The organism is Arthrobacter sp. Soil764 (assembly GCF_001428075.1).
Taxonomy (GTDB): domain Bacteria; phylum Actinomycetota; class Actinomycetes; order Actinomycetales; family Micrococcaceae; genus Arthrobacter.
The window spans coordinates 57,672-98,298 of record NZ_LMSI01000007.1; the positions used below are offsets into that span (position 1 = coordinate 57,672).

Annotated in this window: 36 protein-coding genes, 1 tRNA gene and 1 pseudogene (1 of these 38 running past the window's edge); 10 read left to right on the plus strand and 28 right to left on the minus strand. The window is 66.2% G+C overall.

Features of this window, described 5'->3' with window-relative positions:
- Positions 1-3,171: the 5' portion of a pyruvate carboxylase gene (locus tag ASG86_RS06425; RefSeq protein WP_056331724.1), read on the minus strand. 228 nt of this gene lie to the left of the window's left edge; 3,171 of the gene's 3,399 nt are visible here — the first part of the coding sequence; its start codon is at positions 3,169-3,171; the stop codon falls past the left edge of the window.
- A gap of 302 nt (positions 3,172-3,473) precedes the next feature.
- On the opposite strand from ASG86_RS06425, the gene ASG86_RS06430 reads away from it, so the two are divergent.
- Positions 3,474-4,292 (plus strand): ParA family protein, encoded by an 819-nt coding sequence (locus tag ASG86_RS06430; protein WP_056331726.1) that lies wholly within the window; start codon positions 3,474-3,476, stop codon positions 4,290-4,292.
- A 72-nt stretch (positions 4,293-4,364) separates the two neighbouring features.
- On the opposite strand, the gene ASG86_RS06435 is transcribed toward ASG86_RS06430, so the two are convergent.
- The 5 genes from ASG86_RS06435 to gcvH all read right to left on the minus strand — a co-directional run bounded on the left by ASG86_RS06435 (position 4,365) and on the right by gcvH (position 7,451).
- Positions 4,365-4,958, minus strand: coding sequence for a MerR family transcriptional regulator (locus tag ASG86_RS06435; RefSeq protein ID WP_018763528.1), 594 nt, complete (start codon positions 4,956-4,958; stop codon positions 4,365-4,367).
- Positions 4,959-5,190: 232 nt separating this feature from the next.
- The gene (locus tag ASG86_RS06440; RefSeq protein ID WP_056331728.1) at positions 5,191-5,694 is read right to left on the minus strand and encodes a bifunctional nuclease family protein; all 504 of its coding nucleotides are present in this window, start codon (positions 5,692-5,694) and stop codon (positions 5,191-5,193) included.
- Positions 5,694-6,410 carry a transcriptional regulator FtsR gene (ftsR, locus tag ASG86_RS06445; RefSeq protein ID WP_018763526.1) on the minus strand — a complete coding sequence of 239 codons (717 nt, stop codon included), beginning with the start codon at positions 6,408-6,410 and terminating at the stop codon, positions 5,694-5,696. The genes ASG86_RS06440 and ftsR overlap by 1 nt, the downstream gene beginning before the upstream one ends.
- A gap of 23 nt (positions 6,411-6,433) precedes the next feature.
- Complete coding sequence (locus ASG86_RS06450) at positions 6,434-6,910, minus strand: FHA domain-containing protein (protein WP_056331792.1); 477 nt, start codon at positions 6,908-6,910, stop codon at positions 6,434-6,436.
- 154 nt (positions 6,911-7,064) lie between these two features.
- On the minus strand, positions 7,065-7,451 hold the full coding sequence (gcvH, locus tag ASG86_RS06455; RefSeq protein ID WP_018763524.1) for a glycine cleavage system protein GcvH: 387 nt from the start codon (positions 7,449-7,451) through the stop codon (positions 7,065-7,067).
- Positions 7,452-7,619: 168 nt separating this feature from the next.
- On the opposite strand from gcvH, the gene ASG86_RS06460 reads away from it, so the two are divergent.
- Positions 7,620-8,489, plus strand: a complete 870-nt coding sequence (locus ASG86_RS06460) for an Fpg/Nei family DNA glycosylase (protein ID WP_056331730.1) — start codon at positions 7,620-7,622, stop codon at positions 8,487-8,489.
- A gap of 141 nt (positions 8,490-8,630) precedes the next feature.
- Positions 8,631-9,923, plus strand: a complete 1,293-nt coding sequence (locus ASG86_RS06465; RefSeq protein ID WP_082566695.1) for a polysaccharide deacetylase family protein — start codon at positions 8,631-8,633, stop codon at positions 9,921-9,923.
- A 101-nt stretch (positions 9,924-10,024) separates the two neighbouring features.
- Here the strand turns inward: ASG86_RS06465 and ASG86_RS06470 are convergent.
- The 10 genes and pseudogenes from ASG86_RS06470 to ASG86_RS06515 all read right to left on the minus strand — a co-directional run bounded on the left by ASG86_RS06470 (position 10,025) and on the right by ASG86_RS06515 (position 19,644).
- A tRNA-Pro gene (locus ASG86_RS06470) sits at positions 10,025-10,101 on the minus strand.
- Positions 10,102-10,237: 136 nt separating this feature from the next.
- Positions 10,238-11,785 carry a ribosome biogenesis GTPase Der gene (gene der / locus ASG86_RS06475; protein WP_056331734.1) on the minus strand — a complete coding sequence of 516 codons (1,548 nt, stop codon included), beginning with the start codon at positions 11,783-11,785 and terminating at the stop codon, positions 10,238-10,240.
- 10 nt (positions 11,786-11,795) lie between these two features.
- A pseudogene (locus tag ASG86_RS06480) lies at positions 11,796-12,474 on the minus strand (lysophospholipid acyltransferase family protein).
- Between the two features lie 31 nt (positions 12,475-12,505).
- Positions 12,506-13,219, minus strand: a complete 714-nt coding sequence (gene cmk / locus ASG86_RS06485; RefSeq protein WP_056331739.1) for a (d)CMP kinase — start codon at positions 13,217-13,219, stop codon at positions 12,506-12,508.
- The gene (locus ASG86_RS06490; RefSeq protein ID WP_056331741.1) at positions 13,219-14,328 is read right to left on the minus strand and encodes a prephenate dehydrogenase; all 1,110 of its coding nucleotides are present in this window, start codon (positions 14,326-14,328) and stop codon (positions 13,219-13,221) included. The genes cmk and ASG86_RS06490 overlap by 1 nt, the downstream gene beginning before the upstream one ends.
- A 3-nt stretch (positions 14,329-14,331) precedes the next feature.
- On the minus strand, positions 14,332-15,540 hold the full coding sequence (locus ASG86_RS06495; protein ID WP_056331743.1) for a pseudouridine synthase: 1,209 nt from the start codon (positions 15,538-15,540) through the stop codon (positions 14,332-14,334).
- A 133-nt stretch (positions 15,541-15,673) separates the two neighbouring features.
- A complete protein-coding gene (gene scpB, locus ASG86_RS06500; protein ID WP_056331745.1) occupies positions 15,674-16,348 on the minus strand; it encodes an SMC-Scp complex subunit ScpB in 675 nt (224 codons plus the stop codon).
- Positions 16,345-17,160: a segregation and condensation protein A gene (locus tag ASG86_RS06505; protein WP_056331747.1), complete on the minus strand. Its 816-nt coding sequence runs from the start codon at positions 17,158-17,160 to the stop codon at positions 16,345-16,347. The genes scpB and ASG86_RS06505 overlap by 4 nt, the downstream gene beginning before the upstream one ends.
- Before the next feature lie 7 nt (positions 17,161-17,167).
- Positions 17,168-18,067, minus strand: coding sequence for a ParA family protein (locus ASG86_RS06510; RefSeq protein WP_056331794.1), 900 nt, complete (start codon positions 18,065-18,067; stop codon positions 17,168-17,170).
- A 230-nt stretch (positions 18,068-18,297) separates the two neighbouring features.
- Entirely contained in the window at positions 18,298-19,644 is a 1,347-nt protein-coding gene (locus ASG86_RS06515) for a cation:dicarboxylate symporter family transporter (protein ID WP_056331749.1), read from the minus strand.
- A 158-nt stretch (positions 19,645-19,802) separates the two neighbouring features.
- Here ASG86_RS06515 and ASG86_RS06520 point away from each other — a divergent pair, with 158 nt between their 5' ends.
- Complete coding sequence (locus ASG86_RS06520) at positions 19,803-21,437, plus strand: sensor histidine kinase (protein ID WP_056331751.1); 1,635 nt, start codon at positions 19,803-19,805, stop codon at positions 21,435-21,437.
- Complete coding sequence (locus tag ASG86_RS06525) at positions 21,434-22,147, plus strand: response regulator (RefSeq protein ID WP_056331753.1); 714 nt, start codon at positions 21,434-21,436, stop codon at positions 22,145-22,147. Before ASG86_RS06520 ends, ASG86_RS06525 begins: the two co-directional genes overlap by 4 nt.
- A gap of 35 nt (positions 22,148-22,182) precedes the next feature.
- On the opposite strand, the gene ASG86_RS06530 is transcribed toward ASG86_RS06525, so the two are convergent.
- The gene (locus ASG86_RS06530) at positions 22,183-24,087 is read right to left on the minus strand and encodes an AMP-binding protein (protein WP_056331755.1); all 1,905 of its coding nucleotides are present in this window, start codon (positions 24,085-24,087) and stop codon (positions 22,183-22,185) included.
- 171 nt (positions 24,088-24,258) lie between these two features.
- Here ASG86_RS06530 and ASG86_RS06535 point away from each other — a divergent pair, with 171 nt between their 5' ends.
- The 4 genes from ASG86_RS06535 (at position 24,259) to ASG86_RS06550 (ending at position 28,534) form a co-directional block, all read left to right on the plus strand.
- Complete coding sequence (locus ASG86_RS06535) at positions 24,259-24,915, plus strand: GntR family transcriptional regulator (protein WP_056331757.1); 657 nt, start codon at positions 24,259-24,261, stop codon at positions 24,913-24,915.
- Positions 24,908-26,428, plus strand: coding sequence for an MmgE/PrpD family protein (locus tag ASG86_RS06540; RefSeq protein ID WP_056331759.1), 1,521 nt, complete (start codon positions 24,908-24,910; stop codon positions 26,426-26,428). Before ASG86_RS06535 ends, ASG86_RS06540 begins: the two co-directional genes overlap by 8 nt.
- Complete coding sequence (gene prpB / locus ASG86_RS06545) at positions 26,429-27,331, plus strand: methylisocitrate lyase (protein ID WP_056331762.1); 903 nt, start codon at positions 26,429-26,431, stop codon at positions 27,329-27,331. It abuts the gene before it with no gap.
- Between the two features lie 63 nt (positions 27,332-27,394).
- Positions 27,395-28,534, plus strand: coding sequence for a bifunctional 2-methylcitrate synthase/citrate synthase (locus tag ASG86_RS06550; RefSeq protein WP_056331764.1), 1,140 nt, complete (start codon positions 27,395-27,397; stop codon positions 28,532-28,534).
- A gap of 84 nt (positions 28,535-28,618) precedes the next feature.
- On the opposite strand, the gene ASG86_RS06555 is transcribed toward ASG86_RS06550, so the two are convergent.
- A complete protein-coding gene (locus tag ASG86_RS06555; RefSeq protein WP_056331766.1) occupies positions 28,619-29,101 on the minus strand; it encodes an 8-oxo-dGTP diphosphatase in 483 nt (160 codons plus the stop codon).
- A gap of 75 nt (positions 29,102-29,176) precedes the next feature.
- On the opposite strand from ASG86_RS06555, the gene ASG86_RS06560 reads away from it, so the two are divergent.
- Positions 29,177-29,866, plus strand: coding sequence for a hypothetical protein (locus tag ASG86_RS06560; RefSeq protein ID WP_235565113.1), 690 nt, complete (start codon positions 29,177-29,179; stop codon positions 29,864-29,866).
- Positions 29,867-29,870: 4 nt separating this feature from the next.
- Here ASG86_RS06560 and xerD read toward each other — a convergent pair whose 3' ends face one another.
- The 10 genes from xerD to ASG86_RS20965 are packed head-to-tail and all read right to left on the minus strand — an operon-like array spanning position 29,871 to position 40,082.
- A complete protein-coding gene (gene xerD, locus ASG86_RS06565) occupies positions 29,871-30,908 on the minus strand; it encodes a site-specific tyrosine recombinase XerD (protein WP_268760576.1) in 1,038 nt (345 codons plus the stop codon).
- Positions 30,908-31,567, minus strand: a complete 660-nt coding sequence (locus tag ASG86_RS06570; protein WP_056331769.1) for an NUDIX domain-containing protein — start codon at positions 31,565-31,567, stop codon at positions 30,908-30,910. The genes xerD and ASG86_RS06570 overlap by 1 nt, the downstream gene beginning before the upstream one ends.
- 25 nt (positions 31,568-31,592) lie before the next feature.
- Positions 31,593-33,383 carry a CTP synthase gene (locus ASG86_RS06575; protein ID WP_056331772.1) on the minus strand — a complete coding sequence of 597 codons (1,791 nt, stop codon included), beginning with the start codon at positions 33,381-33,383 and terminating at the stop codon, positions 31,593-31,595.
- Positions 33,384-33,410: 27 nt separating this feature from the next.
- The gene (gene recN, locus ASG86_RS06580; RefSeq protein ID WP_056331774.1) at positions 33,411-35,150 is read right to left on the minus strand and encodes a DNA repair protein RecN; all 1,740 of its coding nucleotides are present in this window, start codon (positions 35,148-35,150) and stop codon (positions 33,411-33,413) included.
- A gap of 4 nt (positions 35,151-35,154) precedes the next feature.
- Positions 35,155-36,180, minus strand: coding sequence for an NAD kinase (locus tag ASG86_RS06585; protein ID WP_056331776.1), 1,026 nt, complete (start codon positions 36,178-36,180; stop codon positions 35,155-35,157).
- Positions 36,181-36,193: 13 nt separating this feature from the next.
- The gene (locus ASG86_RS06590) at positions 36,194-37,009 is read right to left on the minus strand and encodes a TlyA family RNA methyltransferase (protein ID WP_056331779.1); all 816 of its coding nucleotides are present in this window, start codon (positions 37,007-37,009) and stop codon (positions 36,194-36,196) included.
- Entirely contained in the window at positions 37,009-37,260 is a 252-nt protein-coding gene (locus tag ASG86_RS06595; RefSeq protein WP_056331781.1) for a hypothetical protein, read from the minus strand. The genes ASG86_RS06590 and ASG86_RS06595 overlap by 1 nt, the downstream gene beginning before the upstream one ends.
- Positions 37,261-37,269: 9 nt before the next feature.
- The gene (locus tag ASG86_RS06600; RefSeq protein ID WP_056331782.1) at positions 37,270-38,259 is read right to left on the minus strand and encodes an HAD-IIA family hydrolase; all 990 of its coding nucleotides are present in this window, start codon (positions 38,257-38,259) and stop codon (positions 37,270-37,272) included.
- A 6-nt stretch (positions 38,260-38,265) separates the two neighbouring features.
- The gene (locus ASG86_RS20960) at positions 38,266-39,129 is read right to left on the minus strand and encodes a hypothetical protein (RefSeq protein WP_235565116.1); all 864 of its coding nucleotides are present in this window, start codon (positions 39,127-39,129) and stop codon (positions 38,266-38,268) included.
- Positions 39,129-40,082, minus strand: a complete 954-nt coding sequence (locus tag ASG86_RS20965; RefSeq protein ID WP_235565114.1) for a hypothetical protein — start codon at positions 40,080-40,082, stop codon at positions 39,129-39,131. The genes ASG86_RS20960 and ASG86_RS20965 overlap by 1 nt, the downstream gene beginning before the upstream one ends.
- Positions 40,083-40,627 lie beyond the last annotated feature (545 nt).

Below are 40,627 nucleotides of genomic sequence, written 5' to 3' on the forward strand. Positions count from 1 at the left end.
CTTCTCGGCGGCCTTGACGTTGCTCACGACTGAACGGTCGCGCACCATGACTGGCCGGGACTGGCCGTTGAGGGTGCACATGACCGTGCGCATGCCCTTCTCATCCGGTTCCGAGACGGCCTCCAGGGAAGCGATCAGCCGGACACCGCGCTCCAGCTGGATCTCGTGCTCGGTGCCGCGCTGGAGCCCGTACAGGTAATCACGGGTGTCCAGGACCGAGATGTTCCCGTACGTCTCCACGCTCTTCAGGTAGTCCTTGGTGGGCCCGTCGAAGAGCAGCCGGTTCAGCGTGTGCTGGCGGGTCTTCGAATCGGACTTCAGCGCGGCGCTGTCCTCGGCGCTGAGTTCCACGTCGCGGACCTTCACGCTCCGGCCCTGAAGGGCCTTGGTGCGGAAAGGCTCCGGCCAGCCGCCGGGAGGATCACCGAGCTCGCCGGACAGGAACCCGATCACGGAGTCCGGGATGTCGTAGTTCTGCGGGTTCGCCTCAAAATCTGCGGGGTCGGCGTTGAGGCCCACCAGGTGCAGGGCGAGGTCGCCCACCACCTTGGAGGACGGCGTCACCTTGACCAGATGGCCCAGGATGCGGTCGGCCGCAGTGTACATGTCCTCGATGGCTTCGAAGCGCTCCCCCAGGCCCAGGGCCATGGCCTGCTGGCGCAGGTTGGACAGCTGGCCGCCCGGGATCTCGTGCTTGTACACGCGGCCGGTGGGGCCGGGCAGGCCGGACTCGAACGGTGCGTAAACGCGGCGCACGGCCTCCCAGTAAGGCTCGAGGGAGCTGACGGCGTCCAGGCTGAGGCCGGTGTCCCGGGGGGTGTGGGCCAAGGCAGCAACAAGGGCCGACGCCGAGGGCTGGCTGGTGGTTCCGGCCAGGGACGCCGAGGCAACATCCACGGCGTCCACGCCCGCGTCGACGGCTGCCAGGAGCGTGGCCAGCTGGCCGCCCGCGGTGTCGTGGGTGTGCAGGTGGACCGGGAGGTCGAACCGTTCCCGGAGGGCTGCAACCAGCTTGGCTGCAGCCGCCGGGCGGAGCAGGCCGGCCATGTCCTTGATGGCCAGGATGTGGGCGCCGGCGTCGACGATCTTCTGCGCGAGCCCCAGGTAGTAGTCCAGGGTGTAGAGCTTCTCCTCCGGGTCCAGCATGTCCCCGGTGTAGCAGAGCGCCACCTCAGCGACGGCGGTGCCGGTGGCCCGGACGGCGCGGATGGCCGGTGCCATCTGGCTGACGTCGTTCAGGGCGTCGAAGATACGGAAGATGTCGATGCCAGTGGCTGCGGCCTCGTTGACGAACGCCTCGGTGACCTCTTCGGGGTACGGCGTGTAGCCAACGGTGTTCCGGCCGCGCAGCAGCATCTGGATGCAGACGTTGGGCATGGCGGCGCGAAGGGCAGCAAGCCGGTCCCAGGGGTCCTCCCCCAGGAAGCGCAGAGCCACGTCATACGTTGCCCCGCCCCAGGCCTCCACGGACAGCAGCTGCGGAAGCAGGGCCGTGACGGCCGGCCCTGCGGCAACCAGGTCCCGCGTGCGGACACGGGTGGCCAGCAGGGACTGGTGGGCATCACGGAAGGTGGTATCAGTGACGGCGACGGCGGTTTGTTCACGCAGCGCCCTGGCGAAGCCTTCCGGGCCGAGCTCAAGGAGTTTCTGGCGTGAACCCGGCGCCGGCTGCTTGCCTTTGACGTCGGGCAGCTTGTGGGCGGGGTTGGAGTGCACTGTCAGTTCGCCGTTGGGCTTGTTGACGGTGACGTCGGCCAGCCAGGTGAGGAGCTTGGTGCCGCGGTCGGCCGAGACGCGGGCCTTGAGCAGTTCGGGGCGCTGGTCAATGAAGTTGGTGGCCACATCCCCGGCGATGAAGTCCGGGTCATCCAGGACGGCCTGGAGGAAGGGGATGTTCGTGGAGACGCCGCGGATGCGGAATTCGGCCAGGGCGCGGCGGGCACGGGCCACGGCGGCCGGGTAGTCCCTGCCGCGGCAGGTGAGCTTAACCAGCATGGAGTCGAAGTGCGGGCTGATTTCGGCGCCGGAGTAGACCGTGCCGCCGTCCAGCCGCACACCCGCGCCGCCGGCCGAGCGGTAGCCGGTGATCTTTCCGACGTCGGGCCGGAAGCCGTTGGCGGGATCTTCCGTGGTGATGCGGCTCTGCAGTGCTGCGCCGCGCAGCTTGACGGAGTCCTGGGAGAGGCTAAGGTCGGCGAGGGTCTCGCCGGAGGCGATCCGCATCTGGGCCTGGACCAGGTCCACGTCCGTGACTTCTTCGGTGACCGTGTGCTCCACCTGGATGCGCGGGTTCATTTCGATGAAGACGTGCTGGCCTGCCCGCTCGCCCTCGGTGTCGACCAGGAACTCGACGGTGCCGGCGTTGACGTAGTTGAGCGCCTTGGCGAACTTCACCGCATCGCGGTAAAGGGCCTGGCGGATGCCCTCGTCCAGGTTGGGGGCCGGAGCGATCTCGATGACCTTCTGGTGCCGCCGCTGGATGGAACAGTCACGCTCGAAAAGGTGCATGACGTTGCCCTCGGCGTCCGCGAGGATCTGCACTTCGATGTGCCGCGGGCGCAGGACCGCCTGCTCCAGGAACATGGTGGGGTCACCGAACGCCGCATCCGCTTCACGCATGGCTGACTTAAGGGCTTCGGGCAGGGCTTCGCGGGTATCCACCCGGCGCATGCCGCGGCCGCCGCCGCCGGCCACAGCCTTGGCGAAGATGGGGAATCCGATCTCATCGGCAGCGGCCAGGAGCTCGTCCAGGTCCTTGGACGGCTCGCTGGACTTCAGGACCGGCACACCGGCTTCGCGGGCCGCCTTGAGGGCGGCGACTTTGTTGCCTGCAAGCTCCAGCACCTCGGCGGGCGGACCCACGAAGGTGATTCCGGCTTCCTTTGCCGCCCGTGCCAGGTCCGGGTTTTCCGAGAGGAAACCGTAGCCCGGGTAAATGGCGTCCGCTCCGGACTCCTTGGCAACCCGTACCACCTCCGCCACGTCCAGGTATGCCCGGACGGGATGGCCTTCCTCGCCAATCAGGTACGCCTCGTCCGCTTTCTGGCGGTGGATCGAGTTTCGGTCCTCTTGGGGAAAAACGGCAACGGTCTTGGCGCCAAGCTCGTAGCCGGCGCGGAAGGCCCTGATCGCGATTTCACCGCGGTTGGCCACCAGAATTTTGGAAAACATGCTTCTCCTGCATCATTGCGGGGTGGACTGATGAGTGGTCACAGTGTCTAGGACCTACAAGGACAAACACAAATCTTTGTGGCAACAGTCACAGATTTTCCCGTCATGTCCCGATCGCTTTCAGCCTTGCGGGCGGAAACCGCCCCGACAGCACAGTCGGTGCCATGCCGACGCCCGGTAAGGCGGGATTCGCCGACGCATCAACATATGATGAGTAGGGCGGCAGGACCGTCCGGCTTCGGCTCTGCCGAGGCAAACATTACTCCCAACACGGCATCCGGCGTTAGGTTTTGGTCTCTCAAGTGCAAGTAGTCAGCATCAGCAGCCTCAAGGGTGGAGTCGGCAAGACTTCCGTCACCACAGGATTGGCGTCTGCGGCGCTGGCCGCCGGAGTACGCACGCTGGTGGTGGACCTGGATCCGCACGCCGACGCCACCACAGCCCTCGGCGTACAGCCGGGCGACCACCTGGATATCGGCAGGATGCTGAAGAGCCCGCGCAGGGCGAAACTGGCCGAAAACGTGGTCCGCAGCAGCTGGGCTGACCGCACCCCGTCGAACGGTGCCGGGCCTGCTGTGCTGGATGTCGCCGTCGGCTCTGCCTACACGGGGATCTATGACCGGCCGGACCTTGGCCGCCGCGACCTTCGCCGCCTTTCCGCCGTGCTCGCCGGCGCCGAGGATTACCAGCTGGTCCTCATTGACTGCCCGCCGTCGCTGAACGGCCTGACGCGCATGGCGTGGGCGTCCAGCGACAAGGTTGCCCTGGTCGCCGAACCCGGCCTGTTCTCGGTTGCCGGCACGGAACGCACCATGCGCGCCATCCAATTGTTCAAGCAGGAGTTCGCGCCCAATCTGTCACCGGCAGGCATCGTGGCCAACCGCGTCCGCAGCGGCTCTTCAGAGCACACCTACCGCCTGGCGGAAATGGAATCGATGTTTGGCGAACTCCTGCTGAGCCCGCGCATCCCCGAACAGGCCAACTGGCAACAGATCCAGGGCGCCGCCCACCCCGTCCACCACTGGCCCGGGGATTCGGCGAAGTCCGCGGCAGGACTGTTCGACGAACTGCTGTCCAATCTGATGGCAGCCGGCAAGGGCCTGCGCAGCCGCACCCGCTGAAACGCCTGTACAACAAACAGGGCCACCCTCCAGCTGGAGGGCGGCCCTGTTTGTTTAAGGTATATGTACTGCTTAGCTGATCTTCCGCGCGGCCCGCCGCTTGCTCAATTCGTCGTCCGGAAAGGACTGTTCGGCGGCATGCTCACTGGGGAGGGAGGCCAGGCTGCCTTCCACCTCGCGCCATACCCGTCCCACCGCAATGCCGAAGACGCCTTGGCCGCCCTGGACAAGGTCAATGACTTCGTCCGCGGACGTGCATTCATAGACACTGGCGCCGTCGCTCATGAGCGTGATCTGGGCCAGGTCCTCGACGCCCCGCTCCCGCAGGTGTTCAACCGCGGTGCGGATCTGCTGAAGGGAAACGCCAGTGTCGAGGAGCCGCTTGACCACCTTGAGCACCAGGATGTCCCGGAACCCGTACAGCCGCTGGGAGCCGGATCCTGCCGCGCCGCGGACGGCCGGCTCAACCAGCCCGGTACGGGCCCAGTAATCAAGTTGGCGGTAGGTGATGCCTGCCGCCTTGCAGGCAGTAGGACCACGGTAGCCCGCGTCCTCGTCCAGTACTGGCAGGTCCTCGGTGAACAGGAGGCCCTGGGCACCGCTCACTGGCACAGCAACACCAGCCGTGGGCTGCTTCAGCCCGCCTGCTTCGCCTTTGGGACTCACCTGGATCCTCCTTGTCGTACGCTCCCGGGAACTGATACGGCAGCCTTGGCATGAAGACCATGCGTGTAATTTTTCCGCGGGGCGCACTTTCCAGTGTGACTTGCGCGGCTGCTGTAAGCAAGGGAACTTGATACTTCGACGTTAGGCCCGGCGGGTCCCGAGGTCAAAGACCTCAGGGGCTTGGAAGAGGCGTGTCGAAACTTTCAGGCTTAACTTTAACCTTAACGTGACCTTAGCCGTCGAAATCCTCGGGTTCCACGTCGTCAAGGAACTCGCGGAAACGGCGCAGTTCGCGCTCCTCATCCACTGTGGGGCCCGGCTCCGCGTCCTCGCCCTCATCGTGTTCGGTAATGCGGACGCCGGCCTCGTCCATGACGGAGTCGGCGCACCAGATCCGGCACTTTGCGCGCAGCGCCACCGCAAGCGCGTCGGAAGCCCGGGAGCTCACGGTGGTTCCGTTCTCGAACTGCAGCTGCCCGTAAAAGATGTTGTCCTCCACCGCAACGATGTTGACGCTGACCACAGAGTGCCCCAGCGACTCCACGACGTCCACCAGGAGGTCATGCGTCATGGGCCGGGGCGGCACCACGCCCTGCTGGGCAAGGGCAATGGCGCTGGCTTCCGGGGTGCCGATCCAAATGGGAACGTGGCGTTCGCCGTGCATCTCCTTGAGCAGGACCAGCGGCTGGTTGGAAGGCAGTTCGATGCGAACGCCTACAATCTCGACTTCGATCATCAGATGTCCATGCGTGAGATGTGGTCCTGCACCAGGGCCCGGTGCAGGGTGAGGCAGAGGTCGCTGATTTCGCGGGCGGCCTCGGCCGCGCGCGCCTGTGATGCAGAGTCCTTGCGCGAAGCAAGCGGTGCCACAGCACGTTCCACCAGGCCGAATTCACGTTCGGCTGCTGCCTGGAAGGGCCGCAGGTGCCGGGGTTCCAGGCCGTGGCTTTCCAGCTGGACACAGGCGCGGGCAACCTGGAGGGCGTGTTCGTCGAACTGGCCGTTGCTGTGGCTGATGAGGCCGAAGCTCAGCAGTGACTGCAGCAGGGGCACACTGGCGCCGGATTCGGTGCGCAGCTGTTCCTCGCTCAGTTTCCGGCCGCGGTTCTGCAACTCGGCGGCCAGCTCGTCAGAAACGATACGCGGGGAAACCACGACGCCGGGCGGCAGGTTCTCCGGCCGCTCCCCCCTGTCGATGGCATCAAGGTAGTCCTTGATGACTTTCAGGGGCAGGTACTGGTCCCGCTGCAGGGCCAGCACGAAGCGCAGCCGCTCCACGTCGCCGTCGGAATACTGGCGGTAGCCGGCAGGGGTGCGCCGGGGGTTGATCAGGCCCTTTTCCTCAAGGAACCGGATCTTCGACGCGGTCATGCCAGGGAAGTCGGCGCTCAACTGGGCGAGGACTTCGCCGATGTTCAGGACCTGGGGGCCCCGGCGTTCCGGTTGTGCCATTGCCACAGGCAGCGGTCCCCGGTTCAGCTGCGGCCTGCAGCCGTGGCAGGGCTCAGGTAGAAGGTGAGGCGGAACTTGCCGATCTGGACTTCGCTGCCGGACTTCAACTCCACGCGGTCCACGCGGTCATGGTTGACGTAGGTGCCGTTGAGGCTGTTCTTGTCCACGACTTCGAAGCTGCGGGCCGTGCGCCGGAATTCGACGTGGCGTCGCGAAACAGTGACGTCGTCCAGGAAGATGTCCGCGTCCGGGTGGCGGCCCGCGGTGGTCACGTCCGAATCCAGCAGGAACCGGGCGCCGGCATTGGGACCGCTGTGAGCCACGAGCAGGGCCGACCCGGCAGGCAGGGCTTCCACCGAGTTGCGCTCGTCCGAGGACAGCCTGGGCGCGATGGTGGGTTCATCAGTGACGGGGGTGAGATGGATCGAGGTGGTCTCCGACGCCTTAGCCGCACCCGTGCCGTAATCCCCATCGGCAGGGTTGTGTCTGTGGCCAGCCATGGATTCCTCCTCTTTGACGTTGCGGGCTTCAACCCGCAACCAACGTTTGCTCTCCGGCCCTGCCAACAGGTCCGGCACCGGCACCCGATCCGGGGCTGACGTGCGGAGACGCCTTGCCTGCGGCGCGGGGCCGGACCGGAAATACCGGTTAGCTTTAGCCTACCTGTTGTTCGTACTCCGATGCACTGAGCAGGGACTCAACGGCGTCAGGTTCGGCGAGTTTGACCTCGATGAGCCAGCCGTCGCCGTACGGATCAGTGTTGATCAGGGCCGAATCGCTGTCCAGGGAGTCGTTCCGGGCCACCACTTCGCCGGAAACCGGTGCGTAGATGTCGCTCACGCTCTTGGTGGACTCGACTTCACCCACCACTTCGTTTGCCGTAATCTTCGTGCCGACTTCGGGCATCTGGGCGTAAACGACATCTCCGAGGGCGTCCTGGGCAAAATCGGTGATTCCCACGCGGACCACGCCGTCGGCATTGGGGGCCGTGACCCACTCGTGTTCGGCGGTGTAGGACAGGTCTTCGGGAATGTTGCTCATGGGGGGCCTTTCATCGGGGTACGCGCCAAATGTCAAAAGGGGCCCGTAAAACGGGCCGCCGCTGAAAGTATAGGCACAACTGCCGGGGCCGGCACGGGGCTTTCTGACAAGATGGGAGCCATGAGTGCAAGCACTGGTGCAGCATTCCGGGGACAGGGCAGGTAGCCCATGCCGGAACTGCCTGAAGTGGCCGGCCTGGCCGCGTTCCTTGACGAACAGCTGCGGGGCTGCGTTGTGTCGAAGCTGCAGATTGTCTCCTTCGCAGTGCTCAAGACCGCCGACCCACCCTTCCACGCCATCGAAGGCCGCACCGTGTCCGGCGTCCGCCGGTTCGGAAAGTTCATCAGCATTGACACGGACGGCATTTCCCTGGTGTTCCACCTGGCACGCGCGGGTTGGGTGCGCTTTACGGACTCACCCGCCGGCAGCCAGCTCCGGATGGGCAAGGGCCTCATCGCGGTGCGCGCTGCTTTCTCCGGTCCGGACGGGCCGCGTGGCTTGGATTTGACGGAAGCAGGCACCAAGAAGAGCCTCGCCGTCTACGTCGTGCGGGACCCCCAGGAGGTCCCGGGCGTCGCCGCCCTGGGTCCGGACCCGTTCACTGAAGCGTTCGACGTCGGCATGCTGGGTGAGATCCTCGCCGGCAGCTCCCAGCAGATCAAGGGACTCCTGCGCAGCCAGAGCGTCATCGCCGGTATTGGCAACGCCTACAGCGACGAGATCCTGCATGCCGCCCGGATCTCACCGTTCGCCATCGCAAAGTCCCTGGACCGGGAGACGGTGCAGGTGCTGTACGACGCCATCCACAACGTGCTGGGGGAAGCACTGGCCGAGGCAGCCGGCAAACCGCCCAAGGACCTCAAGGACGTCAAACGCAGCCACATGCGCGTTCACGCCCGGACCGGACAGCCCTGCCCCGTCTGCGGCGACACAGTACGGGAAGTCTCCTTCGCGGACACCGCCCTGCAGTACTGTCCCACGTGCCAGACAAAAGGCAAGATCCTGGCCGACCGGAGGACCTCGAAGTTCCTCAAATAGGAAGATCCGGCAGGCAAGGCGTCCCGAGGCTCACCAGTCAGCCATTGCGATTCGGGACTTCCGGTCCTACCCGGGCACGCCTCTGGGGCGTAGCGTCTTAAACCAAGGTTCGCATGCCTCGATCAGCACGAAGGGGTCACAATGCGCCGGTATCGACCCGCCGTCCTCGGAATGGCCTTGGCCCTCGCCCTCGGCGGTGGCCTCGGGGGCACAGCCCTGGGCCCGTCGGCGGCCGCCGCAGCAGAGGCTGCGCAACGGAGCGTCCCGGCGTCAATGGTGGTCGAGCAGGCCGGCGACGACGCGATCGTCCAGCACTATGAGCAGCTCGGCGGCACCGCATCGTTTCTCGGCGGGCCAGTCGGCAGCGCGTATGACATCGCGGGGGGTCGCGCCCAGGAATACGCCCGCGGCACCATCTACTGGAGCCCCGGCACCGGCGCACACGAACTGCACGGKGAAATCCGCAGAAACTACCTCACACTCAACGGCCCCGCAGGCTTCCTGGGCTTCCCCCTCACCGACGAAACCGCCACCCCCGACGGAGTGGGCCGGTACAACCACTTCAGCGGCATGGATGGCGGCTCGTCGATCTACTGGTCCCCCGCCACGGGAGCCCATGAGGTGTACGGAGCTATCCGGGCCCAGTGGGCGGTCCTTGGTTGGGAGCGCAGCCGGCTCGGCTACCCGACCAGCGGCGAATACAGCATCACGGGCGGGCGCCGGAACGACTTCCAGCACGGTTCCATCCTGTGGCACGCGGCCAGCGGCAGGACCGAGGTCATCTACACCAGTATCCCGCCGGCGATCATGGGCGTTGACCTCGAGCGCATTCCGACCACGCAGAAGGTTGTCGCGCTCACGTTCGACGCCGGCGCCAACGACGCCGGCCTCCGATCGATCCTCGCCACCCTCACGGCCAATGGCGTTCCGGGCACGTTCTTCCTCACCGGAAACTGGGTCAACCAGTTCCCCTCCGATTCAGCGCTGATCTACAACTCGGGGAACCGGATCGGCAATCACTCCATGTCCCACCCGGATTTCACCACCCTGACCGATGCCCAGATCGCGGCCGAGATCAGCAGCGCGCAGAGGACCATCGAGGCCGCTGGAGGCGACCCGGTCCCGTTCTTCCGCTTCCCGTTCGGCGCCCGCAATTCCCGCACGATCGCAGACGCCAACGCCGCCGGCTACGTTCCGATCCGGTGGACCGTTGACACCCTGGGCTGGCAAGGCACCATGAACGGAACGCGCGGCCCTGGCTTCATCGTCCAGCGCGTCCTGGCTTCCGCGCAGCCCGGGGAGATCGTCCTGATGCACCTTGGCTCGAACCCCGACGACGGCTCAGCGCTCGACGCCGAGGCCCTTCCAGAGGTGATCTCCCAACTCCGGGCGGCAGGCTACGGCTTCGTCACCCTCGACGCCGCACTCGGCTGACCGGGGACCCACGGCGGACGTAGGGCTTTTGATGGTTTCGCCGGCCGGCCCAAATCCGGGCACGAAAAAGCCGCGGAAACCCTGAAGTTTCCGCGGCTTTGTGGTCGGGCTGACAGGATTTGAACCTGCGACCCCTTGACCCCCAGTCAAGTGCGCTACCAAGCTGCGCTACAGCCCGCTGGTTCCGCCGTTCTCCGCTGAACTCAAACCCGAGGATTTTCATCAGCAGTCCGGCCGAACCACCTAGAAGAGCTTACACGATCCGGAGGGGTGCCGGTGACACTTTCCGGCGATCAGCCCCAGGTGTGTCGCAATTAACGCTTGCGGCCGCGCTTTTCGCGGACGCGCATGCTGACCTCGATCGGCGTGCCTTCGAATCCGAAGGTCTCCCGGAGGCGGCGGGTGATGAACCGGCGGTACCCGGGGTCCAGGAAGCCCGTGGTGAACAGCACGAACTTCGGCGGCCGGCTGGAGGCCTGGGTGCCGAACAGGATGCGTGGCTGCTTGCCGCCGCGGACCGGGTGGGGGTGGGCAGCCACGAGCTCGCCCAGGAAGGCGTTGAGGCGGCCGGTGGCGATGCGCTTGTCCCAGTTCTCCAGGGCAAGGTCCAGGGCAGGGACCAGGCGGTCCTTGTGCCAGCCGGTCTTCGCCGAAATGTTGACGCGCGGCGCCCATTCGACGTGTGCCAGGTCCTGCTCGATCTCGCGCTCCAGGTAGCGGCGGCGTTCGTCGTCCAGCAGGTCCCACTTGTTGAAGGCCAGGACCAGCGCGCGCCCGGACTCGATGGCCAGCTGCAGGATGCGGACGTCCTGTTCGCTGAGGACCTCGTCCACGGCGAGGAGCACGACGGCGACCTCCGCCTTTTCGAGCGCGGACTGCGTCCGGAGGGAGGCGTAGTAGTCGGCACCTTGGGCCATGTGCTGGCGTCGGCGGATGCCTGCCGTGTCCACGAACCGCCATGTGCGGCCGCCGAGTTCGATGAATTCGTCCACCGGGTCGCGGGTGGTTCCGGCGGTGTTGTCCACCACCACCCGTTCGGATCCCGCAAGCTTGTTCAGCAGGGAGGACTTACCCACGTTGGGCCGGCCAATGAGGGCAATACGGCGGGGGCCGCCGGAGCGGTCCGTTCCCTCGATGGTGGAAAACTCCGGCAGCACCTCCATGACGTGGTCCAGGAGGTCCGCCACACCGCGGCCGTGCAGTGCCGAGACCGGGTACGGCTCACCGAAACCGAGGCCCCACAGCGCAGCGCTGTCAGCCTCCTGGGCGAAATCGTCAACCTTGTTGGCCACCATGATGACCGGCTTCTTGCTGCGGCGCAGCATCTTCATGACGCCTTCATCCGTGGCCGTGGCGCCGACGGCGGAGTCCACCACGAACAGCACGGCGTCGGCCAGTTCCACGGCCATCTCGGCCTGCTCTGCGACCCGGGCATGGATGCCGCGGGCGTCGTGTTCCCAACCGCCGGTGTCCACCAGGGTGAAGTTGCGGCCGTTCCAGTTGGCTGAATACATGACACGGTCGCGGGTGACGCCTGGGGTGTCCTCCACCACTGCTTCGCGGCGGCCCAGGATTCGGTTCACCAGGGTGGACTTCCCCACGTTCGGCCGCCCGATGATCGCCAGGACGGGGTCCAGCTTGACCGGCCCATCAAAGTCCTCGTCGCCGTACTCCCCGCTCAGCAGCGCGGCATCGTCCTCATCAAGCTCATAGTCCTCGAGGCCGGCGCGGAGTGAGGCGGCACGCAGCTCCGCTTCGTCGTCGCCAATTGCCGCCAGCCGTTCGGCAACCTGGTCCGTGCCTGTGGGGGTGTATTCGTCCTCGGCGCCGGAATGCCCGGAAGTCTGGGTGGTGTCGCTCATTGCACTGTCCTTAGTGGTCATCTGCCGGCGTCCCCGGCTACTGCTGTCAAGTCGTTGTGGTCAGCGAAGGGCAGTGGCTGCCCGCTGAGTTGGATGGTGTCCTGGACGTGCCCTGCCAGCGCTGCACGGATGTCCTGCGCCGCCCTGTCCATTGAAGCACGCCCGCTTTCGCCGGCCCGGCGGGCCAGGGTAAGGGCTGAGCCGAAGCTGACGTGGAAGCGCCGTCCGGGCCGCGGAACGAAGTCCAGGTGCTCATTGCCCTGCCGGGTGCCCAGGACGGCGACCGGAACAACGGGGGCCCCGGAGTTCAGTGCCAGCCAGGCCACGCCGCCGTTGATGTCCGCCGCTGAGCCGCTCCCCCGCGTCCCTTCGGGAAGAATCCCCACGCAGCGTCCGGCGTCGAGCACGTCCTTGCAGCGCTGCAGCGCAGCCCGGTCCCCCCGCCGGTCCACGGGAAGCTGCCCGGAAGCGGTGAGCACATGGCCCAGGAAACCCTTGAACATCTCCTGTTTCACCAGGATGTGCATGGGCCGCGGTGCCGCGCCGAACATGACCGGCCCGTCCAGGAAGCTGATGTGGTTGGCGGCGAAGATCACTGGCCCGCCGGTGGGGACGTTGCTCCTGCCCGTCACGGTTGTCCGGTAGACCAGGTGGTCCAGGATCCAGCCCACCGGCCTGCTCCACGCCATGGTCAGGCCGGACGGTAGGGCACCTCGGGCGTCAGTCACGGTTGAGCACCTTGGTGACGATCACGAGGGCGGCGTTGACGGTCTGCTCGAAGTCCAGGTCAGAGGAGTCCAGCGTCACCACCCCGGAAGCGGCCTGGGTGAAGTTCACCACGGTTGAGTCCCTGGCATCCCGGTGGGTCACCTGGGCCGCCAGCTGCTCGGCGTTCTGCGTCCCGCCCAGCTGGATGCCGCGCCGGCGCAGGCGGGCTTCCTCGCTGGCGGTGAGGAGCATGCGCACCTCGGCTCCGGGCGCGACGACGGTGGTGATGTCCCTGCCTTCCACCACCATCCGGCGGTGGTGCTTTTCGATGAGGTCCCGCTGCCGGCGGATGAGTTCGGTCCGGGCACCAAGGGTGGTGGCCACGGAACTGACCGCGGAGGAAATCTCCGGCTCCCGGATGGCGTCGGTGACATCCACGCCGCCCACCCGGACGTATTCCTCCTGCGGGCTGGTGCTCAGTTCCAGCACAAAGTCCCTGGATGCCTGCTCCACGGCGGCACCGTCGTCAAGGTCGATGCCCTGCGTTAAGCAGTACCAGGTGAGGGCGCGGTACATCGCTCCGGTATCCAGGTAGGCCAGCCGCAGCCTGCGGGCAACCTCCTTGCTCACGCTGGATTTACCGGAACCTGACGGTCCGTCGATGGCGACCACCAGCGGCCGGCCGATGCGCAATGCGCGCATGGTTTCGAGGAGTTCCTGTGTCATTACTGAAGTACCCGCCATCCGCGGTCGTTGAGAGCTTCGATCAGGTGGTCGTGCTTGTTCGGCAACACAGACAATTCCACCATGCCAACGTTCTGTCCGGAGGAATGGTCCAGCCGAAGGTCTTCGACGTTGACGCCAATTTCGCCGATTTCGGTGAGCAGCTGCGCGATCTGGCCGGGCTTGTCATCCACCAGGACGGTGAGCCAGGAGTACGCCTGCGGGGGGCCTCCGTGCTTGCCGGGAATCCGGGCCTGCCCTGCGTTGCCTTCGCTGATGAGCTGTGCGAGGTCCAGCCGGGCACCCGGTGCGGTGGGCTGTTCCAGCGTTCCGATGAGGCGGTTCAGGTCCTCGCGGACGCCATAGAGGATCTCCACGACTTTGGCCGCGTTCCCACCCAGAATCTGCACCCACAGGGTGGGGTCGCTCGCGGCGATCCTGGTGACGTCGCGCAGCCCGTTCCCGGCCAGGGACAGGGCATGGAGCGGAGTTCCCTGGAGGCGGCTGGCGAGCAGGGAGGACATGACCTGGGGCAGGTGCGACACCAGGGCCACCGCCTCATCATGTTCGTCCGCCGTGAACTGCGAAACCACTGCCCCCAGGTCCGAGGCGAGCGACCGTGCCACCTGCAGGGCAGCGCCGGACGTCTCCTCTGATGGGCACAGCACCCAGGGCATGGAGGTGAACAGCTCGCCCCGCGCGGCGACCGGACCTGACTTTTCCCGCCCGGCCATGGGGTGCGTGCCCACGTAGCGCGTGAGGTCGGCACCGAGGCTGCGCAGCCGGGCCAGGATGTCCGCCTTCACACTCGCAATGTCCACCACGACGGCGTCGGGGTACTCAGCGAGCGCTTTGGACACGACGTCGGCAGTAACGTCCGGCGGAGCGGCGACCACCACAAGCTGGGGCTTGGCGCCCCGGAGCTCCGGCAAGGGACGCCCGGCACCAATGTCCACCGCCACCGCCTGGTTGGTGGGTGAGGGGTCGGAAAGGAATACCGGTACGCCACGCCCGCGGAGGCCCAGCCCAATGCTGGTGCCCAGCAGTCCGGTGCCAATCACCACTACGGGACCATCCAGGTGGCCGCGCCCCTGGCTTTTGAACGCGGACACGCGTCAGAGTCCTACGGATGCCAGCAGGTGGCCGACTTCCTGCTTGCCCAGGTTGCGGATGCTGCCCTGGCGCTGGTCACCGAGGCCGATGGGGCCTACCTTGACGCGGACCAGCCGCTGGACCGGGAAGCCGACGGCATCGAAGAGGCGTCGGACAATCCGGTTCTTGCCCGAGTGGAGCACAACCTCGATCAGCACGTGGCCCGGGGTGGAGTCCACCAGGCGGAAGGAGTCAACGTTCGCGAAGCCGTCCTCCAGTTCCACGCCGGACTTCAGCTGGGCGCCGACGCCCTGTGGGAACGGCCCGCGCACCTGCACCAGGTAGGTCTTGGGGACCTCGTAGGACGGGTGGGTCAGCCTGTTGGCGAGTTCGCCGTCGTTGGTCAGCAGCAGCAGGCCTTCGGTGGCGACGTCGAGCCGGCCCACGTGGAAGAGGCGTTCCCCGGTGTTCTTGTTGCTCTTCAGGAAGTCGCTGATGCAGGGCCGGCCCTCGGGGTCCTCCATGGTGGACACCACGCCCTTGGGCTTGTTGAACACCATGTAGACCAGGTTCTCGTCCAGCTGGATCCGCAGGCCGTCAACGTGGATGACGGCGGTCTTGGGATCGACGCGCATGCCCAGTTCCGTGACCACCTGGCCGTCCACCTCAACGCGGCCCTCGGCGATCATCTCTTCACAGACGCGCCGGGACGCGACTCCTGCGGACGCCATGACTTTCTGAAGGCGCACGCCGTCGGCATCGTGGAGTTCCGACTGCGGAACGTTGCCGCGCGGACCCTTCTTCCGGCCGGGTTTGCGGACCGGACCCAGGTTCTGGCCGAAGCGTTCGCTGCCAAAGGCACGCGAAGCTGCTGCGCCGGGAGTGCCGGTACGCGGTTTGGGCTTCAGGGCGCCGGGAGTTCCGGGAGCCTTCTTGGCGCCGGGCTTGCGGGCAGCGGGCTTTCGCGACGACGGCTTGGCGCCACGGGCACCCTCAGCTGGACGTCCCTGCTGGTCCCCCGCCAGATCAGGATCGATGAAGCGTTCCTCGCGCGGCTTGGGGCTGCGGTGCGGCCGGTCTCCGCCGAAAGCAGGGCCCCGCTTGCCTGTTCCGCCGCGGGAGCCTCCCCTGAAGCCGCCGCCCTGTGTGCTGCGCTGCTGGGAATTGTTGCGTTCGTTCCCGCCGCGTCCCGAACCGTTACGTGGTGAACCCTGGCGTCCCGCCTGTGTCATGACCCGTCCTTCAATGTGTTTTGGCCGGCAAAGATGTCCAAGGACAACCCTAGCCAGCCGTGCAGACTTCGTCTGCCCTGATAAAAAACCTGATAAAACCTGCTGATGGGACAGGTGCCGGCAGGGCGCCTGCCTACATCGTCCCGGCGTCGTAGAACTCTGCGATCCCGTCGAGCCCCGGAAGGTGCGGCGACAGCTGCGGCAGGTCCCCCACTGAACTGATTCCCATCCGTTCGAGGAAATAGGAGGTGGTCCGGTAGAGGATTGCGCCGGACTCGGGATCGGTTCCCGCGTCCTCGATCAGCCCGCGCTGGGCAAGCGTCCGTACGACGGAATCAACATTGACACCGCGAATTGCAGACACCCGGGCCCGGGAGACGGGCTGGCGGTACGCGATGACCGCCAGTGTTTCCAACGCCGCCTGGGTAAGCCTGGCCGTCTGCCCTTCAAGCACATATTTGCCAACGATGTCAGCAAACTCGGTGCGCGAGTAGATCCGCCAGCCACCGGCGATGTTCCGCAATTCAAAACCCCGGGGGCTGGAACCGATGCCAGCGTGACTGGCATCCTCCATCTCCGGGGCTTTAACAGTATAGCCGTTATACTCACGCTGCAGTTCTGCCAGGAGGGAGCGGACGGTATCGGTGGCCAGGCCCACTCCCGCCGCCAGCTCCTCTTCGGTGGCGGGTTCGTCAAGGACCATGAGCACCGCTTCGAGGGCAGCCTTGGCGCCGCCGGGGAGATCGTCGAAGTCCGGGCCGTGGTCCAGGTCCTCCCGGGACGCCCTTTCCTGCGGCTTGGGGTTCACGGCTGCTCCTCATACTCTTCGCTCAGGTTTTCTGCAGACCAGTCCCGGCCTTCGGCGGTCCAGTGGATGGCAAGCTCGGCCAGCGGGGAGAGCTGGTCGAATGCGACGGCCCGGTCCCGGAACAGTTCGAGGAGGGCCAGGAACCTGGCCACCACCACCAGGGTTGAATCGGCGTCGGCAATCAGGGAACGGAAGGTCTGGGGCGACTCCTGTTGAAGGCGAAGCCCCAGCATCCTCGCTTCTTCCTTGACGCTGACGGTGCTGCCGTGCAGGTGTCCGAGGGCCACCTGCGGCGGCTGGGCCGGCGCTTTGGGCCGGAGCGCGGCCTCGGCCAGTGCGGCGAACTGCTGCGGTGTGTGCTTCCAGACCAGTTCGGGGAGCATCGCCGCGAAGTGCTCCTCCAGGGCCACCTGCCGCGGAAAGCGCCGGCCTTCCTGGTGCAGGGTTTCGCCCAGGATTCCTGCCACCTGCTTGAACGCCTTGTACTGCAGCAACCGGGCAAAGAGGAGGTCGCGCGCCTCCAGCAAGGCGATGTCCTCGTCGTCCTCCACTTCGCCGGCAGGAAGGAGCCGCGCTGCCTTGAGATCAAGCAGCGTGGCGGCGATCACCAGGAACTCGCTCGCCTCATCCAGCGCCCATTCTTCGCCAAGCTGCTGCAGTTTCCGGATGTACTTGATGAACTCATCCGTGACGGTGGCGATGGCCACTTCGGTGATGTCCAGCTGGTGCTTGGCGATCAGTCCCAGGAGGAGGTCGAACGGACCCGTAAAGTTGGCCAGCCGCACCTCGAAGCCGGGTTTGGATTCGGCCACGGCGTGGTTAGGGTGCGCCGCCGCGGGAGATCAGCTCCTTGGCCAGCCGGCGGTAGGCATCGGCGCCCACGTGGTTTCCGGCATAGCTGGTGATGGGCTCCGCGGCCACCGTGGCGTCTGCGAATTTGATGGAGCGCTTGATGACGGTTTCGAAGACCTTGTCGCCGAACGCCTCCACCAGGCGGGTTATCACTTCGCGGCTGTGCAGTGTCCGGGCGTCGTACATGGTGGCCAGCACGCCGTCCACCTGCAGCCGCGGGTTCAGCCGGTCCTGGACTTTGTCGATGGTTTCGACCAGCAGCGCCACGGCGCGGAGGGCGAAGAACTCGCAAATGAGCGGGATGATCACACCGTGGGCTGCCGTGAGGGCATTCACGGTCAGGAGGCCCAGGGACGGCTGGCAGTCGATCAGGACAACGTCGTAATCGTCTTCGACTTTCTTGAGGGCACGGTCCAGGACCTGTTCGCGCGCAACCTCGTTGACCAACTGGACTTCCGCGGCCGAGAGGTCGATGTTGGCCGGCAGCAGATCCACGTTCTCCACACCGGTCTGGTGGATGGCGTCGCGGATATCCACCTTGCGGTCCATCAGGACGTTGTACACGGTGAGGTCCAGTTCGTGCGGGTTGACGCCCAGGCCGGCCGAGAGCGCACCCTGGGGATCGAAGTCCACCAGCAGGACACGGCGGCCGTACTCTGCCAGCGCTGCCGCGAGGTTAATGGTGGAGGTGGTCTTCCCCACGCCGCCTTTTTGGTTGACCATGGCGATCACGCGTGCCGGACCGTGGGAGGGCAGCGGCGCGGGTTCCGGGAACTCCCGGTATGGGCGCCCGGTGGGCCCCATCACCGCGTTTTCCAGGTCGAATTCCGTGCCCTCCAGAGTTGCTGAACCCTGTTCGCTGCTCACGTATCTGTCCACACTTTCGATGACGGTGATTTCCTGCCGCTGGCTCACCAGCGCCGTTCGTTCTGCTCCCTAGGTTACAGCGCCCGACACGGTATTCGACGGAACTTGACTTTCCGCGAATGTTGAGCCTTGACCCTCTAGCTGAGGTCGAAGGTTGAAGTGGCGGCCAACGCGAAACCGCCCCCGCAGCATCGCTGCGGGGGCGGTTTCGTGGGGTGCACGGGTGGCGGTTAGGCCTTGGCGGCCTCGCGTGCGCCCTCTTCCTTGGGCGCCATTTCGCCGTGGTGGTGGACCATCATGGTTGCTTCGTCGAAGGGTTCTTCGCCGGAGAGCACCCGGCCCACCTGGCCGCCGTCGATCTCCTTGACCCAGGTGCCGATCAGGACGGTGGCCACCGCGTTGCCCGTGAAGTTGGTCAGGGCACGGGCCTCGGACATGAACCGGTCGATGCCGACGATCATGCCCACGCCGCCGAGCAGTTCAGGCTTGTGTGCCTGCAGGCCGGCCGCCAGGGTTGCCAGGCCGGCGCCGGTAACACCGGCGGCGCCCTTGGAGGCGATGATCATGAAGATCAGCAGCGAGATCTGCGCGCCGAGGTCCAGCGGCGTTCCCATGGCGTTGGCGACGAAGAGCGAGGCCATGGTCAGGTAGATGGCCGTACCGTCAAGGTTGAAGGAGTAGCCGGTGGGGACGGTGACGCCGACGACGGGCTTGGAGACGCCCAGGTGTTCCATCTTCGCGATCAGGCGGGGCAGTGCCGCTTCGGACGATGAGGTGGAGAAGATGAGGAGGTATTCGCGGGCCAGGTACTTCATGAGCTTGAAGATGTTGACGCCGGCCACTACCTGCAGCAGTCCGCCGAGGATGACCACGATGAACAGGGCGCAGGTGATGTAGAAGGCAATCATGAGGGTGAACATGCTGATGATTGCCTGGAAGCCCGTTGCACCAACGACGGCGGCGATGGCACCGAAGGCACCTACCGGAGCCAGCCACATGATCATGATCAGGATGCGGAACACGAGAGCCTGGCCGTAGCTGACGGCCTTGAGGATCGGCGCACCCTGGGCGCCCATCTTCTGCAGCGCGAAGCCGACCAGGATGGCTGCCAGCAGGGTGGGCAGGACGGGAACGTCGCCGGGAATGATTCCGAGCAGGAAGTCCACGGTGCTGTCCGTGGCGGCCTTCTTGTTGGGGTCGTACGGCGTCAGCTTCAGGCCCTCACCCGGGTGGATGATGTTTCCCACCACAAGGCCGATGGCCAGGGCGAAGGTGGACATGACGATGAAGTAGCCCAGGGCCAGGCCGCCGACCTTACCGACGGTGGCCGCCTTGGCGATGGAGCCGATGCCCAGGACGATGGTGCAGAAGATGACCGGGGCGATCATCATCTTGATGAGCTTGATGAATCCGTCACCCAGGGGCTTGAGGGACTTGCCGACTTCCGGGAACAGCAGGCCGACGGCTGCGCCGAGGATCACGGCGACGATGACGGCAATGTAAAGGTAATGCGATTTGTCCAGGCCTTTGCGCCGCGTCTTCACGGTGTCAAGGGACTCTCCTCGTTGAGAAGCCATGATGTGTCTCCTTATGGATAATCTGATAGACGCTGGGGCACAGTCTCTGGGCTCATCACGTCCTTGCGGTGTGATATCCATCATTGGCGACGCCGTGATCCAGCTCACCGTTGCGTTCATATTGGTCGCGGCATCCGCAGGGCCGACGAGAGGCAGGCATGATCCACCGCTGGAGTATCGCCCGCCGGCTGTTCCTGGCCAACCTGCTGATCGTCGTGTCCTTTATCGCCATTGTGGGAACCGCCGCCTACGTGGACGCCCGGGACCGGACCTATGACGAGGCCGGCCGCCGGATGGAAGGAGTGGCCGCCTCCATAGCCGCCAATCCACTGGTGCTCCAGGCTGCGGCCACGCCGGATCCGTCCGCCCTCCTGCAGCCATATGCCAGGGATGTGACCACGGCGGCCCACGTCGACTTCGTCACCATCATGGCTCCCGACCGTACCCGCTGGACCCATCCGAGGGACGAGGAGCTGGGCCGGCCGTACATTGGATCGATTGACGCCGCGCTCCGTGGCCAGCCATTCACCGAAGTCACGGCCGGGACGCTGGGCCCTTCGGTGCGGACGATTGTCCCGGTCAAGGATTCCGCGGGGACGGTGAAAGCGCTCGTGGCGGTGGGTGTCACCGTCCGCAGCGTCGATATCGCCTTCGCCGGGCGCCTTCCCGTCCTGCTGGCCGTTGGCATAGCCCTCCTGGTGGGCGGTTCCCTGGCGTCGTGGCTGCTGGGCAGGTATCTGCGGCGGGTAACCAGGGGCTGGGGTCCTGAGCAGCTGGCGCAGCTGTTCGCCTACTACGAATCGGTGCTGCACTCGGTCCGTGAAGGACTGATCCTCATCGATGCGCGGAAGCGCGTGGTGATGTACAACGACCAGGCTGCCGAACTGCTGGGCCTGGCGGACACGGGCAGCAACGATCCCACCCGGCCCCCATCGCTGGCAGACCTTCCCCTGGACGAAGAGCTGCGGAGCCTGTTCGAATCCGGACGGAGCACCAAGGACGAGATGGTCCTGACCGATTCCCGTGTGCTGGTGGTCAACCAGGGCCCGGCCCGGGGCCCGGAATCCCCCGGCTCCCGGGGAAAGGTCCCTGTGTACGGCACGGTTGCCACCCTCCGAGACCGGACAGAGATCGAAGCGCTCGGCAACGAACTGCAGACCATGCGGACCCTTTCCGACGCCCTGCGCGCCCAGACCCACGAACACGCCAACCGGCTGCACACCATGGTTTCGCTCCTGGAACTGGGAAGGACCGGGGAGGCCCTGGACTTTGCCACCCAGGACCTGGCCCTGAGCCAGCAGCTGACGGATGACATGGTGAGCTCGATCGATGAACCGGTGGTGGGCGCACTGGTCATGGGGAAGGTGGCCGAGGCCCACGAACGTGGAGTCCAGCTGGACGTGTCCACCCTGGGCTCCGGCACGGCACCCGGGGTGGCCGTCCAGGACCTGGTGACCATCCTGGGCAACCTGCTGGACAACGCCATCGACGCCGCCGCTGATGCACCGCCTCCCCGGCGTGTGGAACTGACGCTGGAGGCCGACGACGAAGGCCTGGACATCGCCGTCAACGACTCCGGGACGCCCATCGACCCCGCCGATGCAGAAAAGATCTTCCGGCACGGATTCAGTACGAAGCCGGCAGGGCCGGGAGGCCGGGGCATCGGCCTTGCGCTGGTCCGGCAGGCTGTGCAGCGTTTGGGCGGTACGCTGGCCATCAACGGCCGGCGCGGCGCCAAGTTCGAAGTATTCCTGCCCGCAGCGGTGTCCGCGGAGAAGGAGCACAGACAGTGAGCAACATCCGGGTCCTCGTCGTCGAAGACGAGGCCATCGCTTCGGCGGCCCACGCTGCCTACGTGGGGAGGCTGGAAGGATTCGAGCTGGCCGGGACCGCCCCCGACGGCCAGTCTGCCCTGCGGCTGCTGAACGAATTCGTGGCCGCGGGGCAGCCGGTGGAACTGGTCCTGCTGGACATGAACCTGCCCGACCTTCATGGCCTGGACATTGCCCGGCGGATGCGTTCGGCGGGGATCCTCGCGGACATCATCGCCATCACGGCTGTGCGTGAACTGGCAATCGTCCGCAGCGCGGTGGCAATCGGTGTGGTCCAGTACCTGATCAAGCCCTTCACGTTCGCCACGTTTTCCGACAAGCTCGAAAACTACCGCCTGTTCCGCCAGCAACTGGGCGGTTCCAGCGGCGGTCCCGGCAAGGGGGGTGCGTCCCAAAGTGAAGTGGACAGGGCTTTTGCCAGCCTCAGGGCGCCGTCCGAACTCCCGCTCCCCAAGGGCCTTTCCACCTCGACCCTGGGCTCGGTCCAGGAGTTTCTTCGCGGGCAGCCGGAAGCAGTGTCCGCCACCGAAGTCATGGACGCCCTGGGAATGTCACGCGTGACAGCGCGACGCTACCTCGAATACCTTGCCGATGCCGGCACTGTTTCGCGGACCGCCCGCTATGGCACCCCCGGCAGGCCGGAAAATGAATACCGCTGGAACCCCCGCTGAGCTGAACCGGCGTTTCAACAGTCCTTCGATTCCCCTCAGCCGGCCGCCGGTCCATCCACCCGGAGCGCTCCGATCAATTGGTCGATGACCCCTGGATCCTCAATGGTGGAAGGCACGGTGTACTCCTCGCCGTCCGCTATCTGGCGCATGGTCTTGCGGAGGATCTTCCCCGACCGGGTCTTGGGCAGGGCATCCACCACCGTCACCTGCTTGAAGTCCGCAACAGCACCAATGTCCCGGCGCACCAATGCCACCAGGTCCTTGGCCAGGACGTCCTCAGGAATGTCGACGCCGGACTTGAGCACCACGTAGCCACTGGGACGCTGGCCCTTGAGGGAATCGGCAAGGCCGATCACTGCGCACTCCGCCACCGCAGGGTGCTGGCCGATGACCTGTTCAATGGCGCCGGTGGAAAGCCGGTGGCCTGCGACGTTGATTATGTCGTCGGTGCGGCCCATGACAAAGAGGTAGCCGTCCTGGTCCTGGTAACCCGAGTCGCCGGTGGCATAGCAGCCATCAAAGGCCGTCAGGTAAGAGGAGATAAAGCGTTCGTCGTTTCCCCACAGGGTGGCCAGCGTGCCAGGCGGCAACGGCAGCCCCAGCGCGATGTTGCCCTCGGTGCCGGGTGCCACGTCGCCGCCCATTCCGTCGAGAATCCGGAGCCGGTAACCGGGCATCGGAACGCTCGGGGAACCGGCCTTGATGGGCAGCGGCTCCAGGCCGCGGGGGTTGGCGCAGATGGCCCACCCGGTCTCGGTCTGCCACCAGTGGTCCACCACCGGCACGCCAAGGACCCGGGATGCCCAGTGGAACGTGTCCGTGTCCAGCCGCTCACCGGCAGTGAACAGTGTGTGAAGGCTGGAGCTGTCATACCCGCCCAGCAGTGATGCCTCCGGATCTGCCTTGCGGATGGCCCGCAGCGCCGTGGGCGCGGTAAAGAGCACGTTGACCTTGTGGTCCTGGACCACCCGCCAGAAGGCACCCGCATCCGGGGTCCCAACCGGTTTGCCTTCGTACATCACAGTCGTGGCGCCGGCGAGCAGCGGCCCGTAGACGATATAGGAATGCCCCACCACCCAGCCCACATCCGAAGCGGTCCACATCACGTCGCCCGGGCCGACGTCGTAGATATTCTCCAGCGTCCAGCGCAGGGCGACGGCGTGGCCGCCGTTGTCCCGGACCACCCCCTTGGGAGTGCCCGTGGTCCCCGATGTGTAGAGGATGTAAAGCGGGTCGGTGGCCTTCACGTCAACGGGAGCAGCCGGTTCCGCGGCTGCCATTTCCGTGTCCCAGTCCAGCCAAGCGGCATGGTCCGCCGCCTTGGAGGCGAAGCCGTCCCGCTCCTTGACCAGCACGGGAATGTCCCGGGCGCCTGCCAGCTCAAGTGCCTCCGCGACGGCCGGCAGGTACTCGATGCGGCGCGTGGGTTCGATCCCGCCTGAGGCGGTGACCACCGCAGCAGGTGCCGCGTCCCGGATCCTGGCCGCGAGCTCTTTGGGCGCGAACCCGCCGAAGACCACGGAATGGACAGCGCCGAGCCTGGCTGTTGCCAGCATGGCAATGGCGGCTTCCGGGATCATCGGCATGTAGATGACCACGCGGTCCCCCTTGCCCACGCCGTGGCCGCGCAGAACGCCGGCGAAGCGCGCCACGAGGCCGGTCAGTTCGGCATAGGTGAAACGCTGCCGGGTTCCCAGCATGGCGGAGTCATGGATCAGTGCATCCTGCTCTCCCCGGCCTTCGGCGACGTGCCGGTCCAGGGCGTTGTAGCAGGTATTCAGTGAGCCGTCCGGAAACCAGCTGTAGAGCGGCGCCCGGCTGGAGTCCAGTGCCCGGGCAGGAGCAGCGGTCCAGTGGATCTTTTCCGCCGCCTCCAGCCAGAAGTCTTCCGGCTCTTCAATGCTGCGCCGGTAGGTGTCCCGATAGCTGTTGCTGACCATAACGTAATCCCGTCCACGACATTGTGATGCAGCTCATGGTAGCTTGCGCCTCCGCGGCTAACAAGAGGTTTGTATACAGAAGAGCCAGTTATCACCCGCTATTTCAGTTTCTTCCCAAACTCAGGGCGGTTGTGTATACACTGGAGCCATCAGCCGAGGAAGGAGACAGGCATGCGCGCCAGCGACAAGGCCTATGCCGCCCTGCGGGACGACATCATCGAATGGCGCCTGGCCCCAGGGACGGTCCTTGCCGAGGTGGAACAGTCCGAGCGGTTGGGCGTCTCGCGAACTCCGCTGCGGGAAGCCCTGGGCCGCCTTACGGCGGAAGGCCTGACGACGGCGGGCGGCCGCGGCGTGGTGGTCAGCGACATTTCCCTGGAGGACATCGACGAACTGTTCGAGCTCCGCGAAACCCTCGAAGGCAGGGCGGCGGCCTTGGCCGCGCGCCGCGGCGACGCCCGTACCTTCGAGCACCTGCAGCGTGACCTGCTCCGGGCTCCGGAGTTGATCGGCGGCGACCACCCTGCCCTGCATGAATACTACGAACTGGTGGGCCGGCTGGATGCAGCGATCGATGCTGCCATCTCCAACTCCTACCTGGCCCAGGGCATGCGGAGCCTGCGCGTGCATTTGGTCCGGATCCGCCGGCTTGCCGCCGACGACGCCTGCCGCCTCACTGCCGCCGCCGCCGAGCATGCCGCCATCGCAGAGGCCATCGCGGCCGGCAATCCACGGCTTGCAGAGGCGGCGACCATCGTCCACCTGCACCGCAGCCTCTCCCACGTCAAAGCGACCCACTCATCCCACCCAAAGGAGCATCATGGTTAAGGAACACCACGTCCGCGTCTATCGGAGCGAAGAAAACCTCCCGCGTGAGGACCAGCTCGCGTACAAGATCGCCCAGGTTGCGGCCGACCCAGTGGCTGTGTCTGACGAAGTGACCGACATGGTGATCAACCGCGTCATCGACAATGCTTCGGTGGCCATCGCATCCCTCAACCGGGCACCCATCGTCGCAGCCCGCGCCCAGGCACTCACCCATGGCCCCACCACCGGCGGTAAGGGTTCGAAGGTGTTCGGCATCGAGGAACGGGTGGCCCCGGAATGGGCCGCCTGGGCCAACGGCGTGGCCGTCCGCGAGCTGGACTATCACGACACCTTCCTTGCTGCCGACTACTCCCATCCCGGTGACAACATCCCGCCGATCCTCGCCGTCGCCCAGCACGTTGGCGCCAGCGGCCACGACTTGATCCGCGGCATCGCCACCGGCTACGAGATCCAGGTCAACCTGGTCAAGGCCATCTGCCTGCACAAGCACAAGATCGACCACGTGGCGCACCTGGGCCCTTCCGCAGCCGCAGGCATCGGCACCCTGCTGGGGCTCGACGTCGAAACCATCTTCCAGTCCGTGGGCCAGGCGCTGCACACCACCACCGCCACCCGGCAGTCGCGCAAGGGAGAGATCTCCACCTGGAAGGCACACGCCCCGGCGTTTGCCGGCAAGATGGCTATCGAATCCGCTGACCGGGCCATGCGCGGCCAGACCTCCCCCGTGCCCATCTACGAAGGCGAAGACGGCGTCATCGCCTGGATGCTGGATGGCCCGGACGCGTCCTACATGGTTCCGCTTCCCACCCCCGGTGAAGCCAAGCGAGCCATCCTGGACACCTACACCAAGGAACACTCCGCCGAATACCAGGCACAGGCCTGGATCGACCTTGCCCGCAAGCTGCACCGCGAACACCCGGAGGTCACGGACCCGGCCAACGTGGAATCCGTGCTGATCAAGACCAGCCATCACACGCATTACGTCATCGGCTCCGGCGCCAACGACCCCCAGAAGTACTCCCCCACCGCGTCCCGGGAAACCCTGGACCACTCCATCCCGTACATCTTCACCGTGGCCCTGCAGGATGGGGCCTGGCACCACGTGGACTCCTACGCCCCGCAGCGCGCCGCACGCCCGGACACCGTGGAGCTGTGGCAGAAGGTCAGCACGGTGGAGGACCCGGAATGGACCCGCCGCTACCACTCCCTGGACATTGCCGAGAAGGCTTTCGGCGGCTCGGTGGAGATCACGCTCAAGGACGGCTCCGTCATCACCGATGAAATCGCCGTTGCCGACGCCCACCCCCTCGGTGCCCGCCCGTTCGCCCGGGAACAGTACGTGGACAAGTTCAGGACCCTCGCCGCGGGCCTCGTGGAGGAAGCCGAAATCGAAAGGTTCCTCGCCGCCGTCGAACGCCTCCCCCACCTCACCGCCGGGGAACTGGACCAGCTGAACATCACCGCCGCTCCCGGCGTCATCGACCCCGCGGCCGCGCCGAAGGGACTGTTCTAAATGCTGTACTCAAAGACCACTCCCGAGCAGAAGCGTGTCCGGTTCCGGGAACTGCTTGCCTCCGGGACAATCCAACAGTTCCCCGGAGCGTTCAATCCGCTCTCGGCACGGCTGATCGAGGAGAAGGGCTTCGCCGGGGTGTACATCTCCGGCGCCGTCCTGGCCAACGACCTTGGCCTGCCGGACATCGGCCTGACCACGCTCACCGAGGTGGCCACCCGTGCCGGGCAGATCGCCCGCATGACGGACCTCCCGTCGATCGTCGACGCCGACACCGGCTTCGGCGAACCGATGAACGTGGCCCGCACCGTCCAGGAGCTTGAAAACGCCGGCCTGGCCGGTTGCCACATCGAGGACCAGTTCAACCCCAAGCGCTGCGGCCACCTGGACGGCAAGAACGTGGTGGACCTGGACACCGCCACCAAGCGGATCCGGGCCGCCGCCGATGCCCGGCGGGACCCGAACTTCCTGATCATGGCCCGGACCGACATCCGTGCCACCGACGGACTCGAGGCGGCGCAGCAGCGTGCCAAGGCCCTCGTTGAAGCCGGCGCGGATGCGATCTTCCCTGAAGCCATGAAGGACCTCAGCGAGTTCAAGGCCATCCGCGATGCCGTCAACGTGCCGATCCTGGCCAACATGACCGAGTTCGGCAAGAGTGACCTCTTCACCGTGGACGAGCTGGCCGGTGTGGGCGTGAACATGGTGATTTACCCTGTCACGCTGCTCCGTAGTGCCATGGGCGCCGCTGAGCGTACTCTGGAATCGATCAAATCCGACGGCACCCAGGAGGCACAGGTTCCAAGCATGCTGACCCGTGCCCGGCTCTACGACCTCGTTGATTATGAGGCCTACAACCGCTTCGACACCGGGGTCTTCAACTTCCAGATCCCCGGCACCTAAACAAACCACCGGAATGCCGGCAGCAGCCGGACCAACAGGCTTTAGGAACAAAGGAGTTTCAGCATGGCTGAAAATGAGATCAAAAAGGGCCTTGCCGGCGTGGTGGTGGACTACACCGCCGTTTCCAAGGTCAACCCGGACACCAACTCCCTGCTCTACCGCGGCTACCCTGTCCAGGAGCTGGCCGCCAGGTGCAGCTTCGAGGAAGTGGCCTACCTGCTCTGGAACGGCGAACTGCCCACCAAGGACCAGCTTGCGGAGTTCACGGCGCGGGAACGCGCCGGCCGCGCCCTTGATCCGGTGGTGAAACAGGTGATTGATGCCCTGCCCGTCACCTCGCACCCGATGGACGTCTGCCGGACCGCCGCCTCCGTCATGGGGGCACGGCATCCGTTGGCGGAGGATTCCTCCCGGGAAGCGAACATGGCCAAGGCCGTTGACCTCTTCGCCGCCATGCCTGCGGTAGTGGCCTACGACCAGCGCCGCCGCCACGGGCAGGATGTGGTGGAACCCCGCGAAGACCTCGGCTACTCGGCGAACTTCCTGTGGATGGCCTTTGGCGAAGAACAGGTGCCGGAGGTGGTGGAGGCTTTCAACGTCTCCATGATCCTCTACGCCGAGCACTCCTTCAACGCGTCCACCTTCACGGCCCGGGTTATCACCTCCACGCTCTCGGACCTGCATTCCGCCGTGACCGGTGCCATCGGGGCCTTGAAGGGCCCACTGCACGGCGGCGCGAACGAAGCCGTGATGCACACGTTCGACGAGATCGGCATCCGGCAGGAGGAGTCCCTGGAGGAAGCAGCGGCCCGGGCCAAGGCATGGATGGAAGATGCCCTGGCCCAGAAGAAGAAGGTCATGGGCTTCGGACACCGCGTCTACAAGCATGGCGATTCCAGGGTCCCCACCATGAAGGCCGCACTGGACAAAATGATTGCCCACTACGGCCGGCCCGAACTGCTGGGGCTGTACAACGGCCTGGAATCGGCGATGGACGAGGCGAAAAGCATCAAGCCGAACCTCGACTATCCTGCCGGGCCCACCTACCACCTGATGGGCTTCGATACCCCGACGTTCACTCCCCTGTTCGTGGCCAGCCGGATCACGGGCTGGACCGCGCACATTATGGAGCAGCTGGACGCCAACTCGCTGATCAGGCCTTTGAGCGAGTACATCGGTCCGGAGGAGCGGCACCTTCCGTAGCCATTGACAGGAAGATCCGACGGCGGGCGGGCACCTTTCGCGTGAATGCGACCGGTGCCCGCCCGCCGTCGCGCGTTTATCCGCTTACTCCAGCAGGCTCCGGGACGAGGCCACGGATTCGTTGTCGGTGTGCATGGTGACCACCACGTTCACCGCGCGGCCTTCCAGCACCACCGGCAGCCAGTGGTCGGCGTCTTGCCACATGCGGTCCACCGGCAGCGTATCCACGCGGAACCATTCGGGCAGGATCTCCTCGCTGGGTGCCGGATCGCCCTGCCATGTCCGGGCGGTGAAGAGCCTGGTGTGCATATCCCATTCCGGCCGGGCCGGAAAGACGAAGTGGACCGACCCGGCGTCGGCCAGGTCTTCCATTTGCAGCACTACGCCGGTTTCTTCAAAGACCTCCCGGATGACGGCCTGGACGTCCGACTCCCCCGGTTCCACGTGGCCGCCGACGCCCACGATCTTGCCGCGGCCAAAACCTGTTTGCTTCAGCCCAAGGAGCACTTCGGTCCCACCGGCGCCGTCGCGGAGCAGGAAGCAAAGAGTAACCCGGGCTGCAGTCATGCGTTCAAGCCTAGGGGGTCCGGAAGTTCCCAGCGGGACACGCCATGGGGCCGGCGGATATGCCAAGCTCTACGTGTGACTCCCGAAACAGCACACGGGATACGGCCGGCCCGCAACTCGACCATTGACGCCCGCCTGCCGGAGTGGCTGGTACGCAACCCTTTGTACTGGGGCTGGGCCTGGGCCGGAGTCTGGACAGCGCTCATTGTCACCGATGAATTCGTGGACCTGGCAGGGTGGACGTGGTACCTGCTGGTGGCTGCGGCTGCCCTCCCCACGCTGCTCAGCACCCTGGCCGTGCTCCACGTGACGCCCCGGCACCAAGTGAAGGCCGCCAGGGAGTCGGTTTTGGGCCTGTTCTTCGTGCGTTTCCTGGCCCTCGTTGCGGCATTCATGGTGTGGGCCGTCTCGGTGGTGCTGAGTGCCTCCATCTCAACCACCATCCAGGCCATGGCAGGTGACTCCGAGCGCGAGGTCACCGCCCTGGGCTTCACACTGATGGCGGCGCTGGTCCCACTGGTGGTGGCCGTCCTGTGGCTGGCGTTTGTTGCCAGGTGCGCCTGGTTCCTGCGGAGGCTGCGCGGCTGGCGGCAGGTGCCCACGCTCTCGCGGGTACCGAAATCGTTCCTCCGCGGCCGGCCACGTCTACGGAGGGTGGTAATCGGCCTGGCGCATCCGGGACTGATGCTGCTCGCCGGCATGGGCACCTCGGTGCTGGCTTTCCTGCTGGGCCCCGTGGAACTGACCATCGAAGCGGTGTTCTAGAACTTCAGCCGAGCGCCCGGGGATGGGCGGCGGCGTAGATCTCCCGGAGCGTATCGGCCGTGACCAGCGTGTACACCTGGGTGGTGGTCACGGATGCGTGACCCAGGAGTTCCTGGACCACGCGGACGTCTGCGCCGCCTTCGAGCAGGTGGGTGGCGAAGGAGTGCCGCAGGGTGTGCGGCGAGACGTCCCGGGTGATGTTGGCCTTCTCCGCCGCGGCCTTCAGGATGGTCCAGGCGCTCTGCCGGCTGATCCTGCCGCCGCGGGCATTCAGGAACAGGGCGGGGGTGCCTTTGCCTTTGGCGGCGAGCAGCGGCCGGCCGCGGACCAGGTACGCGTCCAGGGCGCGGGCGCCGTAGGAGCCCAGGGGCACCAGCCGTTCCTTCGATCCCTTGCCGAACAGCCGGACAATGGCAGGCCCGGATTCCGGCTCTGCAAGGGAGATGTCGTCCACGTCCAGTCCCACTGCTTCGCTGATCCTGGCGCCGGTGGAATAGAGGAATTCGAGCAGGGCGCGGTCCCGCAGTCCGGCAGCGGTGTCGGTTCCGGCCGCCTCAAGGATGCGGGTCACCTCGTCTACGCTGATGGCCTTGGGCAGCCGCTTGCCGGCCATGGGGGGATGGACCTCGCGGGCGGGATCGGCCGGCGTGTAGCCCTCGAGGGCCCAGAACTTGTGCAGGCCGCGGACGGCTACCACCGTCCGGGCCGCTGACCGGACACCCAGGGTGGAGCCGCCGTCGGATCCATCCGAAAGGGCGCGGACGTAACCGGTGACATGGTGCCGGTTGATGTCCTCCGGCCGGGTGCAGCCGGCTGCTGCCAGGTAGCGGGCGTACCGGGCCAGGTCGCGGCGGTAGGCTGCCAGGGTGTTCGCGGCCAGTCCGCGTTCCACCCCCATGTGCTGCAGGTAGTCGGTGATTCCATGCTCGATCGCGGGAGGCACTGGTGCAGGGGCAGCGGCAGCAGTTCCGTGGCCCGGAACCGGGTCAACCGCAGACGCCTCTTCAGCCGAAGCACCCGCGCTTACCGAAGCACCTGCCATCAGCGCTGGCTGGGGTGCGCGGGCCAGGGGGCGTCGGCGGGGCGAAGTCCTTCATAGTTCGCGGCGCGGGCGGCAGCAGCCGCAAGGATCCCGACGACGGCGGACGGGTTGTGCAGTCGCCCGGCCAGGACGGACGCCACGGCATCGTCCAGGCTGATCCAATGGAACTCGATCTCCGCTTCCTCGTCCGTCCGTTCATGGCGTTCGTGGTGCGGAACCTCCATGAGGTCACGGGCGAGGTAGATGCGGATGGCCTCGCTGGAGGATCCCGGGGAATTGAAGAGATCGGCCAGGACGTTCCAGGTGCCGGCGGCGAGGTCCGCTTCCTCGGCGAGTTCGCGGGCGGCACCCTCCACGAAGCCTTCGCCTTCGACATCCAGCAGTCCGGCAGGTACCTCCCAAAGGTCCATGCCCACCGGATGCCGGTACTGCTTCAACAGTAGGACCTGCCCCTCGTCGTTCATGGGCAGGACCGCGACCGCGCCGGGGTGGTCGATGTAATCGCGGGTGAGGGCGTCGCCGGACTCCGAGAGTTGGAAGGTGTCGCTGACGACGTCCCAGATCCGGCCCTGGTAAACCTTCTCGGTAGACAAAAGACGGCGCGGGCTTGGTGCATCCGAAACCTGTTTGGCAGGGGTGGCTTCAGGTGTACCAGGCATCGCGCCGTCCTTTTTGTTCTCTTGACTACTTAGCGGTAACGGTACCCGATGCAGCAGGCTCCCCGGCCGCGGGAACGGCCGTGTCGGCGACGCCGGCCTGCCCTGCGTGCGGGTGGTTTGCGGTCTGGTGGTTCAAGGCAGCCTGGACCAGGCCGGCGAACAGCGGGTGCGGGCGGGTGGGCCGCGAGCTCAGCTCGGGGTGCGCCTGCGTGGCCACGTAGTACGGGTGGACATCTGCAGGCAGTTCAACGAATTCCACGAGCTTGCCGTCCGGGGAGGTGCCGGAGAAGACCAGCCCCTTGTCGGCAATCTGCTGGCGGTACTTGTTGTTGACCTCGTAGCGGTGCCGGTGGCGTTCGCTGACGGTGGTCTTGCCGTACGTTCCGGCGATGACCGAGCCTTCGTCGAGCTTGGCTTCGTACAGGCCAAGGCGCATGGTGCCGCCCAGGTCGCCGCGGCCTTCAACGTACTCCAGCTGCTCTTCCATCGTGGCGATGACCGGGTACTTGGAGTCCGGCTCGAACTCGCTGGAGGAGGCGCCCTCCAAGCCCACCACGTTGCGGGCGTACTCGATCACCATGCACTGCAGGCCAAGGCAGAGGCCCAGCACGGGCAGCTTGGTTTCCCGGGCGAACTTCAGGGCTCCGAGCTTGCCTTCGAGGCCGCGGATGCCGAAGCCGCCGGGCACGCAGATTCCGTCGACACCGTCGAGTGCCTTGATGGCTCCTTCACGGGTTTCACATTCATCGGACGGGACCCAGCGGATCTTGACCTTGGCTTCGTTGGCGAAACCGCCGGCGCGCAGCGCTTCGGTGACCGACAAGTAGGCGTCCGGGAGATCGATGTACTTGCCCACCAGGGCGATCTCGACATGGTGCTTGGGGTTGTGGACCGCTTCAAGCAGTTTGTCCCAGCTGGTCCAGTCCACGTCCTTGAACGGCAGGTCCAGGGCACGGACGATGTAGGAGTCCAGCCCCTGGCTGTGCAGGGTCTTGGGGATGTCGTAGATGCTCGGGGCGTCGGCGGCGTTCACCACGGCGTCGATGTCGACGTCGCACATGCGGCCGATTTTTTCCCGCATGGCCTCGGGCACTTCGCGGTCGGAGCGGATCACGATCGCCTCGGGCTGGATGCCGATGGAGCGCAGTGCAGCCACGGAGTGCTGGGTGGGCTTGGTCTTCAGTTCCTGCGACGGGCCGATGTAGGGAACCAGCGAGACGTGCAGGAAGAACACGTTTCCGCGGCCGATGTCCTGGCGGACCTGGCGGGCGGATTCCAGGAACGGCTGGGACTCGATGTCGCCCACGGTGCCGCCGATTTCGGTGATGATGACGTCCGGGGCGTTCTTGCCCTCTGCGGGCAGGCGCATGCGGCGCTTGATCTCATCCGTGATGTGCGGGATGACCTGGACGGTGTCCCCGAGGTATTCGCCACGGCGTTCCTTGGCGATCACGGTGGAGTACACCTGCCCGGTGGTCACGTTGGCGGAGCCTTCGAGGTTTTCGTCAAGGAAGCGCTCGTAGTGCCCGATGTCCAGGTCCGTCTCGGCGCCATCGTCTGTGACGAAGACCTCGCCGTGCTGGAATGGGTTCATTGTGCCCGGATCCACGTTCAGGTAGGGATCGAGCTTCTGCATCGTGACGGACAGGCCGCGTGCCCGCAGCAGATGACCAAGGCTGGACGCCGTCAGTCCCTTGCCGAGCGAGGACGCCACACCGCCGGTGACGAAGATGTGCTTGGTCGTCTTGGAGGAGCCCGGGAACCGGGAATTTACACGGGAATTTGATCGCTGCACCACGGAATTCGAGCCTATCATCAATTGCGCCTTCCCGTGGCTGTTCGGTCAGGCCCGCTGCGGCAGGAGCTTGGCGTCGTCCAGCAGTTCCTGGGCGTGCGCCTGGGCCGATTCCGAGTCCTCCTGGCCCGCCAGCATCCGGGCGAGCTCACGTACCCGCTCCGGGCCGTCAAGCAGCCGCACGTCACTGGAGGTGAACCCGGTGGCCGTGCCGCCGTCGGCTCCCCTGACTGAGGTTTTGGTCACGGTGATGTGCTGGTCCGCGAACGCCGCCACCTGCGGCAGGTGCGTGACCACCAGCACCTGCACGTGGCGTGCCAGCATGGCCAGGCGGCGGCCGATCTCGACGGCGGCCCGGCCGCCAACGCCCGCGTCCACCTCGTCGAAGACGAAGGTGGGGACGGGGTCGACGGCGGCAAGCACCACTTCGATGGCCAGCATGACGCGGGACAGTTCACCACCGGACGCGCCCTTGCCCAGCGGCCGGGCCGGGGCGCCGGAATGCGGCTGCAGCAGGAAACTGATCTCGTCAGCGCCGTGCGGGCCCAGCTGCCCCGCCGGCTCAAGGTTGATCACCAGGGTGGCGTCAGCCATGGCCAGGGCCTTCAGTTCAGCGCTGACCCGGCCGGACAGGTCCTTGGCAGCCTTGGCGCGGATCTTGCTGATGGCAGCCGACTGCTTCTTCAGTTCCGCTTCGGCACGGACCACTTCCGCATCCAGGGCCTCGATGCGGGACGAGTCATCCTGCAGCTCGTCAAAGCGGACGCGCGCCTTTTCCGCCCACTCCAGCACTTCGTCGATGGTGGGGGCGTACTTGCGGACCAGCTTGGCCAGGGCGGCGCGCCGGTCCTCGATTTCGGCGAGCCGTTCCGGGCCCTCCGTGTCCAGGCCGGCCTGGTAACTGGCGAGTTCGGTGGCGATGTCGTTGAGCAGGAAACCCACCTCGGCGAGCCGGGCAGCTGCGGAACCCAGCTCGGCATCATGCTCGGCCACGTGTTCCAGGGTCCTTTTGGCGGAATCCACCAGCGTGGTGGCGTCCCCGGTTTCGCCGAAGTCCTCAGCGATGAGTGCCTGGTGTGCGGTGCTGGCGGCGATCCGCAGCTCCTCCACGTTGGCAAGCTTCACGGCCTCGGCCTTTAACAGCTCGTCCTCCCCCGGCTGCGGATCCACCTCGTCGATCTCCGCCAGGGCTGCCTCGAGCGATTCTGCTTCCCGGAGCCGGTCCCGTGCCGCGCTGCGCAGGGTGTCCAGCTCCGCCTGGCTGGATTTCCAGTGGTTGTACAGCTCCTGGTAGCTGGCCAGCGGGCCGGCCAGGGCGTCGCCGGCGAACTTGTCCAGGGCCTCACGCTGCGCCGTGGCGCTTTTGAGCCGGATCTGGTCCGACTGGCCGTGCACCACCACCAGTGACTCACCGATCTCGGCCAGGACACCCACGGGGGCAGCCCGCCCGCCCAGGAACGCACGGCTGCGGCCATCCGCACCCAGGCGACGGGCCAAAATCAGCTCCGCGCCGCCGTCGAACTCCTCCGCCTCGGCACCGGCATCAAGGGCACGGGCGATGGCCGGGTGCCCGGCGTCCAGCTTCAGCACGGCTTCAGCCGTGGCGCTCTTGGCACCACTGCGGACCGCCCCGGCATCCGAACGGGCGCCCAGGAGCAGCCCGACGGCGGTGACCACCATGGTCTTGCCCGCGCCGGTTTCACCGGTCACGACGCTCAATCCCGGGCCGAGCGGAAGCGTTGCGTCGGTGATGACGCCGAGATCGCGGATTCTCAGTTCTTCAAGCATGGTTTCACTTTGCAGTCGACGGGTCGGGATCGCTGCCGGGGTTCTCCACGTGCGGTACCGGCAGCGGCGGCATGGGCCGCGGCGTCCGCACGATGGGAATGGGGCCGGTATGCACCGCATCAGACTTGGGCACCGGGCCCCGCCAGCCGTGGATGGGTAGTTCGAACTTGCGCACCAGGCGGGCCGAGAACGGCGTCTGGTGGGTGCGGGCCAGCCGGACGGGAGTGGCGGACTTGGTCACCTCCACACGGGCGCCGGGCGGCAAATCCACCGAGCGCCGGCCATCACACCACAGCACACCCTGGGCGTCCGTACGGCCCAGGACCTCCACCGCGAGCTTTGACCGCGGCGACACCACAAGGGGCTTGGCAAAGAGCGCATGGGCGCTGATCGGCACAATTACCAGGGCCTCCACCTCCGGCCAGACCACCGGTCCGCCCGCGGAAAACGCGTAGGCGGTGGACCCTGTGGGGGTGGCCAGCACGATGCCGTCGGAGCCGAAGGACGTCAGCGGACGCTCGTCCACTTCGGTCACGACCTCGAGCATGCGTTCGCGGTTCGCCTTTTCGATCGCAGCCTCGTTTAAAGCCCAGGTGTGCCAAATCTTCTGGCCCCGGACCCACACCTGCACATCGATGGTCATGCGCTCTTCAACCGTGTACTCGCGGCTCGCAATCCACTCCACCGTCTGGGCAAGATCCGCGCGTTCGCTTTCAGCCAGGAAACCCACATGGCCCAGGTTGACGCCCAGCAGCGGCACATCCACGTCGCGGACCAATTCGGCCGCCCGCAGGATGGTGCCGTCGCCGCCGAGGACCATGACCAGTTCCACATCGGGCAGCTGGACATGGTCGTGAAGGACCTCCACCGGCTGGGCCAGGTGCCCGAAGAACCGTTCCATGTCCCCCAGCTCGGACTCCTGCATCACGGGAACCATGCCGGAGGCGTGCAGCAGGGCGCAGGCTTCCCAGGCAGCTTTCAGCGACTCCTCGCGGCCAGTGTGGGCAAGGACCAGTACACGCCTGCTCATCAGGATCCGCTCTCTAGTGGTTCGGCCAGATTTGTCCGAGCAACGCAGCGGCTGCTGCCTCTCGCTCTTCGATCTTAGGCAAGTCTTTGCTGATCCTGCGTCTTATCCACAGGAAGTATTCGACGTTTCCGTCCTGCCCGGGCAGTGGACTGGCCGCCAGGCCGCAAAGGTCCAGGCCGGCGTCGAGCGCTGCCCTGGCCACCTTCTCCACGGCCATCCGCCGCTCGCGCTCCGACGTGACCACGCCGGTGCGGCCCAGGCGGTCCTTGCCGATTTCGAACTGGGGCTTGACCATCAGCACAAGGTCACCGCCGGGTTCGGTGCAGTCCGCCAGCGGCTGGACCACCAGGGTGAGGGAAATGAAGGACAGGTCAGCGACGGTCAGTGCTGCCGCGCCGCCAATGTCGGCCGGCGCCATGTACCTGACGTTCATCCCTTCGTGGACATCCACGCGCGGGTCGTCGCGGAGGTGCGGCACCAACTGGCCGTGCCCGACGTCGACCGCCACCACGTGTGCGGCGCCCCGCCGAAGGAGGACGTCGGTGAAGCCCCCGGTGGAGGCGCCGGCGTCGAGGCACCTGTTGCCTTCCACCGAGACGTCGGGGAAGGCGTCGAGGGCCCCGGCCAGCTTGTGGCCGGCGCGGCTGGCATAGGTGTCCTGGTCATCGTGGTCGACGGCGAGGTCCCGGCTGTCGTCCACCTGAAGCGACGCTTTGCTGAGGACCTCGCCGCCGGAACTGACCTTGCCTTCGCTGATCAGCGACGCGGCATGCGTGCGGGACCTCGCCAGCCCGCGCGCCACCAGTGCGTGGTCGAGGCGCACCGGCATCAGGCTTTACCCCCGGCGGGACCGGGCTGTGCGGCGTCGGCCCCTGAGGGGTCGCTGTTGAGGGCGGCCAGCAGTTCATCATGAAGCCGGTTGTAGACGGTCTCGTGGTCCTCGACAGGTAGCCCGGGCAGGTCGAAAAGCCCGGCGACGGCCTGGGCCACCTCCGGATCCGTGATGTCCTGCCCGCCTGGCTGCGGCCATCCAGGTGCTGGCCGGGCTGGGGTGTCGTCCGGTTCGGTCAGCTCAGTCATTGAACCAGTCTAGTGATCCAGCCACACCAGCTTGGGCGCCTGGGGGGCTGCGGCGTCGGGTGTCTCCGCCCACCAGGCTGCGCATGCGGCACGCCAGGAGTCGAGGTGATCCTTGCTGCCAATGATGCCCACCGATCCGTTGGCCACGCGGGCCGTTGACTGGCCGCATGTGTAGGTGCCGTCGTCGTGCGTCACTTCCGGGTACGGGCGGTGCAGATCCGTCAGGTTCCCGATGATGTAGTTGGGCCGTTCCGCCGACCTTGCGGCGAGAATGGTTTCGCGCGTGTCGACGCCGGTCAGGACAGCCACGGTGGCAAAGCCGGCATTGTTGCCGCCCAGGATGTCCGTGTCCAGCCGGTCGCCCACCACCAGGGGACACTCGGCCCCGAGGCGCTTGGCGGCCGAGTGGAACAGCGGTGCCTCGGGCTTTCCGGCAACCCGGGGCTGCTGGCCGGTAGCAGCAGCGACGGCGGCAACCAGGGTGCCGTTACCCGGAGCGATGCCCCGCGCCTGGGGAATGGACATGTCCGTGTTGGTGGCCACCCACAGCGCCCCGGCGGACACCACGTAGGTGGCTTCCGCCAGGTCCTTCCAGCCAATGGCGGGGCTGAACCCCTGGACCACCGCCACTGGGTCCTCCGCCTGGCTGGCTACGGGCACCAGGCCCACGAGCTCGATTTCCCGGGCAAGCGCAGGGCTTCCCGTGATGAGGATCCTTGACCCCGGTGACAGCAGTGAGGCAAGCAACTCGGCAGCCGCCTGGGAGGAGCTGACCACCTGGTCGTCCTCGGCAGGCGCACCCAGCTCGCGGAGATGTGCTGCAACCTCGCCCGGAGAGCGGGAAGCGTTGTTGGTCACGTAGCCGAGGCCGATTCCCAGACCCGAGAGCTGCTGCAGCGATTCCACGGCTCCGGGAATGGCGTTGGGCCCGGCATAGACCACGCCATCCAGGTCTGCGAGGAGCGCATCGAAGCGCGAGACCAGCGAAATGTCACTCATGACTGTTCAGTCTTCCCGGCGCTCTTGATCGTGGTGGGCGTCAGCGGTACCCTCCGCGTCGGCGTCCTCAGCGGTTGCGGTACCCAGTTCGTCGGGTTCCACCGAGTCCTGGTCCGATTCGGCATCATCGGAGGCGAAGTAGTCCGCGTCCTGGTCGTCGAGGCTGCTGTCCTGGGCTGCCTCCGCTTTGGCGGCGCGGGAGTGTTCCGGTTCAACTGCTGCGGTGGTTTCGGCGGGGGCTTCTGTCCCGGCAGCTGTGGAGGCACGCTCCAGGAGCCTGCGCCGTTCAGCCTCTTCCCGTGCCTCTTCTTCCTCGTCCCAGCCGAGGTCGATGATTTCGGGTTCCTGGTCCGCGCCCTGGCCCAGGGCATTTTCTGCCAGAACGGCCTGGCGGCTCCACTTTTCCGATTCCTCCCGGCGTCCTACCGCTGCCAGTGCATCGGCGTAAGCGCGGAAGAGGCGGGGGCTGTAGGAGAAAGCACGGTTGATATCCAGCTGCGGGATTTCGAGTTCGGCCACTGCCGCATCCAGCTGGCCGAGATCGGTCCGGGCACCGGCCGCCACGATGGCCAGCTCCACCTTGCCGGGAGCGTCAAGATCCTGGGCCTCCTCCGAGCGGGCAACATCGAGGGCACGGTCGGGGCGCCCCAGGCCACGTTCGCAGTCGGCCACCACTGGCAGGTGTACATTGGAGCCGCTGATCCGGCGGAAGGTGCGGAACTCGCGGAGTGCCTCGCCGTAGTGGCCGGCAGCATAGGCAGTCAGGCCAACGGCTTCACGGACGGCAGCGAGCCTTCCACCGCGGCGGCTGGCAGCAAGAGCGTGCTGGAAGGCAAGCTCGGGCTCGTCGTCAATCAGGCGGCCGGCCATCACCAAGTGGCGGGCCACCCACTCTGCGCTCTTGGGCTCAAGGGTTTTGATCTGGTGGTGCGTGGCGCGGTCCAGTTCCTTGCCTGTGACGTCCTCGTCGATTTCGGGCGAGCGTTCCCGGTCAGGACGGTTGGCGCTGCGAAGGTCAGCGGCGTTGGGCACGCGGGCAGGGCGCTCCTCCTGGCGGTCGCGTCCAAAGCCACGGGGGCCGGATCCGCCGCGGCCGGATTCGCCACGTGAGTCACCGCGGTCAAAGCTGCGCGGCGCCCGGTCCTGCCGGTCTCCGAACGGCTTGCGGTTCTCGCCGCCGAAACCGCGGCGGTCACCCTCGCCATCACGGCGCGGACGGTCGCCAAACGGCTTACGGTCACGATCGCTGCCACCAAAACCACGACGATCACCCTCACCGTCACGGCGGGGGCGGTCACCAAACGGCTTACGGTCACGGTCACCAAACGGCTTACGGTCACGGTCACCAAACGGCTTACGGTCACGGTCACCAAACGGCTTACGGTCACGGTCACCAAACGGCTTCCGCTCGCCGCCACCGGCTCCGCCACCATAACCACGACGGTCACCCTCGCCATCACGGCGGGGACGGTCGCCAAACGGCTTACGGTCACGGTCACCGCCACCAAAACCACGACGATCACCCTCGCCATCACGGCGCGGACGATCACCAAACGGCTTCCGCTCACGATCACCGCCACCAAAACCACGACGATCACCCTCACCGTCACGGCGGGGACGGTCACCAAACGGCTTCCGATCACGATCACCGCCACCAAAACCACGACGATCACCCTCGCCATCACGGCGCGGACGGTCACCAAACGGCTTCCGCTCACGATCTCCGCCACCAAAACCACGGCGGTCACCCTCACCATCACGGCGCGGACGGTCACCAAACGGCTTCCGATCACGATCACCGAACGGCTTTCGTTCACCGTCACCGGCAGAACCACCACGGGAGGAGTTGTTGCCGTCGCGGTCGGACCGGGACCGGAATCCGCGGGGATCCCCACCGGAGTTGTTGTTGCCGCGGAACGCCCCACGGTCGTTGCTGCGGTTGCCCCCGTTGTGCTCGGCCATATGGATTCCTCCTGTTGTGAGCCGACCACTGGCGCAACTGCAGCCGCTCGTTTCGTTTCCTACGCAACCCGAAATCAAGCGCTTCGAAGTCCGTACATCTTCATCAATTCTAGTGGAGCCACAAAATCCCGCTGGACAGTGGGTGCCCTGGCGGCGGTATCGTGGCCATCTTCACAGCGACGCCCGCCAACCTTTGACGGGTATTCCTGGGACGCCCGCTCACATCCTGCGGGTTTTCCTGGGACGCCCGCTCACATCCTGGGGGTTTTCCTGGGACGCCCGCTCACATCCTGCGGGTTTTCCTGGGACGGGCCATGGGGTTTGGGGTGCTTAAAGCAGTAGGACCCTGACGTTCCGTTGTCAGGGTCCTACTTAATGTGTGTCCGGCGGTGACCTACTCTCCCAC

What these genes read in the sequence shown, in the direction of transcription:
- xerD (WP_268760576.1), bottom strand. Translation starts at nt 30,908, where the DNA reads ATGGCAGGTGCTTCGGTAAGCGCGGGTGCTTCGGCTGAAGAGGCGTCT.
- prpB (WP_056331762.1), top strand. Translation starts at nt 26,429, where the DNA reads ATGCTGTACTCAAAGACCACTCCCGAGCAGAAGCGTGTCCGGTTCCGG.
- ASG86_RS06585 (WP_056331776.1), bottom strand. Translation starts at nt 36,180, where the DNA reads ATGAGCAGGCGTGTACTGGTCCTTGCCCACACTGGCCGCGAGGAGTCG.
- recN (WP_056331774.1), bottom strand. Translation starts at nt 35,150, where the DNA reads ATGCTTGAAGAACTGAGAATCCGCGATCTCGGCGTCATCACCGACGCA.
- gcvH (WP_018763524.1), bottom strand. Translation starts at nt 7,451, where the DNA reads ATGAGCAACATTCCCGAAGACCTGTCCTACACCGCCGAACACGAGTGG.
- ASG86_RS06575 (WP_056331772.1), bottom strand. Translation starts at nt 33,383, where the DNA reads ATGATAGGCTCGAATTCCGTGGTGCAGCGATCAAATTCCCGTGTAAAT.
- ftsR (WP_018763526.1), bottom strand. Translation starts at nt 6,410, where the DNA reads ATGGCACAACCGGAACGCCGGGGCCCCCAGGTCCTGAACATCGGCGAA.
- ASG86_RS06515 (WP_056331749.1), bottom strand. Translation starts at nt 19,644, where the DNA reads ATGGCTTCTCAACGAGGAGAGTCCCTTGACACCGTGAAGACGCGGCGC.
- ASG86_RS06495 (WP_056331743.1), bottom strand. Translation starts at nt 15,540, where the DNA reads ATGACACAGGCGGGACGCCAGGGTTCACCACGTAACGGTTCGGGACGC.
- ASG86_RS06440 (WP_056331728.1), bottom strand. Translation starts at nt 5,694, where the DNA reads ATGATCGAAGTCGAGATTGTAGGCGTTCGCATCGAACTGCCTTCCAAC.
- ASG86_RS06570 (WP_056331769.1), bottom strand. Translation starts at nt 31,567, where the DNA reads ATGCCTGGTACACCTGAAGCCACCCCTGCCAAACAGGTTTCGGATGCA.
- ASG86_RS06520 (WP_056331751.1), top strand. Translation starts at nt 19,803, where the DNA reads ATGATCCACCGCTGGAGTATCGCCCGCCGGCTGTTCCTGGCCAACCTG.
- ASG86_RS20960 (WP_235565116.1), bottom strand. Translation starts at nt 39,129, where the DNA reads ATGGCCGGCCGCCTGATTGACGACGAGCCCGAGCTTGCCTTCCAGCAC.
- cmk (WP_056331739.1), bottom strand. Translation starts at nt 13,219, where the DNA reads ATGACACAGGAACTCCTCGAAACCATGCGCGCATTGCGCATCGGCCGG.
- ASG86_RS06460 (WP_056331730.1), top strand. Translation starts at nt 7,620, where the DNA reads ATGCCGGAACTGCCTGAAGTGGCCGGCCTGGCCGCGTTCCTTGACGAA.
- ASG86_RS06555 (WP_056331766.1), bottom strand. Translation starts at nt 29,101, where the DNA reads ATGACTGCAGCCCGGGTTACTCTTTGCTTCCTGCTCCGCGACGGCGCC.
- ASG86_RS06550 (WP_056331764.1), top strand. Translation starts at nt 27,395, where the DNA reads ATGGCTGAAAATGAGATCAAAAAGGGCCTTGCCGGCGTGGTGGTGGAC.
- der (WP_056331734.1), bottom strand. Translation starts at nt 11,785, where the DNA reads ATGAGCGACACCACCCAGACTTCCGGGCATTCCGGCGCCGAGGACGAA.
- ASG86_RS06535 (WP_056331757.1), top strand. Translation starts at nt 24,259, where the DNA reads ATGCGCGCCAGCGACAAGGCCTATGCCGCCCTGCGGGACGACATCATC.
- ASG86_RS06540 (WP_056331759.1), top strand. Translation starts at nt 24,908, where the DNA reads ATGGTTAAGGAACACCACGTCCGCGTCTATCGGAGCGAAGAAAACCTC.
- ASG86_RS06450 (WP_056331792.1), bottom strand. Translation starts at nt 6,910, where the DNA reads ATGGCTGGCCACAGACACAACCCTGCCGATGGGGATTACGGCACGGGT.
- ASG86_RS06595 (WP_056331781.1), bottom strand. Translation starts at nt 37,260, where the DNA reads ATGACTGAGCTGACCGAACCGGACGACACCCCAGCCCGGCCAGCACCT.
- ASG86_RS06530 (WP_056331755.1), bottom strand. Translation starts at nt 24,087, where the DNA reads ATGGTCAGCAACAGCTATCGGGACACCTACCGGCGCAGCATTGAAGAG.
- ASG86_RS06590 (WP_056331779.1), bottom strand. Translation starts at nt 37,009, where the DNA reads ATGCCGGTGCGCCTCGACCACGCACTGGTGGCGCGCGGGCTGGCGAGG.
- ASG86_RS06600 (WP_056331782.1), bottom strand. Translation starts at nt 38,259, where the DNA reads ATGAGTGACATTTCGCTGGTCTCGCGCTTCGATGCGCTCCTCGCAGAC.